This is a genomic window from Shewanella sp. UCD-KL12, from assembly GCF_001957125.1.
Classification (GTDB): domain Bacteria; phylum Pseudomonadota; class Gammaproteobacteria; order Enterobacterales; family Shewanellaceae; genus Shewanella.
This window is the reverse complement of the sequence record NZ_MPHJ01000019.1, coordinates 57,672-105,307: the sequence shown is the minus strand read 5'-3', so window position 1 is coordinate 105,307 and position 47,636 is coordinate 57,672. Positions and strand designations below refer to the sequence as shown.

Sequence of the window (47,636 nt, the reverse complement as noted above, 5' to 3'; positions counted from 1 at the left end):
TGCTTATCGCTTATAATCTGGTTCGCTTAGAAATGGTAGCGATAGCAAAAGAAGCCAAAGTTGCACCCACCCGTATTAGCTTTACCGCAGCGATAAGCTTGATAGACACTCAATTAAGATGGCTTGCTTTATCACCTGATGGGAAGTTGCCAGCTAAGCTGAAGCAAATGCGGGCCGATATAAAACACTTTATCCTTCCAGATAAAAGAAAGCACCGAACATATCCACGTTCAGTGCTCTATATACCCAGCCGCTATCCACTTAAATATAAGCAGTAGTGCTTATCCGAATAGCATTATCCTATAAAAAGAGGGCTTTTTTGTTCTGTTTAAGCACTTAAACTTTGATGTTGATATTATGCCCGGCATTGCCAACGGGGGCAGCCTCTGGGGCTGGCGCTGCAGCATCGATAAGTTGAAGTGCTATATCGCCTTCAACTTGCTGCTGTTCTTTAGCAAGTTGGGCCACTTTAACGCCTACATTACCGTTGCTTAAGTTTGGCTCGAGATTTGCGGTACCTATCGAAATCGCCATTGATATCCCCATCTATGATCTAGTTAATTCAATATAGTGTTATCGACAGATAATTGCCAACCTTTAGCTTTATCTACTGGGGTCGCAGTCAGTCTGCGACCCCATCTAGCTATTTCAGATACTTACGAACTAATGTGATTAAGAAAGTTAACCCTATGGAGCCAGCGATTAGTGTTATTGCAAGCACCGGGTTTTGAAGGGATACCGGATCCATTGCCAACATGATACCCATACCAACCATCATGATACCTGACATTAGCTTTAGGGTTTGTCCCTCTTTCTCAGTCAGTTTGCGCTTACCCATGGTCGCACTAAATACAATAACAATAATAGCCAGTGGGATGACGTAAACAATGTTATAGAAAACCAGGTACATATAGCGCTCTATGTCAGGCAAGTCATGCATAGAGAGTACGCTGGTGTAGATCATGGGGAATCCAGCTGTACAAAGTAACTCATAGGCATTGGCTAGAATGGCTAGCACAACAGTACCTCCAATCATGGCCGCCATTGAGCTGGCATTGGTTAGTTTACCCATGCGCTTAATTAAGCCGGTCCGGTTTTCAGCCGACATAGATAAACTGACCTCCCCTTTAGTAAAGAAGTAGTCCTTAATATTAATGACCCCGGCAATGAGTGCTAAAATCCCGGCAGCTATAATGATTAAGCTTCCATCACTACCAGCTCCTAGTAGAGTGAAGATATTGAGCCATGCAATCATAAACAGGAAGTAGATAAAGCCTGAGAAGAAGACAAATATACCGCCAACAATTAGCATGCGGCTCTTACTCTTAGCATTGACCATTATGGAGAGCAGGAAGAGTAAAACGAAGAAGGCACATGGATTAAATGCATCTACACCAGCTAGCACTACCGTCAGTAGTGGTAGTGACAGTTTCTCCGGAGCGACAACACCGATTAAGGGCAACTCTACAGGCTGAACAGAGCTTGTGTGAGTTTCTGTATCGCTTAGACCTAAGTCACAAGTACCTTCAGCACCGGGTTCGCCGCTTGTATCACTACAGGTACCAAATAATGGTGCACCATTTTCAGTTGAGCCAGATAATTCAGGATCGTTATCAATGACAGTACCGCCTAATGAGCGGTAACATGCTTTTAGATTGTTGAGCAGGTATTTTCCTGTCACAGCCTCACTGCTATAGCCAACAGTGGCTTGATCACAGGCAGCAAGGTAGGGGACTGATCGAGCTGGAACTTGTGTTTCTTCGGCGATATCTTGCCAAATCTCCATGGTGCCAGGATCTGACACTAGGTGTGTTTGTAGATCTATCCATGGGTAGCGCTCAGCAAGTGAGTCAATGAATGGATGAGCTTCAGCACAATGGGGGCAGGTTTTAGACCAGAAAAAATACAGCTTAACTTTTAGCTCTCCCTGCTCATCAACATAGTGCCAGCTTGATGTTTGGTTTATCTCTGCTGTTGCAGGTGCAGTACTTGCCAATGTAGAAAATGAGCTGAGGCAGAAAAAAATAAGTAAAAATATTGCTTTAGCCATGTTCCCTCCAAGGGGTGAGCTAGGTGTTTACTTTCGATAACAGAGGAAGTTACCAAAGAAGGTATATGCAATTATTTTACTTAACTTCATCTTGATAGATAACTTAGCATTGCATAATTGCAACAGGATTCTCGAATAAGTTGGAATTGGGAACTGAGGCGTATTTAAGAAAAAATGATTAAACTTATTGGGATGTCAGTTGTCAGCAAAAACCTAGAGGGAAAGTGAATAAGAGATTTCTAATTTATTGTTTTGTAATGGTATAGTTAATCCCTTATTAACCCAACTTAGTGCTGAAGTGGATTTATCGCGAGCCTGAATTAATCTCATCTAACCTAATGTCACTAGGTTGATTGTGTTGAGTGTCGTCTGCCTTTTCTATCTGTTTCTCTAGCGTGTTTTCACTCAGTTTTTCAGCGTTATTTTCAGTGTCACACCAGTGAATAGATACATCTCTTACCTCCTCACTGCTCGCAGTTAAAATACGACTGATAATTGGGGCTGAGTAATTAGCATTGTGAAGATACTCTTTAATACGGTCTATACGGCGATTGGCTAGCCACATATCATATTTGCGGCCGTCTTCATCCTGCTGCTTTAGTACCTGAAACTCGAGTAGAAGGTAGCCAGGTTTTTCTGTCGACTCTTTGACCAGTTTATCTAACTGCTTAGCGTACTTACTCGGAAAGTAGGAACTGTTCTTGGCATAAGGTATCTCAGTTACATGTATGCTCTTGTCGCACTGAGCCATCGCATTTCCAGTAAACAGGAATAATACAGTGATGATGATTGCTTTCATTTCAACTCCTTTGAAGCAAGCTTAGTTAACCTTTCATGACATTTTAATGAGCTAGATAGGTAATTTTAGGTGCAAATCTAAGCTAATGTTAAGTTAAAATCAAGCTGTTGAATCCTAGGTTTTTATTGTACGAGTTGAGTTTATGATCTATGAGTTGCCGTGTCATTTTACAGGCATCATCTAGGGCTTATAACGGTTGGGCTACACCAGTTTATGACGTATTTTTGACTCAAAGCTTCTTCGCTCATATTGTCGTGAAATTTACATTTCCGTGAACAGTAAAACTGAAAAGGGGACAGTGTTTAAGCCTGTTTGAATTAAAGTATCGATTTTCTAGATACAGATAAGTATATTGTGCACAACTGAATCTTTATGCTGTCGTATATTATGCCAACTCAACCTACTCAAAACCCTTTAGCACTCGAAAACCAAGTTTGCTTCTCACTTTACACTGCCACAAATGCCATGATCAGAGCTTACAGGCCGGTTTTGAATCAGCTTGATCTCACTTATCCCCAGTATCTTGCCATGCTAGTGCTATGGGAGCATGAAGGGATAAGTGTCAAAACCTTAGGGGATAAACTGCATTTAGATTCAGGCACTCTGACCCCATTGTTGAAAAGATTAGAATCGAAACAACTTGTGAGTCGTGGCCGTAGTGAGAAAGATGAGCGTGTGCGAGTTTTGCATGTTACCGAGGAGGGGAAGCAACTCAAGCATCAGGCTGAAAAGGTGCCTATGCAGATGCGGTGTAAATTAGGTGGAGAGCAGCACAACTTTAATGAGCTAAAAAAGCTCTGCGATGAAGCATATCGATTACTGGCTGCATCAAGCTAGGGCAATATTATGTACCCATAACGGCATCTCAGTTCACAAGGTATTGTTCTAAATTTAAAATATTATGCTATGTTGGCTTTATCAATTAGCTGAGAGTAATTCATGGATAGTGTCGACATATTGATTATCGGGGGCGGGATTAATGGTGCTGGTATCGCTCAGTGTGCCTCTGCTGCCGGTTACAGTGTCGTATTACTCGAAAAGGATGAAATAGGGCAGCAGACATCAGCTAATTCGAGTAAGTTAATTCATGGTGGCCTGAGATATCTCGAATCCGGCCAACTCTCCTTGGTTAAGCAATCTCTTATTGAACGCCGAACACTCTTACGTTTAGCGCCAGATCTAGTTAAAGCGACGCCTTTCTATATCCCTATCTATCAAGACAGTAAAAGGAGTCAGTGGGCCATACGTGCAGGCTTGAGCGCATATTCACTATTAAGTGAGTTTGATCGACTAGGCCGTTTCAGAAGTCTACCTCCTGAACAATGGTCACAAATTGCGGGTTTAAAACTTAAAGGACTAGAAGCTGTTTTTCAATATTGGGATGCACAAACAGATGACCGAGCGTTAACGCAAGCTGTGATCCGCAGTGCTGAAAGCTTAGGGGCCAAGATACTGACTCAAGTTGAATGCAATACAATTGTCCATAAGCCAAACGCTTGTGAAGTGAAATATAGCCAGAAAGGAGAGCGGGTTACTCTGACCGCAGCTTGTGTGATCAACGCTGCCGGCCCATGGGTTAATCAAGTCTCTGAGCTAGTACAACCCCCTGTGCCTAATGCATCAATTGAGCTTGTTCAAGGAAGCCACCTGCTCCTCGATATTCCTGGACCTGATGGCATCTTGTATCTAGAGTCATGCTTCGATGAAAGAGTCATTTTTGTAATGCCTTGGAAAGGAAAAACCTTGTTAGGGACGACTGAGGTGACGCTTGAACACCTTGAAGGCAAGCCTAAGATGACGCGTGAAGAGAGGTATTATCTATTAGGGATCTATTGTCACTATTTTCCTCAATATGAAAACATAGAGGTGTTAGACGCTCAGGTTTTGCAAACATTTTGTGGCGTCAGAGTACTGCCAAAGACCAGCGGAAGTGCTTTTGAGCGTTCTAGAGAGGTGTTATTACAAAAAAGCATGACACACCCAAGGTTGATGACAGTGTTAGGTGGCAAGCTCACGACATTCAGAGCAACATCTAAAGAGGCGGTCGACTGGGTAAAACTGCAATTAGGTGAGAGAGAGAGCATTGCAAATATTGATAAGCTGCCCCTTTACTGAATTCACAATAAAAGATATCAATTTTAAAATTGTCATCTGAGTGTCATATAAGCGCAATATTATATAAAAAATTCTTGTGTGTATTTTTCTATGTGGCAAATATTCTTTCGCTTTCTCACTTTGGGCTTGGTGAGTTTTGGCGGACCTGCAGCTCATATCGGTTATTTTAGACAGACCTTTGTAAATGATCTTAATTGGCTTGATGATAAGCATTATGGCAGCTTGGTTGCTCTTAGCCAGGTAATGCCTGGGCCTGGTTCTAGTCAAGTTGGTTTTGGCATTGGTTACCATCGAGGTGGTTTACTTGGTGGGCTTGCAGCATTTATCGGTTTTACACTTCCCTCTTTTCTATTGCTCTTTGTGTTAGCTATTTCGAGTGCTCAGTGGCTCGACAGCGATCTTTTTCAAGGTGTCATCCATGGCTTAAAACTCTTGGCTGTTGTTGTCGTCGCTGATGCTATCTGGATCATGTTCAATCAGTTCTGTGAAGATCACCTCGCAAAAGTATTAATGGTGGTTAGTGCGATCTTATTGCTCCTCTCTCCTACACTTGTCATGCAGACTTCGTTGCTCGTGCTCGCAGCAATCGTTGGCGCTATGTGTTTATCGTTAGATAATAAAAGACCTATATCGCCAAATCAGACAGGAAAGCCATTAGCTTATGGTTGGCTAATAAGTTTTGCTGTGTTGTTCATCATAGCGCTGGTTGCGATGCAAACAGACACTAAACTTGCAGTCTTGTTTGGTCAGTTCTATCAGGCGGGGAGCCTAGTTTTTGGTGGTGGTCATGTGGTGTTGCCATTGTTGGAGTCAGCGGTTGGCGGTGCTGTAGGCAGTGATAGATTTCTAACTGGCTATGCGTTAGCTCAGGCAGTCCCAGGTCCCATGTTTTCATTGGCCGCTTTTTTGGGTGCTGAGCTCCTGCAGGAATCTCCATTAATTGGTGCTATTGTGGCAACCTTGGCGATTTTTTTGCCCGGTTTCTTACTGATGTTAACAGCGCTTCGAAGCTGGGATACATTGAACTCAAAGCCAAAAATAATAGGAGCATTAGCTGGCATTAATGCATGTGTCGTTGGCTTCTTGATTGCGGCATTTTATAACCCTGTTTTTAGCTCTGCAGTCTCCTCTTTGCAAGACTTGATAATAGTTGTACTCGGCTTTACTTGTTTAAAGTTGCTCAAGCCGAACATATTGTTACTGCTTATAGGCTTTATAACTGCAGGGGTTCTGCCATTGGTTGTGCGATACTGATGAAAAACTATAGCCTATAGGCCTTGAATGAAATCGAGAGCATATAGGATTTTCCCACCTAATTTTATTTCAAACCGCTATTTCCATCTTCTTTTGTACTACATTACAGACCTTTGTTTGTTAACTGTTAATGGGTGAGGGGTGTTGTTATAATAGATGCTTATAAGATATATGTATTTTGGGGGGGATGTTGGTATGTCTAAGTTAGCGTTAAAAAATAAGTTGTTGCTATTTGCATTGGTTCCATTACTGATTAGCTTTGTGAGTTTGATGCTGATCTCTTACCAGATTGAATCAGACTATTTAGAGGAGGATATCGCCTCTTTCAGAGAGAAATTAATTGAAGAGCGTGAACATCAGCTAAGAGATGAAGTAGAGATTGCTATCAAGGTGGCGTCTTATCAGCTTGAATTAGGCGAACGAGGTGACCTTAACAGTGCCTTAAGGCCACTTAGCTTTGGTAATGCAGGGTATTTCTTCATCTATGATGAACAGGGAGTTAATATTTTTCATGGTGCTAGCCCTGAAAATGAAGGAATAAATAGCATTGGGATGACTGATCCCAACGGCAAGAAAATTATCGTTGGTCTATTGAATGCAGCTAAAAATGGCAATGGCGTGTTTAGTTACCATTATCAAAAGCCTGGAGTGAATGAGCTCGTTGAGAAGATAAGTTTCGGTGCGATGATCCCTAATACTAATTGGATGATTGGTACAGGGGCATATATGGATGATATCGAGTTGGAGATAGTTGAATTTCGCCAAACGATAACAGAGCATATGCAAGACAAAGCCATCGTGATCTTTCTGATTGCACTTGCTTTAGGAGCTTTCACTGCGGTGGGGGTTCTCTATGCCGCTGGGCGTATTGTGAAGCCTATTAAAAAAATGCTTATAAGCCTTAGTGATATTGCTCAAGGTGAAGGGGATTTAACACAAAGGCTAGATATTCATGGTGATGATGAAGTAGCGCAGCTTGGACTGGCATTTAATCAGTTTGTTGAAAAGCTGCACTTGATTATTCAAGACGTATCTCACGCTACCCATGAAGTTAAAACTGGGGCAAACAACATCTTGAGTCAAACTGAGATGATGGGGGCTCAACTCACTAATCATAATAATGAAACTGATCAGGTTGTAACAGCCATTACGGAAATGTCTGCCACGGCCAATGAAGTTGCCATGAATACATCACAAGTCGCTGATGCAACGCAAGCTGCATCAACTGATGTGTCAAAAGCCCAAGAGTGTGTCGATACTTCGTTAACAGAGGTTTCCTCTTTGATGTCGGAGATTAACTCTGCTGCAGAACATATTCATTCACTTAGCGAGCAATCGCAAAAGATTAATAGTGTATTAACTGTTATAGGTGGCATTGCAGAGCAGACTAATTTACTTGCGCTCAATGCAGCAATTGAAGCGGCAAGGGCTGGTGAGCAAGGTCGAGGTTTTGCTGTTGTTGCTGATGAAGTAAGAAGTTTAGCGAGTCGAACTCAATCGAGTACACTTGAAATTAATGAGATGTTATCTGAGCTACACAGCTTAGTTACTGTCGCTGTGAGTACTATGGAGTCAAGCCAGAAAAGTTGTATCCGTTCCGTAGATTCATCAAGGGCGATATCTGAAAGTTTAGGTGCTGTCACATCAGCAGTTACCTCAATAAACGATATGAGTACTCAAATCGCAACGGCTGCAACGGAGCAAAGCTCTGTATCAGAAGAGATTAACCGAAATGTCCTTGCGATTCAGGATATTGTCAGTGAACTGATGCATTCTAGCGAAAGTACATCGGGTGTTAGTCAGCAGCTAACTGGTGAAGGTGATAAGTTAGGGCTGCTTGTGGGACAGTTTAAAATTTAATGTTTCGGGCATAAAAAATGGGAAGCAGTTGCTTCCCATTTTTGTTTGTATCTAGGCTGCATGACAGTTAAGCCAGCTCAGGCTCCATTTTAGTCACTTTCACTGCGCAGACTTTAAATTCCGGTATCTTGGCAATTGGGTCGAGTGCGTTGATAGTCAGTTTGTTGGCCGCCGCTTCTGCAAAGTGGAATGGCAAAAAGAGCACGCCTGCCTGTGCGCGTTTAGTGACAAATGCGGCAATGGCTATCTCCCCGCGGCGAGTTTCAAGCTTAAGCATATCGCCACTTCTAATATCAAGCGCCTCTGCATCAAAGACAGATATCATGACTCGCGGGGTAGCAAGCTCATCTAGCCCAGATGTCTTACGGGTGAGTGTTCCCGTATGAAACTGTTCAAGCAATCGCCCTGTAGATAGGGTCAAAGGATATTCGTTGCAAGGCATCTCTGCGGGCAGAGTGTACTTAACCGCCTTCATTTTTGCGCGGCCGCGGGTAAATTTTTGGGTGTGCAGCACAGGCGTTCCAGGGTGACTGTTAGACGGGGCTGGCCATTGGATACCCTGACGACCATTTTCGGTATTGATATCAATAGCCTTCCAACTTATGCCCCGATACTGAGGGGTGACCTCGATGAGTTCATGCCAGATAGACTTTTCATCATGATATTGCCAGTTTGCACCCATCTTATTGGCTAAGGTTTGAATGACTCGCCAATCATCTAGTGCCTGACCTGGAGCTGATACTACAGGTTGAAGCTGCTGAACACGGCGCTCTGTATTGGTGAAGTGTCCTGTTTTTTCAGCAAATGAGCGAGCAGGTAGTACTACATCTGCCATTTGAGCGGTTTCAGTCAAAAAGATATCTTGGACGATTAACAGCTCAACCTTATTAAGCGCCTCAATAACATGGGCCTGATCAGGATCGCTTAATACTGGGTTCTCTCCCATAACATAAAGTGCTTTGAGCTCATCTTTAATGACGGCGAGCATCATCTCTGTGGCGGCCAAACCGGTTTGATGTGGCAGATCATCGACCCCCCAGGCTTGACTGAAACGCATCTGAACTAAAGGATCATCAACTTTTTGGTAACCGCTGAAGTAGTTAGGCAGGGCTCCCATATCACATGCACCCTGTACATTACTTTGCCCTCTCAGAGGGTTTATCCCTGCACCGCGCAGACCAATGTTGCCACATAGCAGTTGTAGATTAGCGATAGCGGTGACATTGTCGTGCCCAGATGTATGTTGGGTGATCCCCATGGCATAATAAACAGCGGTTTTACTTGCAGTGCCTATCATACGCGCCATAGAGGCAATATCTGCTTGGCTGACTCCTGTGATTATTTGAGTATTCTCTAAACTATATTGAGAAGACATCACCTCATCATAGAGCTCACTAAAACCATCCACTCTAGCTTGAATATAATCTAGGTCATGCCAGTCATTTTTAATTATTTGCTGCATGATACCGTTAATGAGCATGACATCACTGCCAGGTTTCTGGGTAACATATAGCTGTGCATGATCGGCAATATCGACCTTTTTCGGATCAGCAACAATAAGGCGTGCACCATGTTGCTCAATCGCTTCTTTGATATGCGAGGCAATAATAGGGTGAGCATTGCTGGTGTCGGATCCAAGGATGAAGATAAGGTCTGAATCTTTTATGCCAGGAATATCGTTAGTCATAGCTCCGCTGCCTAGGCTGTCATAAAGTGCCGATACAGTTGAAGCATGACAAAGGCGAGCGCAATGATCGATATTGTTAGTGCCTAAGACTGCTCTAAAGAACTTTTGAAACAGATAATTATCTTCGTTAGTCGCTTTTGCTGAGGCCAATCCAGCAACTGCATTCTTGCCGTGGGTGCTAATTGTTGCTGTAAGCTTGTTGGCGATAAACTCAATAGCCTCCTCCCAAGACACAGAAGTTAGCTGACCATTTTTACGCAGTAAAGGCTCGGTAAGTCGCTCTTTACTAGAGATAAAGTCAAAGCCGAAACGCCCTTTGACGCACAACATCCCCTGATTAACTGGAGATTGGCTATCACCAGTAATACGCTTAATTTGATTACTGTCGGTATCAACATGCATGTTTACCCGGCAGCCAATACCACAATAAGTACAAATTGTTGATAGCTGCTTAAGCGCTGCTTTATCTCCCTGCCTTTTATCTCTGGCATCGACAAGGGCACCCGTTGGGCAAACCTGTACGCAACCGCCACATTGAACACATGCGCTATCATTCATTGAGGCTTTAAATCCAACTCGAGGCGCTCGGCGAACATAATCCTTATCTTCACTGGGTAGTGCTTGATAACTGTTGTACTCAAAACTGATGGCATTATGGCCACTCTGCTTATGACAAATATCAACACAAGCACCGCAACTGATACAGCGATTGGCATCAAAGGTGATAAAAGGGCTAGTGTTATCTACCGCATAGCGTCTTGGTGGGGCTAACTCAGCATCCTTGTTTTTAGTTGCATTGTTTGTCGTTATATCAGCTCGGTATTCAGAGGCGTAGTCTCTGAGTTTACAATCAGTATTTGCCTGGCAGGCACACTCAAGGCAGCGCGCCGCCTCTTTCATTGCGGCGCTCGGCTTAAACCCTAGCTCTATCTCGTTAAAGTTAAAAGCTCTATGCTTTAGGCTAAGCTCCGGCATCTTCTCTTTAGCTTGTTTAGCTGTGTGAGGGTATAAACTCGCCGAGAGGGATGAGGTTTTTATGGCTTTAGTAGCGTTAAACTCTTTGGATATCAGTTCACAGCTTAGCCCTTGGGTGAGCAACTTTTCGATGGCCACCGCGGCTTTTCGTCCATCAGCCACAGCGGCAACGGCGGTTGCAGGCCCGGTACGAGAATCACCTAAAACAAAAAGTTTATCTACACCAGCGCTTATGCCAGCAGACATAGTGTGATCGCAACCTTCAAAAGTATTCCAGCGGGTGAGGGCAAGCTTTCCTGTGGCCAGTTGACTCTGTGGGTGCTTAAGAAATTCCATATCTGGCATTTGAGATACGGCAGGGATAACAGTATCGAAAGCTTCTGTGAAGGTTTCGCCTGTCGAAACAGGTCTACGTCTTCCCGATGCATCAGGCTCGCCCAACGCCATTTTTTCTAATGTGATAGCGTTTACTCTACCTGCATTATCTGGATGATTTATTATCGGATTAGTGAGAAAGTAAAATTCGACGCCTTCCTCTTCAGCTGCAGCGATTTCATAATCCTCTGCTGGCATCTCATCACGAGTTCTTCGGTAAATAAGTGTGACATCAGCGCCTTCTCGCAGTGCGGTCCTAGCGCAATCAATTGCGGTATTGCCACCACCAATAACGGCCACCTTCTTGCCCGTAGAGTAATGCTTTTCAGTGCAGTGATCTTTTAGGTAATCAACACCTAAATAGCAGCCTTCAAGGTCAATGCCTGGGTAATCCATAGGGACAGCTTTTTGGGCGCCAATTGCTAGGCAGATTGCATCAAAATTCTCCACGAGTTGATTGAGGTGAATGTCTCTTCCCAGTCGAGTGTTCGTTTCAATCTGTAAGCCATTTTTACATAGCTGTTCTATCTCTTTATCGAGAATCGATTTTGGTAGTCGATATTCTGGAATACCGTAACGTAACCAGCCGCCAGCCTTTGGCATAGATTCATAAATGGTGACGTCATGACCAGAGTTAGAGAGAAAGTAACCGGCTGTTATTCCGGCAGGCCCACTGCCTATGATCGCAACTTTTTTACCTGTGCTGGCGGCTTTCGGTGGGGTGTAGCTATCGGTATCTTCGATGTCTAAATCGGCAGCATGTCGCTTTAACTGCCTTATGGCTACAGGCTCATCAAGGAGGCCACGGCGACACTCAGTTTCACAAAATGCAGGGCATACCCTGCCAATAGAGAGCGGCAGAGGTAAGGTCTGTTTAATCACCTTAACGGCTTCTGTGTGGTTACCTTGAGCAATATGATAAAGGTATGATTGTACGTCAACACCGGCTGGGCAAGCTTGTTGGCAGGGAGCTTCACAATCTGCAAAGTGATCGCTCAAGATATTATTGAGTGCAGCTTGTCTTTGTTGGCTTAAGTAACTTGATTGAGTGATAATTTCGATAGGCTGTTCAGTCACCGAATCTAAGCTTGAAATAAATGTCTCACAGGCTTGGACTATTTGGCTTTTGTCGTCTGTTGATGCGCAGTTATGGACCTCAACAATACACAGGTTGCAGTGGCTTTTCTGTTCACTGTCATCTTGTTTAGTATTTTGTTGTATATTGCTATTTATCTTAAGCTTACTAAGCGGTGATTGGCATAAGCTTGGGATGACAATTCCGGCATTATTGGCGATTGTTAACAGTGTTTCATTGGAAGCCGCCGATATCCGTTTACCATCAATTATCAGATTTTTCATCGTGTCTGCCTTTCATTGTTTTTAGGCTATCAGGAGGTCCATTTTCGAGTTAGCAATATGTGGCTCTATAGAGTCTCATGAGTGCCGGAGGCGCTATTTGTGACTGTGGATAAGACTATCTATAAAGGAGTAATACAATTGTAAAGAGTATAACCAGAGAGTTTTTGCTAACAGGTCTTAGCAGCGCTTTTTCTGTTTAAACTTGCGGCTTTGTTCACAAAAGGGTTAGTAGTTGAAGGGTTGGGACAGCTTTATTGCACGATAAATGAGTGAGATCACTGTTTAGGCTCATTCGCTTATGGGATCGACTTTTTTGGTGATTATCAGCGAGTCATTTTTTTCACAAATACAACCACGAAAAGCGCAATGGTAAAGCTACCTGTAAAGGCTTCAATGGCTGCAATGGCCCTGGAAAAACCGATAGGGGTAAAGTCACCGTAACCGAGCGTCGTGAAGGTGACAACAGAGTAATAGATGCAATTAAAAAACAGAAAAAGATTGGTTTTAAAGTCATTTTCGACATCAAAAACATGCACGTTGCCGTCATAACTGAGCCCTGTAAATAGATAGAGCATGGCGCAAACAAAAATTAAGCCCATAGAGAAACCTATGACTCGCATTGGTGCTTCGCCATAGCCACAGAAGAGGTCGATAGTTTTGGACACATAGCGCTTAAAGCTATGTTTCGGCATCTGGTGCCGCCGCATGGTGAGCTCTTTGCGAATGTAATCTCCCGACATGGCAAATAGACCTTCTCGTTCTGCCGCTTTTCTTAAATCTCGATAGATCTCCTCGGCCTGCTCAAAATAATCTATCGCTATCTCTCGCTCGCCAACTTTAGCTGCCTCTAAGGCAAGTTTCTCCTGCTTAATTTTTTTACCGATTGAGATATTTTCTATCTTAGCGCCATTCCATTTGATGCCGAGCAAGTTGGTGCCAACTAAGTTGGCACAGTGGACGTTAGACTCTCGAAGATCGGCTTTCATTAAGCTGGCGTTGGTGAGGTTGAGATTAAAAAGGTGTGCCTCTTGGAGATCGGCTCGATATAACTCCGCATGTGTCATATCAAAACCTGTCTTTTGATGATGACGTACTAGGTCTATGCCATGGAGTTTTGCGCGCTTAAGCGAGACCCCCCTAAGCATGCCACCATTACGAGCAAACTGCTCTAAATTATGGATATCTTCAGGTTTATCTTTAATGATTTTAGGGTCATGCCAGTAACACAGGCCTGATGGCTCAGCGGGCTCAGAGCATGAGAACCCTTCATCTTCGTGGTAGCAACATGTCGGGATTTTATCATTCATGAAGAAAGTATAGACAGCAGATTTTGGCTTTGTGATTTTAAATAATTGATACCGCTAAATTAAGCCACTCGTCCCTTAGCTAGAATTCAAAGTTAGTTCTTTTAATTGCTTGTCGCAATTCTATAGAGCAGAGCTAAGGATATCCTGAGTAAAAGTCATGAATAAATAAAGCTTGAAATAACCGCAATTCCTGCTTTCTTGCCCTAGTCGAAATCCCTCGATTAAGTTAAAATAGCGGGTTTGCAGTTGCTGCCTAACCAATTTTAAGTAGAAGAGTTATGTTTGAAGTAAATCCGGTAAAATTTAAGATAAAAGAACTCGCCGATCGAACCCTTCTGCTTCGGGGGTATCTTTGACTACGATGCTAAGAAAGAGCGTCTAGAAGAGGTAAGCCGAGAACTTGAAAGTAGCGAAGTCTGGAATGACCCGGACAATGCACAAGCATTGGGTAAAGAGCGCGCTTCATTAGAAGCAGTTGTTAAGACCATAGATGATATGGACTCAGGCCTTGAAGATATTGAAGGCTTATTAGAGCTTGCCATTGAAGAGGATGATGAAGATACCTTTAATGATGCAAGTAGTGAGCTTGATGGCTTAGAAAAGCGTCTAGAAGAGCTTGAGTTTCGCCGTATGTTCTCAGGCCCCCATGATGCATCAGATTGTTATCTTGATATTCAATCAGGCTCCGGCGGCACAGAAGCTCAAGATTGGGCTAATATGGTACTGCGTATGTTCCTACGTTGGGGCGAAGCCCATGACTATAAGCCTGAGTTGATGGAAGTGACCGATGGTGATGTTGCCGGTATTAAAGGGGCGACAATCAAGTTCACAGGCGAATATGCTTTTGGCTCATTGAGAACAGAAACAGGTGTACACCGCTTAGTGCGTAAGTCGCCTTTTGACTCTTCTGGTAAACGCCATACCTCATTCTGTTCTGTGTTTGTTTATCCAGAGATCGATGACTCTATTGAGATCGATATCAATCCATCTGATCTACGTGTCGATACTTATCGCGCTTCAGGTGCGGGCGGACAGCACGTCAACAAGACAGAATCGGCAATTCGTATCACTCACGTGCCGACAAATACCGTCGTGCAGTGCCAGAATGACCGTTCGCAACATAAGAACCGTGATGCGGCGATGAAACAGCTTAAAGCTAAGCTCTTTGAGCTTGAGATGCTGAAACAAAATGCCGATAAGCAGGCTGCTGAAGATGCTAAATCAGATATCGGTTGGGGCAGTCAGATCCGCTCCTACGTACTCGATGATGCGCGTATTAAAGATCTGCGCACCGGGGTTGAAAGCCGCAACACTCAAAGTGTGCTTGATGGCGATCTAGATAAGTTTATTGAAGCAAGCCTTAAATCAGGCTTGTAAGAGGAGGCCTCTTAGAAGATAGCGTTTTAAGAGTCCAATAGAGCTAATTAATTTTAACGTGTGAACTGTAACATTTACGAGAGAAGAAGATGACTGAACAAGTACAAGACGAAAACAAGTTAATTGCAGAGCGTCGTGCCAAGCTTGAGCACATACGCGCTAACTGCCCTGCAAATGGTCACCCAAACAACTTCGATCGTAAACATAAAGCGGCAGATATTCAGGCTGAATTTGGTAACAATACCAAAGAAGAGCTTGAAGGCATGGATATCCAGCGTTCTATCGCCGGTCGTGTGATGGCGAAACGTGGTCCATTCTTAGTGATTCAAGATGTGAGTGGGCGTATCCAAGCTTATGCTGGTAAAGACGTTCAGAAAGACCTTAAGGCAACATTCCAAGGCCTAGATATCGGTGACATTATCGGTGTGACTGGTAAGCTACATTTGTCAGGTAAAGGCGATCTATACGTCAACATGGAAGAGTACCAGTTGCTGACTAAAGCCCTGCGTCCGCTGCCTGAAAAGTTCCACGGTCTAACTGACCAAGAGACTCGCTACCGTCAGCGTTATGTTGACCTTATCGTTAACGAAGAGTCACGTGAAGCTTTCGTTATGCGCTCTAAAGTGGTTTCAGCTATCCGTAACTTTATGGTTAAAAAAGAGTTCATGGAAGTTGAGACCCCTATGATGCATAGCATTCCAGGTGGTGCTTCTGCACGCCCGTTTGAGACGCACCATAATGCGCTTGATATCGCTATGTATCTTCGTATTGCGCCAGAGCTTTACCTTAAGCGTCTAGTGGTTGGTGGTTTTGAGCGTGTGTTCGAAATCAACCGTAACTTCCGTAACGAAGGTCTATCTCCTCGTCATAACCCAGAATTCACTATGATGGAGTTCTATATGGCGTATGCAGATTTTAATGATCTGATGGATTTGACCGAAGAGATGCTAAGTTCAATTGCGACTGAGCTTTGTGGTTCACCGCAGCTTCCATACGGCGAGCATACAGTAGACTTTGGCGGCCCTTACACACGTCTTAGCATGCTAGATGCTATTAAGAAGTATAACCCTGACAATGAAACGATTCAGTCTATGACCTATGAAGAGGTTAAAGACGTTGAGTTTATGCGTAACTTGGCTAAGAGCATCGGCATGACAATCGAGAAGTTCTGGACCTGTGGTCAGCTTCTTGAGGAGATCTTCGGTGAAACTGCTGAGCCTCAGCTTATGCAGCCTACTTTCATTACAGGTTACCCAGCAGATATCTCACCGCTGGCTCGTCGTAATGATGATAACCACTTTATTACAGACCGTTTCGAGTTCTTTATCGGCGGACGTGAAGTGGCAAACGGTTTCTCTGAGCTAAACGATGCAGAAGATCAAGATAACCGCTTCAAGGCACAAGTTGATGCTAAAGATGCCGGTGATGATGAAGCTATGTTCTATGACGCTGATTACATCACGGCGCTAGAGCACGGCCTACCGCCAACTGCAGGTCAAGGTATTGGTATCGACCGTCTAGTGATGTTGTTTACTAACACTCACACGATTCGCGACGTGATCCTGTTCCCAGCGATGCGCCCGCAAGCTTAAGTTTAATGCAAGAAGGCTGCTTTTAGCTGCCCGAAACAGATTAAAGCCGTTGAGTTAACCACTCAGCGGCTTTTCTGTATATGGATGTACTTATCCCCGGAGACCATGAATGGTCTAAAGGGGATTTGCGCCTGGTCCTTTTCATAAAAGAATGGCTCCATCCGGTAACTGCTTCCTAGGTTACTCTAAATCCTAACTCCCAACACCCAACACCCAACTTCTAAATCCTAAATCCGTGTAGTAAACACTTATTGGCGACCTGACAGTGTATGTCACTAATAAGGGGGAGAGGCGGCTATCTTGCTAGATTGGTGTATTGGACCGTTTAAAAGGTAGGAATAAAATAGACCTTTAGGTTATATAAAACATTTGATTGAGAGCTTAATATGCTGCTTACGCATTTTGCGTTTAACTATCTATTTAGCCTAGTATTTTGTAGTTACGGCATAATTAAGGAAGATTATGAAAACTAAAATAATTGCGATGCTCACAACCTTAGGTTTTGGACTTGGTCTAATGGCTGCGGTTAATGCTAACCCTATGCAAGATGAGCAGCGCTATTGTGCTGAGAATCCTAGAGACTGCTACTGCGAGTACCGCCCTGGTGGCGCGAAAGTCTGCTTTATACTCTAAGCACTAAGCACTAAGCACTAAGCACTAAGCCTAGCTATCGCTAGGCTTACTCCATGTATCTGTTAGCTTACGAGCAGAGTCATCGCTTTTCACTTCTAATTTCTTTCTTCTATCTTCTTTTCTTTCCTTGCTGCTTCTCGCTTGCTCGTCGCTAACTATGGTATTTTGTTTCATTAAATTTTCTACGTTAATTAAGCTGACCTAATGAAAAATATTCTCTGCTTTGGTGATTCAAATACTTGGGGTTATCAGCCCGTTGCGTGTACTCGTTATCCTTTTGAGACTCGCTGGACTGGCGCACTACAAACATTGTTAGGCAGCGAGTACCGTATTATTGAAGAGGGACTTAACGGGCGTACATCTGCGTCAGATGAGCCTGGCCGCAAATATAGAAGTGGTGCAGAATATTTTCCTATGTTACTCGAGTGTCATAGACCCATAGATCTTGTCGTGATTATGCTGGGGACTAACGATCTTAAAAGCATATTCGATTTAAGTGTTGAGCAGATAGCTCAAAATACTAAGAAGCTGTGCCAAATGGTGCTAGATAATGATTATCCAGAGAATGATTCAGCTCAGGTTTTACTCATTGCACCTGTTCATGTCGCTGAACTTCCCTATGAAGATGAGCTCTTATTTGCCAATGCTAAGGAGAAGTCACGTGATTTTGCCTGTGAGTTTAACAAGGTAGCCGATGAGCTCGGTATTCACTTTATGGATGCCAGTCAAATTGTTAAAACGACTAATGCTGACGGATTACATTGGACTGCTGAGCAGCATTAAGACTTTGCTTCTGCTATGAGTGATAAGTTGCAGTGTATCTTCTATCGCTAGAGACCAATTCTTTTAAAGATTAAATGCCCTATTTAAGCCGTTAAAAGAAGGCTTATCTGTCACCAAACACAAGGCTGTTTAGCTATAAGTTTTGCTAAACAGTCGAGCTCACTTAGGTTTGACTTTGATTATTTTTGATTAAGCTATAATTACAACGACCTCCCATGAGCATTGGGCGCTGAAAGTTAAGGCGATAACTTGGACGTTGAACTTGCTAAAGTAATTGAACTGCAAAATATCATGTGGCTCTTAATTGCCACTGGCAGTGTGTTGTTTATGCAGGCGGGTTTCTGTTTCTTAGAGGCAGGCTCGGTAAGATCTAAAAATAGTATTAATGTCGCGGTTAAAAACTTTTGTGATTTCTGCTTAACCTCAGGCATTTTCTGGATTGTAGGTTTTGGCATTATGTATAGTAATGCCGAACAAGCTTTTAACTATGATTATTTCTTCATCGCAGCGACTGACTCACCCAAGTTATTAGCTTTTTTCGTATTTCAACTGGTCTTTTGTGGTACCGCTTCGACGATTATGTCTGGGGCTGTCGCTGAGCGAACAACTTTTGCTGGCTATTTGACTATTGCCTTTTTTGTTTCAGGAATACTCTATCCTGTTTTTGGACGTTGGGCGTGGAATGGAAATTTTGAGGGGCTTAACTTAGGTTGGCTTAATCAACAAGGTTTTGTAGATTTCGCCGGCTCCAGCGTGGTCCACTCTATTGGTGGCTGGACATCACTGGCTGCGGTGATGGTTATAGGTCCTAGAATTGGTCGGTTTTGCCAGGAAAGCCCGCCTATTCAGGGGCATAACATTCCTATGGCTACAGTGGGAACGATTATTTTGTGGTTTGGTTGGTTTGGCTTTAATGGCGGCAGTAGCCTTAAGTTTGATCACACCATACCTTCGATAATCTTAAACACTAACTTATCAGCCAGTTTTGGCGCCATCTCTGTACTCCTACTCACTTGGTATAAAAAGAAAAAACCAGATGTTCCCCATGTGTTAAATGGCGCGCTAGCTGGATTAGTGAGTATTACTGCCAGCTGTAACTCAGTTGAGCCTTTTCATGCGGTATTAATCGGTCTTTTAGGTGGTGGGATATACCTGTTTAGTGCAAAAGCCTTAGAGCACTTTAAGATTGATGATGTCGTGAAAGCGGCGCCGGTTCATGGAGCCTGCGGAGTCTGGGGCACCCTATGTGTTGCATTTTTTGGTGATCCTGAAATTCTCAATACAGGGTTAAGCTTTACTGAGCAGTTATGGGTACAGGCATTAGGCGTAGTCGTCTGCTTTGCTTGGGCATTTATCCCTACTTACCTGTTTTTAAAATTTATCCAAAGATGGATCCCCTTAAGAGTGAAGCCTGAAGATGAAATTAGGGGGCTAAATACTTCAGAGCACAATGCGCATACAGAGGTCTTAGATTTGCTTCACGCCATGGAGCGGCAAAAAAGTGAGAGTGACTTTAGCATGAGTGTCCATGTTGAGCCCCATACTGAAGTGGGGCAAATTGCCAGAGAATACAACCGAGTACTGGCTGTGGCACATAATGAGATGGCCAACGCTAATCAAGCCAATATTGAACTCATGGCTTCATTTAAAGAGTTACAAGAAGCCCAGAAACAGTTAGTCGAATCTGAAAAAATGGCTTCACTGGGAGGCCTTGTGGCTGGGATCGCCCATGAGATCAACACACCTTTAGGGGTAAGTGTCACTGCGACGTCCTACTTGGAGAGGGAGATAAGAATTCTAGAGTCCCAATATAAACAGGGCGAGTTGACGGCTGAAGATGTGGAGAAGTTTATTTTGGGTGCGAATGAAGGGGCCAGTATTATATTAATGAATCTAACGCGTGCTACAGAGTTAGTAAAAAGCTTTAAAAAAGTCTCGGTTGATCAGTCTTCTGATAAGTGCCGGGAATTTGATTTAAAAGAGTACATTGATGAAATAATTTTTAGCCTAAAGCCTCAACTTCGCACCAGTCAACATAGCGTGAATTTACTCTGCCCTGATGGGATAAAGATGCACAGTCATCCTGGTGCATTAGCCCAAATTCTCACCTGCTTTATTATGAACAGCATCCATCACGGGTTTGAGGATGGAAAGGTAGGGGAGATTACGATTAATGTTGAGCTTTTAGTTGGCAGTGTTGAGTTAATTTATCGCGACAATGGTCAAGGCATAGAGCCTGAGAATCTGCAGCAAATTTTTGAACCTTTCTATACTACCAAGCGGGGAAAAGGTGGCAGCGGTTTAGGTTTACATATTGTTTTTAACCTAGTGACACAGACGTTAAATGGTACGATCGACTGTCAAAGTGAGCTAGGTAAGGGCACTGAATTTACTATTCAGTTTCCGGCAATGTTAGAGGAAGCCAAAGCTAAGCCTTAATCGCGGCTGATGTTAATTTTTTTATAAGATGCTCGATATATCGGAAAGCTCGATGACTTCACCGGGTTGCATCTTACCTAGCGTAATATTGCCAATGCGCACTCGAACCAGCCTCATGGTTGGAAAGCCAGCGGCAGCAGTCATTTTACGTATTTGACGGTTTTTCCCTTCGCTGATAGTGATAGATATCCAGCTCATGGGGCCGTGTCTTGCATCTCTTACTCTTCGTCCGTTAGCGGGTAATTGGGGAGCACTATCAAGTTTAAAAACCTGACAGGGCAGAGTGAGGTATTTCTCCCCTTTTATGCCTATCTCTACGCCTTGTTGGAGCTTGCTTATCGCTTCATCATCGATATCACCATCGACTTGAACATAGTACTCTTTGTCGACTTTTTTACTGCGCACCTGATGGCTAACCATGCCGTCAGTGGTCAGCAAGAGTAAGCCTTCAGAATCATGATCTAAACGGCCAATAGCCATAACCCCTAAAGGGAAGTCTGTGAGTTCGCCAAGCAGTTTTTTACTTTTGCGTGTTTCAGGCACAAACTGGCTGAGATACCCGTGAGGTTTAAAAATTTTATAATGATGATGGCTCCTTTCTGCTGAAGAGGAGGCTGGTGAATTTACAGGGGCGACTTCTACAGACATAGCATCATCATTTCGTCAAAAAGGGGCTGTATTATAGCGCTTAATTGACGGCAAAGATCTACTCTTGAGAGAGTTGCAAGCTTTGCTGTTTAGTTTTGTGTCACAATAATAAATGACAGCGTTGTCATTTGGCGTTATAGTAATGTTAAATATACCAAGATATGTTTGTGCCTAGCCTTTTCAAAGGGAAGGTTCAACTGCGCAAGGCTACAGCTATACTCAATATTATCTTGAGTGAGCCGTTAATTATTCAATCTTATTGAGCCAAGCTCTAAGTTAAAGTGAGTCAATATAATGCAAATCGTCATCTTAAAAAATAGTGCTGAAGTTGCCGAATATGGCGCGAATATCTTTATTAAGCAGCTGCAAAACAAGGCTAGCTCAGTATTAGGTTTGGCAACGGGTTCAACCCCAGTCTCTCTATATCAGGGCCTGATCAGTGCGACGAAAGAGCAGCAGATCTCTTTTAAAGATGTGATGACATTTAACTTAGATGAATACCTAGGGCTTGAGGGGACACATCCTCAGAGCTATCGATATTTCATGAATGAGCAGCTGTTCGATCATGTCGATATCGACAAGGCTAATACCCATGTACCTCCAGGTGACGCTGAAAACCCAATTGAAGCCTGCGTTGGCTACGAAGAGCAGATTAAAGCGGCTGGTGGTATCGATATTCAACTCTTAGGTATCGGCCGTAATGGCCATATCGGCTTTAATGAGCCTTCATCTGGCTTGATGTCTCGCACGCGAGTTAAGACACTAACAAAAGCAACTATTGATGATAATGCCCGCTTTTTTGCTGAAGATGAGTATCAGCCACACCTCTCTATCACCATGGGAATTGGGACAATCTTAGATGCTAAGAAGGTGGTGTTACTGGCTACTGGCGAAAACAAAGCCGATGCAATTTTAGCGACCGTAGAAGGTGCATTGACTGCATCGTGCCCAGCATCTGCACTGCAGCTTCACACCAATGCAGTATTAGTGATTGATGAAGCCGCGGCATCAAAGCTTGCAGATCGTGATTTTTATAAGCACATCGAAGCTGAAAATCAGAAGCTACTTGAGCGATTAGCTAAGTAAACTCCTTCACTATGCTCACCGACTATTTACATCAGTTTTGAAGCCTCTTTAAGGGGCTTCAGGGCTTTTGGCTATGTGAGTTTATATGTAAGCGATCCCCGCAACTCAAATATTTCTGCCAATATCAAAGACTTTTTTTTGCGCATATTTTAACCGCTAATAGGGGCATCACATCGATGCTCAATGAATTGATTGATGGCTAGTCTGCTCTCTACAAAATCCCTCTACTAATCTCTCTAATGATGCCTAGTTAATGACTGTCGCATACCCTCAATCGCTTAGTTACTTTTTTACGTTTGAGGTCATACATGTCTAAGCAACAAACTTTATTTATTGGCTTTATGACCTTTGCGTTATTTCTTGGTGCGGGAAATATTATCTTTCCGCCTATGTTAGGTCACGGGGCTGGAGAGGCATTTCTTCCGGCTTTAAGCGGTTTCTTACTGACTTCTGTAGGCATGCCTGCATTAACCTTAATTGCGATTGCGTGGATAGGTGGCAGCGATGCCCTCACTCATAAATTGCCAAGGTGGGTGCACCTACTGTTCTGGAGTGTATTGTTTCTTACCATTGGTCCTTTCTTTAATATGCCAAGAACGTTCACTGTCGCCTATGAGTTTACCGGACGGCCCTTTTTCGGTGACGAAGGCTTACTGGTTGCAACATTAATATTCGCGGCTTTAACCTTGTACTTTGCATTAAGTCCACAAAAGCTAATGGGAAGAATTGGTAAGCTGCTAACACCGACTATCTTGCTATTAATCGTATTTATCTTGATTAGTGTGATGAACAATCGACATGGTATCCCTGAAGGGATGGCCGATAAGTATCAAGGTTTCGCATTTGCTGCAGGACTCAGTGATGGCTATATGACCATGGATGTACTGGGCGCTATCGGCTTTGGTTGGCTCATTATTAATGTACTTAATCAACATAGATGCTCGGACGCTTCACTGAGCCGTGAAATGGCTAAGGTGGTTATTGTCTACGGCGCTGTGATGTGTAGCGTTTATATTGCCATGGCATGGATAGGCGCACACTTTGCCCATGAAGTCTCCAATGGTGGTGAGCTGCTTTCTCGTTACATGAGCTTCATCTATGGTGATATCGGCATGATGTGTCTGGGTGTCATCATGGCCTTAGCCTGTTTGACCACTGCGGTAGGCTTGACATGTGCCAGTGCAAGTTTCTTCAATGATAACTTCTTAGCTAAAGCTCAAAGCCCGACAACAAATTATAAGCTGTTGGCAATTGCTATTGTCTCTCTCTCAACACTTATCGCCAATGTTGGGCTAGAGACGCTTATTACGGTTACCCTACCACTCGTTGTGATGTTGCACCCGGTAACCATAACCGTGGTTGCTCTCGCTGTGTACTTTCAAAAACGCTCAATGAATTTTCAAGTCTGGGGAGTGACCTTGAGTGTTGCTATCTTAGGTGGTGCAATCGATGCACTTAAGATATTGGATAAGATGCCGCAGGCGTTATCTCAATACTTCACTGATTACTTACCTCTGTACAACTATAACGCGAGCTGGATTGTCCCTTGTGTCTTGAGTTTTATGCTTGTGACGCTACTGACTCGTCAAGGTGGTTCAGCAATATCCTCACCGAGCTCATTGGCTGAACGTTAAGCCTCTTCAAAGCTTCCCAATAAACAGAGCCCATAAGATGGGCTTTATTGATTAGCCTGTATTCTCTTTGTAAAGTTTGTTGAGAATAGTTATCAGTTTCATTAAGATCTCGTCGATTTTTTAGTTGTTTATAATCATTTACGGGGTTGAAAATGGGCCAGAGTTTCAAATTAAAATATCCAGTTCTCTTTATGGCGATGAGCTTTGCGTTCTCGGCGAGCACTTCAGTCTCTGCAGCAGAGGCCGACACTTTGCAAGCTAAAGCCGAAGAGCCTGAGATGGAAGTGATCACCATTAGCTCTAAAGGTTTAATATCTTATGTGAGTGCATCTGCATCGAAAACGGATATGCCAATCATTGAAACGCCCACTTCGATCTCAGTGTTAACCGAAAAGCGTATTACTGATCTGGGTGCTGAAAGTTTACAGGATGCTATCGGCTATGTAGCCGGTGTCTATAATGGCCCATATGGTGTCGATACCCGAGGTGATTGGGCACAAATTCGTGGTGTATCACCGCTGCAATATCAAGATGGTTTGCAGATGATGTTCGGTAACTATAATAACGTACGAACTAACCCCTATATGCTACAGCAGGTTGAGATCTTAAAAGGTCCATCGTCAGTGCTGTATGGACAAGGCTCAACGGGCGGTATCATTAATATGGTCACTAAACGCCCAGAAGCTGAGCAGAAAGGTGAGATTTGGGCGCAGGTTGGTAACTATGACCGTAAGCAACTAGCAGCAGATGTGACTGGCTCGCTTAATGACGATGAGTCAGTACTTTATCGCGTGACAGGTCTTTATCGTGACAGCGAAACTCAAACAGACTATGTCGATGATAATAGCTACTTCATTGCACCTGCTATTACCTGGTATGCAACCGATACCACTAAGCTGACCTTACTGGCAAATCTGCAGAAAAATGAATCAGGTTCGAGTACGCAATTCTTCCCCCATGAAGGTACATTACTTCCTGCACCAAATGGCCAAATCCCCAGCGAGCGCTTTATCAGTGAGCCAGGTTGGGATCAATATGATACCGAACAAAAGTCGGTCACTTTCCTACTTGAGCAAGAGTTAAATGACTATTTGTCATTGTATTGGAACAGTCGTTATGTAGACAGCAAGTCGACCTATCGCACTATGTATGCTTGGCCACCAAAGTTTCAGGAAGATGGGCGCTCAATTTTACGTAATATCAGTATGAGTGACGCAACGGCTGAGGCACTGACTTCAGATCTTCGTTTGCAAGCACAGTTTGATACTGGAGAAGTGGAGCATAATCTAACATTCGGTATCGATTATCAGGATGTCGATACCGATACAGACCGACTCTATCTTAGAGGTGCTGGTGGCATGCTAGACCTCTATACTCCGCAATATGGCCAAAATACAGAATCACTGCCGACTGGGGCAGATATTCCCGATACGCCGGGTGAGAATAACAACCAGCTAGGTATATACCTGCAAGACTCGATTAAAGTTGGCAATTTCATTGTCAGCGGTGCACTGCGCCATGATTGGGTTGAGTCTGAAACTGTCAGTGCAGGCAAACAAGATCAAAGTGCGACCACTGGCCGTTTAGGTGTGATGTATAGCTTCGATTCAGGTATTGCGCCCTATGCGAGTTACGCTCAGTCGTTCCAGCCTATTTATGGCTCAAATCAAGTTGGTACACCCTTTAAGCCTCAAGAAGGCGAGCAATATGAGCTAGGCATTAAATATCAGCCTGTTGGCAGTGAGCACCTGTTCACCGCAGCTATTTTCGATATCACTGATAAAAACCGTAAGCAATCGGCAGGGCCAGATTTGACCCTACAGCTTGGTGAGGTGAAGATCCAGGGGCTCGAACTGGAAGCGCAGCTTGAGTGGGATGAGATTGATGTCTACGCCAGCTATGCCTATACGGATTCAGAAAAGCACACTAATACAGTCGGCGAAGTTGATGCTAAGCTAGCCGCTATGCCGGATCATATGTTGTCGACTTGGGTAACTTACCGTCCTGAGTCTTTCTGGCAGGGCTTCAAGGCGGGCGTTGGTTTCCGTTATGTGGGTGAAACCTCTGATGGCAGTGTCGATGTATTCATGCCTGATGGCACTCAAGTCCATACAGCTTTAAATACAGAGGCATATCATCTATTTGATATGATGATAGGTTATGAGTTTAGCCAGTTTGATTTAAGCTTAAACGTCGATAACCTCGCCGATGAAACTGTGATCACTAGCTGCTTGGCTCGTGGAGATTGCTTCTATGGCCAGCGTAGAACCATCACGGCGAACTTGAGATATAAGTTCTAAGCTTTTATTTTGTTCGCGACAAACGGAGCCTTTTTAGGCTCCGTTTTTGTTTCCATCCTTAAATTGTCTTGTTCAGAATCTGAGCGGTAAATTAAAGTCTCTGGCAGTTATCTATCTTGTCAGCAAATACACTTTCCTCTTATCCCTCCATTGAAAACTTGCTTAAGTTTTCACCTCCTGTGTATGCTAACTATTTGATTTCGCCTCTAGATGCTTTCTAGATACATAGCCAAGGAATGTCCATGTTGAAAAAACTATCAATTATCGTTGCCGTAATTATTGCGATACCTTTTATTGCAGCCCTGTTTATTAAACAGGAGTACTCCGTAGTCACCTCAGTAGAGATAAATAGGCCAGTGGCTGAGGTGTTTGATTATGTGAAGCACCTTAAGAATCAGAATAATTTCAGTGTCTGGGCGCAGATTGATCCAAGCATGGAGAAAACGTATCAAGGCGTCGATGGGACTGTTGGCTTTGTTTCGGCGTGGCGCAGTGACAATGAAGAGGTTGGCGTTGGTGAGCAGGAGATCATCAAGATAGATGAAGGTAAGCGCATCGATTTCGAGTTGAGGTTTATCTCACCTTTTGAAGCGACAGAGCCTGCTTATATGACCACTGAAGCAGTGGATAATGAGACGACTAAAGTGAGCTGGGGTTTTCATGGCAGCATGAATTACCCCATGAACCTGATGTTCCTGTTTATCGACTTTGAAACCATGATTGAAAAAGACCTCAGTCAAGGGCTAATGAATTTGAAGTCTTTGCTAGAATCGAGTGCTCCCTAGCGGTATCTACTGTCAACCATACAACTGTACCTTAAATAAAGTGGTTAGCTGTTACTGGTCTTTTTTGATTGGTTTGCTAGGTTAAGAAAAGTGCTAGTTTATAAAAAGGAATGTAACCAAGGATATGAAACAGACTGAAGCCCATTTTCCCTTAACGGATTTTATTGAATATAACCAAGATGAGATGCTGTCTCGTGCACAGAGCCATTATCAAGAGGTTAAAAGGCGACACAGTATTCGCCAGTTTTCAGACCGAGCCGTTCCTCAAGCCATTATTGAGCAATGTATCCAAACTGCTGCCACTGCACCGAGTGGGGCTAACCATCAGCCTTGGCATTTTGTAGCGATTAGCGATCCTGAAGTTAAAGCTCAGATCCGCCATGAAGCTGAAGCCTTAGAGCGTTCATTCTATGAAGGGCGAGCGGGTGAGGAGTGGTTAGAAGCGCTAAAACCTTTAGGAACCGATGCCAACAAGTCCTATCTTGAGCGTGCTCCCTGGTTAATTGCTGTGTTTTCTCAAAAGCGTGGTGGCTTAGATAACGATGAAAGTAAGACCAATTACTATGTGCATGAATCTGTCGGTATCGCGACAGGGTTTTTATTGCAAGCTCTGCATCATGCTGGTCTTGGCACGCTAACTCACACGCCCAAGCCTATGTCATTTCTTAGTAAAGTCTGTGACCGTGAAACCGATGTCGATCGACCTTATATGCTGATCGTTGTGGGTTATCCGGATGAAGGCGCGACGATCCCTGAGCATGCGACTAAGAAAAAACCATTAGAAGAGATAGCGACATTTAAATAGCAGTTGCTTATTGGGGTACTTTAAAAGGGCATCGATTGATGCCCTTTATTTTTAGCCCATTAAAAACTTATAACTCTGAGTGAGGCCCAAACACTTCATAATGAATGCGCTCATCATTGACGCCGAGCTCAATCAGTTGCTGCTTAGCAAACTGCATGAACCCGACTGGGCCACAGAGATAAAAATCCCCATCTGTTAACGGCAGCTCAGAAGTTAATGTGGCAAGGTTCATAAAGCCCATATGGTTGTAGACGCTGGCACTTTGTTCTTGCCTAGTGTGTGTTTGCGCATTGAGTTGCTCCTGCTCATTAGCATCTAACTCACGGTACCAAGTATGCTGACTTAAAGTCAGTTGAGTACCAAGGGCTTGTACACGCTGATTAAACGAATGCTGAGCTAAATTTTCGCAGGCATGCAGATAAAAAACAGGCTGACTAAAGGCTTTAGAGGCAAGCATCTCTAGCATTGACTGCATAGGTGTGATCCCCACGCCAGCAGAGATTAATACTACTGGTGCATGACGCTCTACATAATGAAAATCTCCAGCGGGTGGAAATACCTCTACGACATCACCGAGGTGCAAGTTGTCATGCAGGTGATTTGAAACAACACCTGGCACGCCATCAAGCTCGGGAGCCAACTCTCGTTTTACTGAGATGCGATAGGTTTTGCCGTTGGGTTTATCTGATAGCGAGTACTGACGCATCTCACGGTACTCATGATTAGCCGGCTCTACTTTGATACCAAGGTATTGCCCTGACTCGAAGTCAATGACGGCTTGAGCATCGACAGGTTCGAACACAAAGCTGGTAACGAGCTCAGACTCCTGACGCTTCTCGATGACTTTAAACTGCCTCGCGCCTAACCAACCACCTTCTTGGTTTGCGTTATGCTGGTATAACTCCTCTTCTCGATTGATGAAAATGCCGGCGAGTACACCATAAGCTGCGCCCCAAGCTTCTTCTACATCAGGTGTAAATGCATCGGGGGCCAACTCACGTAGCGTCTCTAAAAGGTGGTGGCCAACAATAGGGTAATGCTCAGGCTGAATGTTAAAACTAGTATGCTTATGTGCAATACGTTCTACTGCACCCGATAACGCCGCTAAATTATCGATATTTTTTGCATAGGCTGCGACAGCATTAAATAGCGCAGCAGGCTGGCCGCCAGAGTGCTGGTGACTGAGGTTAAAGATATGCTTGAGCTCTGGGTTATGCTTAAACATGCGAACGTAAAAATGCTCTGTGATAGCAGTCCCTGCAGACTCTAATAGAGGAATAGTGCTCTTAACCAGTTCGATATGTTTTGCTGATAACATCTAAATATCCTTCAATAAAATGGGCTGACTTGAGTGTCACCCCCTAAGTTAATGTCCAATGGTGCTTGTTGAACGCTAATGACTAAACGTGTTTAAAATGGTCCGGTTGCCCTAAATGTAATGGGCCTGTGTTTAAGGGCTTTTTAACCCAAGGGTATTACTGTCTTGCACGGCACAAGATGGGTGTGTAGTGCCACAAAAATAGAATGAAGGCGATAATCCAAGTCGCCGCACTGATATTCCAACCCCATAGTGGCTGTTGAAATAATGGCAAAATAACTCGGGCAAGCGCACCTATAAAGATGAGTGCGAAAGCCAGGTTCATAGCAGGGTGAGGTTTAAGCGCTCTGCCAGTATGCCCTAAAGAAACTCGGGCAATCATGGCGAGGATCATACCGCCTATCGTGCCAATGGTTATCAGGTGTAAGGCATCGGCAAAACGTAGGTTTTCACTTAAATAGCTGGCTCCAAGCAAGATTAAACCTAACCCTAAAGCTAAGTAGCTGGCATGCAGTGACCACAGCAGTGGTACCTTGCATGTTGACAAAGAGTTCCAAAAATAAAGGCGAGCCAGATGTAGGCTGCCGGCTAAGATTAGTAGCGTGGCAGGCGTGAAAGGTAAGCTGATAAAGTAGCCGCTGAAGAAAACAGCGATGCCGCTTAAAGTTACCAAAGGCAGTAGTTTATCGAGCATTGGCGTTGCCTGTACTTGTGCACTCTCGGCGCCACGGCTGGTAAAGAAGGGGATCACCCTACCACCGACAATACCCACCAATAATCCAAACATCAGTATGGCACTGCGAGATAGGTGCAGCGCGAGCTGAGTATCGCCAAAGAAATCGGCCAGCAAAAAGGCTAAGTTCAGTAGCATCATGGCTGATAACAGTGGAATAAATTGATAGTTACGCCTGCTTTGAGCGCGCAGCACCATGTAAGCGAGATACCCTATCGACACTAACCACCACAATGCTTGCAGTGAGATAGCCAGTAGTTGCAAGTTAGCAGAGCTGCTCAAAAGCAGAATACGAACAGATAACCAGATACCAGTCAGTAAGGCTAAACTAAGCCCATTGATACTTCTTACCTTGGTCCAAGTCTGCGCCGCAGTCAGCAAGAATCCCACTGCGATACTCGCGCCAAAGCCAAATAGCATCTCATGGATATGCCAAACTAAAGGGCTTATCCCCTCTGAGTTAAATCCGCTAAATTGACCATTAAGATACAGTATCCAGATAGCCAGACTGAGCGCCGACAAAGTCGTCGCTGCAAGAAACCAAGGCCTAAAGCAGAGATCCCAAATAGGCTGGTTTGTAAACTTAGTCAGTGGACTTTCTATGGCTAATCTTGTTGTAGATACCTGCTCAATCTCACCTGTGGCGGTGAGCTTGAACCTGAGTGTTTGTTTACTGCTCTTTGGTTGAGAAGTGCGCTCATGGGCTTTGGAGTGATTAATTATTTGTTGTTGGCTCATAACTGAGTCGCCCCTAGGCCATGTAGGCCATGTAGGCCGATGCAGCGCATGACATAACCAATCTTTATGGCTGTGGCGAACAAGATAAGCATAATATGGCTAGTAACCTGGGCCCACAGAGAGTAATTGTTGGTATCGATATAGCCGACAAAGATGGAGTAGAGCATGCCAAGCATTGCGATAAACATGCCTGCATTACCTGAGTGTAGGACGAGCTTGAAACGCTTGGCTTCTTGGTTCGCTAACTTCAAGTTTGTATCGGGTTCATTGGCAAAGCTGAAATCATTAGCATAAATGGCAGCCATGATTAACTCCTTAAAATCTGAGTCTGTGTTAGACCCAAAATCGACTTCGATAAAATATAGCTATTACATAGCGAATTGTGTGCCAAGTTTAAAAAGCTAGTATTTACAGTGGGTTGATTGTTTTATTTATATTGTTGTGAGTCGAAATGACTCTTTGCTGTGTGAGTCCAAATGACTCTTATGATGCGATTTTTATCTTTGCGTGCTATTGTCAGTTGAATATAGCTTTTAAATATCAACAATCTGATGTGGCAAGTAGTTGATTAGATTGATTAATGAAAATGTGGATAGCATTGAATGACCATGGTAGAAATTTCATCAACAGCCTTGATTGAACTGGCGTTAGATTTAACCAATAGTTTAACGACAAAAGATCGCTTCGATCGCCTGCTCAGTACAGTGCGCAGGGCGGTAAGTTGTGACGCGGTTGTGTTGTTGCATGTGGAGGGGAGTCGTCTGAAACCTTTGGCACAGCAAGGGTTGAGCAAAGACAGTTTAGGTAGACGTTTCGATATTGAGGCGCACCCTAGGTTTGAAGCTATCTGTGGTTCATCTTCTCCGGTGCGTTTTGCTGCCGATTGCAAACTTCCCGATCCTTACGATGGCATGTTACTCGCGCATGCAGGTGACCTTCCCGTACATGCTTGTATGGGGCTGCCTTTAATGGCTGATGAGCAACTGATAGGTGTGCTGACCTTAGACAGCATGACCCCTAATGTGTTTGATGAATTGCCAGAGAGAGGCTTAGATATTATCTCAGCCATGGCGGCGGCCACTTTGAAAACGGCTATCTTACTGCAAGAGTTAGAAACCCACTCCCAACATAGCCAACAAGTGGTGGCTGAGCTGACCCATGAAGCGCTAGTCAAAGATGGTGGTGAGTTAATTGGTGATAGCGAGGCCATGGTAAAACTCAAGCGAGAGATTGATATGGTGGCAGTTTCTGGCTTTTCTATCTTGATCGAAGGAGAGACCGGGGTCGGTAAGGAGCTAGTGGCCAGAACGCTACACAGGCAATCGGCACGAGGAGCTGCGCCTTTGGTTTATGTAAACTGCGCCGCGCTGCCGGAAAACCTGATAGAGAGTGAGCTTTTTGGCCATGTAAAAGGGGCATTCACTGGCGCCGATAGAAACCGCATCGGTAAGTTTAGTCTAGCTGACGGCGGTACGATATTTCTTGATGAGATTGGTGAGCTACCGCTGGCGGTGCAAAGTAAGTTATTAAGAGCACTACAAAGTCAGGAAATCCAGCCTGTGGGCAAAGATGCCACCGAGCAAGTTAATGTACGTATTGTCGCTGCGACCAATCGGGAGCTGAAAGAGGAGGTTAATCAAGGCCGATTCAGGGCCGATCTTTACCATAGGTTGAGCGTTTACCCAATCTCGGTGCCGCCACTTCGAAATAGAGAGGGGGATGTGACGCTATTGACTGGTTACTTTATTGAGCAGGTTCGGCGTAAGCTAGGCATACAACAACTGACAATCGATCCTTCAGCCATAGAGGTGTTAAACCAGTATGACTGGCCAGGCAATGTGCGTGAGCTGGAGCATGTTATAGGGCGAGGTGCCTTAAGAGCCAAGGGGCGAGGCAATAGCGCTATTGTCAGAATAGGTACCAGTCATATCGAACAGCTAGTAGACTCAGTTGGACGTTTATTAGATAGCAATAAGTCGGCGACAACCCAGCAGGGAAACCTTAAGCCAGAATTGAATGTCGGTGAGGGCATAGGGTTAAAACAGGAGACTGAGTCGTTCCAGCGTAAGCTGATTACTCAAGCATTAAATCAAGAGTCCGGTAACTGGTCGGCAGCAGCCAAGCGTTTACAGACAGACAGAGCTAACTTAAACCGTTTAGCAAAGCGGCTGGGCATTCAAGTGACTAAATCAATTAGTATTAACCTTTAATAATCAACTGCAGCGAAAGAGGAGGAGTCATGGAAAAGGGAGCGTTTTTTGGCAAGATCCCAACAGATTTGAGTGAAGAGGTATTTGAGCAAATCGGCGGTAACGACAAAATACTGATCGAAAGAATCGTCTCTAAGGCTCATGTTACTCCTGCAGGCCAATGGTACGATCAAGACAGAAGCGAATGGGTGATGGTACTTAAAGGTGCAGCCAAATTACAGTTTGAGCAAGGGGAGCTGGTTCATCTAACTGCAGGGGATTATGTCGATATTCCTGCTCACTGTAAGCATAGGGTTGCGTGGACAGATGAAGAGCAAGAAACTCTTTGGCTAGCTGTACATTATTAGAACAGCGCTTTTGAGTGTGGGGGGGGGGGGGGTACTATTTGATTAATAGGCTAATTTTGAACTTTTACTTACTGCTTTAGTGATTTTATATTAGACAACTCCAATTGAGCACACTTTTTTGCTATAATCCCCCGCCAATTTTGTGTGTAACCTTTTTGAGTATCTGCTATGAGTCAAGCTTCCATCTTTACCCCTGACGATGTGTCGCATATATCGAACCGTTTAGAACTACTGGCCCCGGCAAAAAATGCCGAGTTTGGTATGGAAGCAATTCTTCATGGTGCTGACGCCGTTTATATTGGCGGACCAGACTTTGGTGCGCGTTTGACTGCGGGTAATAGTGTTGAAGATATTGCCAGGTTATGTACTTTTGCCCACCAATATCATGCTCAAGTCTTTGTTACGCTCAATACAATCTTGATGGATAACGAACTTGCCAAGGCTGAAAAGCTTATCTGGCAGATTTATGAAGCAGGGGCTGATGCGTTAATCGTGCAGGACATGGGAGTATTACAACTGGACCTGCCTCCAATAGCGCTGCATGCCAGCACGCAGATGGATAACCGTACCGCTGAAAAAGCCGTGTTTTTAGAGCAGGTTGGTTTCTCGCAGGTGGTATTGGCTCGAGAGCTTGGTCTAAGCCAAATTCGTGAAGTTGCTAATCACACTAAGATGCAACTCGAGTTCTTTATTCATGGTGCCCTCTGTGTTGCCTATTCGGGCCTGTGTAACTTAAGTCATGCGTTCAGTAACCGAAGTGCTAACCGAGGTGAGTGCTCGCAGATGTGTCGTTTGCCAGGTGAGCTTAAAACTCGTCAAGGTGAGGTGCTGGCTGAAAATGAGCACCTATTGTCCCTTAAAGATAATAACCAAACAGATAACCTTGAAGCGTTGATTGATGCTGGGGTTCGCTCATTTAAAATTGAGGGACGCCTTAAAGACGTTAACTATGTAAAAAACGTCACCGCACATTATCGTCAAGAGTTAGATAAGATTATCGCCCGTCGTCCTGAGCTTACCGCCTCCTCACACGGGCGTTGTGAGCATGCCTTTACGCCAAACCCTGAAAAAACATTTAACCGTGGTCGCACCGATTATTTCGTTAATGATCGTAGCCAAGGCGTCAGTGACTTTCGTTCACCTAAGTTTATCGGTGAGGAAGTTGCTAAGGTTAAAAGTTTAGGCAAAGACTATATAGAAGTGGAGTCGACAGCTAAATTTAACAATGGTGATGGTCTCTGTTATTTCGCTAAGAACTACAAACAAGCCAAACAGTCCGATGATAAACTTCGTGGGTTAAGGTTAAACCGTGCTGACGGTAATCGTTTGTATGTTCTTGCTATTCCTGGCGATCTTGAAATCGGATCAACCCTGTATCGTAACCGTGATCATGCTTTTGAAACTGTACTCGCAAAAGAGTCTGCAAAGCGGATTATCGATGTGGATATTAAACTGATGGACACAGATTCAGGCATATCGATGACGATGACCGATACCTATGGTCATCAAGGTGTGGCTCACCTAGAACTTGAAAAAGCGCCGGCTAACGATCAAGAGTCTGCCGCTAAAAAGCTGCGTAAACAGCTTGGAAAGCTAGGTAGTACAGATTTTACTGCCAGAGAGATAAGTATCGAAACTGAGCAGGTGTGGTTTGCCCCCGCTTCATTGCTTAATGGCTTACGCCGAGATGCTGTGGCTGCCTTAGAATTTGCACGAGTCGATGAGTATCAAAGGCCAAAGCCTTGGAAACATAATCAAGATGCTGTTTACCCAAGCAAGCACTTGAGCTACTTATCCAATGTCGCGAATCAGAAAGCTAAAGACTTTTATCAACAGCATGGTGTCATTGAGATTGAGGATACCTACGAGAAGAACGGTATCACCGAAGAGGTGCCGCTGATGGTGACTAAGCACTGTTTACGATTCAACTTTAATCTCTGCCCTAAAGAGGTGCCTGGTATCAAGGCTGAGCCTATGGTATTGGAGATAGGCAGTGATGTATTGAAGTTAGTTTTTGATTGTCCTAAGTGTGAAATGATGGTGGTCGGTGCAAACCGTCAAGTGCCTAATGAAGGGCGTGGATAGCTTTATAGCACGGATCTGCAGTAATGACTGAACCGATGTGCGAGACGCTTCTTGCACATCGGCTCCTGCCTTATTTATTCTGAATTAAATATTAACCCATTAATATTACAGCTCTTATTGTTTTCATCCCCGGGTTGTTATGACTGCCCCACTATTAATGCTATAAGTTATTCTAAAACAGGATATGTACTTTTATTAGCCAATTTAATCTGGCTGCACAGTTAAAGTTACACCTTTTCAAAGCTAGTGTTTAAGCACTAATACTCCCTCTACCTTCGATACTGCTGGGTGTTTTTTATACTCTGGCAAGTTGTAATCTTGACTGTATTTTCTGCGTTACGATTTTGTCATCCATTGTTTACTAACCGCACCGCTTAATGCGTAAAAATTTACTCTTGCTGAATATTTAATCGAGCCATATAGTCAGAAAGGTCATCAAAATGATGATTTAGTAAATAATAAGTTCTCTCAAAAGAAGAGAACATTACAAGGTGTAGCTTTTTTTGTCGGCACAATGTTTTTGTTATTCATTGTTGTAGATAGTGTGTTTGTTAGTTTAACAGGCTGAGTTGTAACTATATTTTTATGAGTCACATGTTGTAAACCGTGTCGTGGATTTAATTGCTAGATCAATTACCCAAGAGATACATGGAGAGTTTCAAATGTTTACAACTAATAAAAAACTCGCAATATGCGCTGTAGTAGTAAGTGCTGTTTTGAGTGGAAATTCATTTGCAGCACAACGAGTCGATCTGCAACACCCTGCGGGTTTCAATACTGAAAGTTCAAATATTCAAAGCCAGAGCGCTCAAAGTCTGCTTTCTGCCACTCAAGGCAATACTTATCAAGCATCAATTACATCAGTAGCTGCCAGCGGTGATGAGCGTGCTCGTTATCAGCAACTTTATCAAGGTGTACCTGTTTATGGTGCAACAGTGGTCGCAAGCCGCTCAGCGATGAATATTTTCTATGATGTTGCGGGTTCTCATGTCGCTGAAATTGACAGCGATGTCATTTCCACTAGCCCAAGCTTCTCACTCGATGAAGCTATGCAGGTTGCTTTAGGTCAGGGCTTAACTCAAGAGCAGGTTTATAACGTTGAGAGTCAGCTTTATATCTGGTTGGATAAAAAAGATCAGGCACATTTGGCTTGGTTAATCTCCTATGTCGATACCAATGGCGAAAAGCCGAGCCGCCCATACCAGTTTATCGATGCGCACAGCGGTGCAGTACTTCACAGCTGGGAGGGCATGACCTTCGCCCAAGCTACGGGCCCAGGTGGTAACCAGAGAACAGGTCGCTATGAGTACGGTGCTAAGTATCCCGCCTTTGAAGTGACGGGCAGCGGTAGCTCATGCCGCCTCGATAGTACCAATGTTGCAACCTACGATATGAACCATCAAAAGTCTGGTGGCAGTATTCATACTTTCCCTTGTTATGAAAACACCTCTCGTGAAGTGAATGGCAGCTACTCGGCCCTTAATGATGCTCATGCATTTGGTCAGGTCACCTTTAACATGTACCGTGATTGGTACAATAAGGCGCCAATTACTCAGAAGTTAAAGCTACGAGTGCATTACGATCGTAACTATGAAAATGCTTTCTGGGACGGCCAGCAGATGACCTTCGGTGATGGTCAAACGACCTTCCATCCACTTGTCGGTTTAGGGGTTGTTGCTCACGAAGTGAGTCATGGTTTCACGCAGCAAAATTCAAACCTCGCCTATGAAAACCAATCTGGTGGTCTTAATGAATCCTTCTCTGATATCGCAGCAGCTGCAGCAAGTTACTATCTTGAAGGTAGCTTTACTTGGCAGATTGGTGACAAGATCAAGAAGGGCAGTGGCGCTATGCGTTACATGGATAACCCGCCACAGGATGGCCGCTCAATTGGTCACACTCGGGATTACACGTCAGGCATGAATGTCCACTTTAGTTCAGGTGTATATAACAAGGCTTTCTATCTGTTATCGACGACACCTGGTTGGAATATTCGTCAGGCCTTCGATATCTACGTTAAGGCAAATCAACTCTATTGGAATGCCAACTCTACTTTCGATGCAGCGGGGCGTGGCGTCTATAGCGCGACGAAAGATCTTGGTTACTGTGTTGATGATGTATTGGCCTCACTTGAAGCTGTTGGGGTGAATAACAGTGGCGCTAAAGATGGTTCGGGCTGTGGTCCGGTAGAAAACCAAGGTCCTGATGCAAATTTTAGCTACTCGGCGAACCAGCTAAATGTCACCTTTAATGATTCATCAACCGATGATAAAGGCGTAGTGAGCCATGAGTGGAGTTTCGGTGATGGTGGATCATCTACTAGCGCTAATCCTTCACATAGCTATGCCGTTGAAGGTTCATACACGGTATCACTGACCGTAAAAGATGCTGAAGGTTTAAGTGATAGTAAGTCTATGGTCGTTGCGGTGACTGATACGGGCGAAATACCTGGTAGCTGTGATGGTGTCGCGGCTTGGGATGCGAGTACCAGCTATGCCTTAGGCGATATGGTGTCATTTGAAGGTTATCAATATGAAGCCATCTGGTGGTCAACTGGCGCATCTCCAGCAGTTTATACCAATGTTTGGAGCAAAGGTGCTCAGTGCTCTGGCGGAGAAGTGCCAGGCAATCAGGCGCCTACTGCCGGATTTAGTCATAGTGCAAACAAGTTAGTGGTGAGCTTCACTGACAGTTCAAGCGATGATAATGGCGTAACGGCTTATGCCTGGAACTTTGGTGACGGTGTGAGCTCTGCAGCGGCTAACCCAACTCACACCTACGCAGCAGCGGGAAGCTATAGCGTGCAGCTAACAGTGAGTGATGCTGACAGTGCCAGTGATACGGTGACAAAAGTGGTCACAGTTACTGCGGGTGGTGAAGTGCCCGGTGAGTGTAGCGCTTCTCCATGGGATGCAAGTGCTATTTATCTAGGTGGAGACACAGTGTCTCAATCTGGTAAAGAGTACCGCGCGAAGTGGTGGACTCAAGGTGATTCACCTGCTGACACTGGCCAGTGGGGTGTCTGGGAATATATTTCAGACTGCCAGTAACACTCGATAGCTAGCCCTTCTCTTGGCTTGTTACGCCAATAGATAGGGTTAGTTTCACCTGCGGAACTTATCAAACCAATGATCTTAGTCGCTCAGGACTAAGATCATTGCCGCCAAATCTTATATCACTATCGATTATATAGTCTTGGACCAGCTTATCGACATTCCTTTAAGGATGTTTGCTATGAACTTTTATTCAAAAAAAACAGCGTTAGGGATCTTACTCCCTCTCCTATCTTGCGGTGTATATGCACAAGATAACGAGCAAAAAGTATGGATAACTATAGGCAATGATGCAGTCACTCAAGTTGAGAAGGTTGGTGCTCAGCTTGCACCAGCGCTGATGAATACTCAACTATCACAATCACCTGTTCTTATCTATCAAGCCGATGAAACTCAGTTACAACACCTGACTCATTTAATGCATGAAGAGAAGCAACGCTGTGGTGGTTATATTGTCCACAACAGTTATCAGGAGGCGGTTGATGCGCTGCAAGGGCCGCAGCAGATGCTTGGGTTTAGTGCGCCGCCTATTCAACAAGGCGCCAAAGTGAATGCGCTATTGCCTCACATCCAAGCGGGGTCGATTAAGGCAACCATTGAGGCCTTAAGTAACTTTACTAACCGCTTTTACACCACAAGCACAGGTAAGCAAGCCGCCGATTGGCTAGCCGACTACTGGGGGCAACTTGCCAGTCAATATAGTTGGGCCAGTGTTGAGCCATATAATCACAGTGGCTGGGGACAAGACTCGGTTATTTTAAAAATAATCGGCAGTCATTACCCCGATGAAATTTTGGTCATGGGAGGCCATCTGGATTCAACGGCTGGCAGTGGCACAAGAGAGGGGACGGTAGCACCAGGTGCTGATGATGATGCATCGGGCATCGCTTCGCTTACCAATGTTGCCAGTGCCATATTGAGCAGTGGTGAGCGTCCTCAACGTAGTATCCACATTATGGGTTACGCGGCAGAAGAGGTGGGCTTAAGAGGCTCTAAAGAGATCGCCGCAGACTACAAAGCCAGAGGCGAGCAGGTTTTAGCTGTACTTCAACTTGATATGACTAACTACCATGGCTCAACTGAAGATATTGTGTTTATGACTGACTATATCGATAGCAGCTTTACTCGCTATATGAAGCAGTTATTAGATAGCTATCAACCCGCTGTGACCTATGGTGATGATCGCTGCGGATATGCATGTTCTGATCATGCCTCTTGGTATAACCAGGGCTATCCAGCCACTATGCCCTTTGAATCAAGTTTCAATGGCGCAAACCCCAATATCCATACTCGTAATGATACCTTGGCAAACAGTGATGCCGAAGCGGTTAATTCGGTCCCTTTTGCGCGCTTAGCATTAAGCTTTGCTATCGAGATGGGTAACCCAGATGCAGGTGGCGATCCTCAAGAGCCTATTGCAGGTTTTACAGCTCAATGTCATGCACTTGTTTGTCAATTTGATGCATCGCTTTCTAGTGGTGAGCTGGCAAATTATCAATGGAACTTTGGCGACGGTAACTCAAGCAGTGGCATTTCACCCAGTCATACCTATGGGGGAGAGGGGCAATATCAAGTGACTCTTACAGTGACTGATAGCAATGCAGCATCAGATAGCGATAGCAAGATGGTATCAGTTTCGAGCGGTGATCCGGACCCAGGCAGATGTACAGGCCTAAATGCGTGGGATAGAGCAGTAAATTACGCATTAGGGGATAAGGTGGCATTTGAGGGCAAGGAGTATGAGGCTATCTGGTGGTCAACAGGGGCTGCGCCAAATATCTATACCCAAGTATGGTCACTCGTTGGCCCATGCTCAGATGATGGTGGCACGCCCACAGCACCTATTGCCAAGTTTAGTTACTCAGTCAATGGGCTCAGTGTCAGCTTTAGCGATGAGTCAGTTGATGATGTGGCAATCAATAGCCGTAGCTGGTCATTTGGTGACGGCACCATGAGTAGTGCACAGAACCCGAGTCACCGGTATGCCGATGCTGGTAGTTATTCTGTGGTGCTGACAGTAACAGACAGTGATGGGCTATCCCACAGTCAAACACAGGTGGTAAGCCTTGCGGATGACTCTGAGCCTGGGGAACCTGGGGAGTGTCAGAGCCAAGCGTGGGATGAAGCATCAATTTACCTAGGTGGGGAGAAGGTCTCTCAGTCAGGCAAGGAGTACAGCGCAAATTGGTGGACTCAAGGTGAATCACCAGCAGATTCTGGTCAATGGGGTGTGTGGAAGTTACTTGGAAACTGCCAGTAATAATAGTGTTAACTGGTGTGTTCCTGAGTGAGAAAATTCGCTTTTTTTATTAAAAGCGTCTCAGGGGAGTAGGCCTACTGGGCTTACTCATTTTAGTGACATAGCATGTTGAGTCACTGATATTTTGTTGTTATTTGCATTGATAACAGTTTATGCAGCCTATCTGAATTGATTGCAGCGCTTGCACTGAAAGGTTGGGCGACTTTAGCGGTCAAGTCTTCCAAAGATAGGCTGTTTTTTTGGACTCATCTCTGGAAGGGAGAGGAGTTAAGTAAAGACAAGAGATGAATTTAAAGCCTAGAGACTAGAGTGTGTTATCTTATGTTTAGCTGCAATTAATACCACTTTTAAGGACGAAATTATGGGACTGTTAGATTCATTGATGGGCAACGCTTCAGAAGTTGACCTTGAGGACCTCGCCGAAGAGTTAAACCCAATAATGGGCGACAATGAAGAGCTTCACCTTGCCTATAAGGTCATTCGCGATATGTTTGTCTTCACAAACAAGCGCCTTATTCTTATCGATAAGCAAGGTGTGACAGGTAAAAAGGTGAGTTATCACTCAATTCCTTACAAGGCTATTACCCACTTTGAAGTTGAAACGGCTGGACGTTTTGATATGGACTCAGAGCTTAAATTGTGGATATCAGGTCAAGATAAGCCATTAGTTAAAGAACTCAAAAAGGGGACTGATGTGGTTGGTATTCAAAAGACGATAGCGAACTTCTCTTTATAATTTGCTACCAGCTTAGCTGTTTTGATGAGAGTCGTATCGACGCTCATCAAATTGGCCTGAATAGTTATGTTCAGAGGCTGTCATTATCAAATCGCTAACCGCTTAGCCTTTCTGTTGCCAATTCCAGCTTGGCGTACTTAAGATATCTTGACCTAAAACCTCTGTTTGCCCCAGCTGCTTATCAAGTTCGATAAGATTGCAATGCTCAAACTCATTGAGGGCATTGATTAGCCGATTAGCGTGGGATACGACCCATAGCTGGCAGACCGAGGATGCTTTTGCTATTAGTCGAGACAGTGCGGGGAGCAGATCTGGGTGTAAGCTGGTTTCTGGCTCATTGAGCACCATTAATTCCGGTGGCCTAGGCGTGAGTAATGCAGCGACTAAAAGCAGATATCTTAGGGTGCCATCGGACAGCTCTGCAGCCTTGAGCGGTCTTAGTAGGCCTTGCTGATAAAAATTCAGGCTGAGCATACCGTTAGACTCATATTCGATATGGACATGTGCGCCTGGAAAGGCGTCACTGACGGCGTGATCGAACCCAGCTTTATCACCAATTTCAAAGATAGTTTGGATCGCCGAGGCGAGATCGCAGCCATCGTGGTGAAGCACAGGAGTGCGTGTGCCTAATTGCGGTTTTCGCGCAGGGGCATCGCAATCGCTGCGAAAATGATCGTAAAAGCGCCAGGCCCGTATACTGTCTCTTAATGTTAACACTTCAGGGGAGCGCTCGGGATCGGCAAGCTCGCTGAAGATGCTATCGCCATAATGCATATGCAAGTTCAACGTGGTAAAGCCCGCCTGTTTGTCTTTTTCAGCACGGCTTTTAACCAGTGCGCCACGGCGCTCAACCAATACTGACGCAGGGCGGTACTTATTCCCTACCCAGATGGCTTCTCGTTTTATCTGTGGATCTAAGCCAAACAGGGTGGTGGAGTCAGGTTTAGGTAACCCTAGTTCAATCAGGTAGCTAAATTCATCACTGGCAAACCCTAGCTTCAAGCGTTTAGCCTGTTGTCGAACTGTGGGTTCGATAGCTGTTTCACCATTGAGCATGCCCTTAGTGATATTTTCCGGTCCGGCCCAAAAGCTAGAATCTAAACCACCCTCTAAGGCGAGTGCATTGACCACGCCTCCTTGGGCTGTTTGTGCTAATAAACGCAGCGCCTTATAGAGGTTAGACTTGCCACTGCCGTTAGCGCCTGTGACTAAATTGAGCTGCTCAAGGGGGACACGGATCTCACGTAGAGAACGGTAATTTTGAATCGCTAAGGTCGTCAGCATGCTTGTGTTGTTTAATAGGGAAGTGGCTAGGGAATATTGACATTAAATTCTGTCATTCGCCAGAATTTGTATGGTGAATAAAGCACTCTTTACCTATGTTTAAGCCTATTTATCTACTGAATTTCAACTGGCGTTAAATCAATCACCGATTCGTTGAACTGGTATCTCGGTGATAATCGAACGCTGCCATTTACAATGAATTCTCGCTCAATATCATAGGCCATAATGCCGATATTGGGGCTTTTCTCATAATCAGGTTTATCATGATTAAAGCCATAAGAGGTCGCTGGCGAGACAAATAGCGGGACAGTTGTATCATTGGATGTATGTTTTAAAGCTGGAAGAGGCACCTTAAAAAATGCATGGGCATGGCCACTCACCACAGCGAGTGTTTGTGAGTTAATGGCATCGGCAACAGCGAAATGATTCTCTATGCCTATCTCGGTGAACCACTTTGCGCCTAGATTGAGCACAGGGTGGTGGATCACCACGATAGATTGATGTTTTCGAGTGAACTTTCTCAGCTGGCTCAGCGATCTATTAGATACGCGGCCAGCTCCCAGAGTCATCGCTTGCCTAGGCTTTTGACTGGAATCGACAAAGCAAAGACTTAAGTCATCATTTAAGTGAACATGCTCTTTGATTTGGATGCGACTGCCACGAAATACCTGTTTCATCATCACTAAGTCATCATGATTACCGGCAATGGCATAGATATTTGCAATAGAGGTATGCGTCTCAATGAGCCGTTTGAAGCTTTCATAGAGTGCGATACTTGGCCCGCATACTAGATCGCCTGTTAGCAAAAGCAGTTGGCCATCCCCCTTGGCTTCAATCAGGGCCAACGCTTGAATCAAGTTAGCCCCAGGGGCGTTATTATCTAATTGTAAGTGGCAATCACTTAGCTGATATATTCTCATTACCGGTTACAACTTCTGATTATTGCGAATGTAGCTCTCATGTGATTGTTGCTACATTACAATTTTTTGCGCCTATGTTGAGCTACAGTTTAACTGCCGTTGTTGTTGGCAGAAAGCTTTAGAGTGCTCATCTGACTCAGTACTTAAGCAAAAGTCCAATCGAACAGTGTGCTTTTCAGCAGATGCAGGGCTACTGTCTGATGTTTTTGTCCAGTCCCATCGTTTGACTATTTTTTTTGAGAACTTACCAAGATGCCTGTTTGGCACTGAAGAGATGACTTCAATATTCTCAGTATCACCAGACTTTGAAACATTAAATGCTAACACAGCGCATCCCTTAATTTGTGAGCGTGCTAGCTCGATAGGGTATATGGGCATAGATTGATCGGCGTTATGCCATAGAGGGTCTGTATGAGCAGTCATATCGGTGACTAAGATATTAGCAAATACCTTGTTCTTGGCTTGCACAATGCCGCTCGTAGATAAGAAGATTAAAAATAAAAGTGCGAGTGTAATGATAGGTTTCATGGACATTCCTTTGTCTTATTTTGATTTATCAATTACCCACTATAGATGAGTGAAGTTATTATTTAAACAGTTTCACTCATTCTCTTATAGCAATAGTAAGCTGTTGATTTTAGATACTGGCTGTTACCGTTGGCATTAGCCTAAAACATCTTTCAATACTCTCTGCCAGTTAGCGCCCATAACCTTGTCTCTATCATTGGCGCTAAAGCCTGCCTTGGCTAAGGCCAAATCGATGCGCTCCATACGGTGAATATGGTTAAGCTCAGGGATCACTACATGCTCAGGCTCTATATCATAGCCAAGCACGTTTTTAGCCCGCAGACTGTGCCACCAATCTAGATATTGCTTCACGCCTTCTGCGTTATTGTTATCAAGTTTAAGCAGGTTTTTCTGGCCACGCAGGGGGTAGTCATTGGCGATGGCAACACTCTCTATACCGCCAACATTGGCCACATGTTTAAGGTGAGCAATATAGTGCTCGGTGGTGGGGAGTTTGTCGTTTGTGAGCCAAAAACTCATCATAAATACGCCAAATAAACCGCCAGTATCAGCTATCGCTTTGATCACATTATCTGGTGAGCAGCGAGCATGGTTAACGATGGCGCGCACTGCACCGTGGCTTTGCACTATGGGAGCCTCTGATATTTTGGCTGTATCGAGCGCAGATTGCGGGCTGGAGTGACTCACATCAATAAGTATGCTTTTGTCATTGAGCTTAGTAATTAACTGCTGACCCGCTTTCGTTAGCGGTTTATTAAGCCCCTGACTCTGCCCCTTAACAACTGCATTATCTAAGGCGCCGCCGCTAAACTTATTGCCGTAGTGATGGGTGAGCTGCAGTGCTCTTAGGCCTTTATCATAAAACTCATCGACCTGATTGAGTGATGAGTGAATGCTCTCCTCAACGCAATCTGCTCCTTGAATTTGAAAAAATACCGCCGTTTTTCCGGTTTTGTGTGCCCGGGAAATATCGGCGCTGCTTTGCCCTAAGAGCAGTTTGTCAGGGTTTTCATTCACACGAGTCAACGCGGCGGTAATGCTCTTCATACAAGCTTGGTAAGTGCGCTTATAGTTGGTGGTACCATCGGGCTGCTTTATGGCTTCGATATCTGAGATATCACATAGGTAAGCGTCAATTTTAGATGCACTAAGGTCGCTTAAGTCGTCGGGAAGAAAGCATAAACCATCTAGGTATAAAGGCTTGCTCTCGCTAGCAAGCGCTGAAAAACAGCCCAGTTGGCTTAATACACTGCCAGCAGCCATCGCCTTGAGTAGTTTGCGACGGTTAAATGCTTGTTTCATATAGTTCCTCTCGCCTGCTTAGCATTATGGGTAATTATTATTCTTTATACTGATTGGTATTACAGGTCATATTACCCCATAGCCTTAGACTATTCGATACCTTGACTTTAATGACCCCTTAAGTGACTATCGTTGCCGAATTGAAGTGAAAACGTACTAATAAATAAAAGATTTTTGGTTAATTTTAATAACTTAACCAGCAACAAATGTATCAAATAAATCAAGGGGAAGGCTATGTTTCATCGGGCACTTACACTCGCATTACTGCTTATTTTACCAGCGGCGGTTCATGCCGAAAATTACTCAATCGGTACTGGCGGTCAAAGCGGTATCTACTATCCCTTCGGCGGTGCACTCGCTAAAGTCTGGTCAGATAAGGTACCTGACGTGAATGTGAAGGCTGAGGTAACTGCGGCCTCTGTTGAGAATACGATTAAAGTAGTTCGCGGTGACATGATTGCCGGTATTGCGATGGGGAACGTGGTATTAGATGCCTATAAAGGTGAAGGCAAATTCCGCAGTGAGATGCCTGTAAAGACATTGTTCGCACTTTACCCGAATCTTGTACATGCCATTTCGCTTGAAAAGTCTGGCATAACGTCATTGAGCCAACTAAAAGGTAAGCGTATATCTTTAGGTGCGCCTGCAAGTGGCACAGCCGTAACGGCAGCCGCTCTGCTTGAGTCTATCGGTATCGATGTGAAAAAAGATATCAATGCGGTATACCTTAATTATGCAGAAACGACCAATGCATTAGCTAATGGCCAAATTGATGCTGGCTTTATTGTCGGTGGGCAAGGAGTTGGCGCTGTCACTCAGGTCGCTTTGACTCATAAGATCAATGTTATCCCAGTGTCAGAAACTGAGAGCAAGGCGTTTATCGAGAAAAATCCAGCTTACAGCAACTACACCATACCTGCTGATGTTTACAATAACGTTGGCGAGGTGTCGACTTTGAGCGTGTGGAACGTGGTGGTTGTGAGTGCCAAGATGAGTGATGAAATGGCGTTTAACCTGACGAAATCGGCATTTGAGAACATGGGTGAGGTACGTAAAGTGGTTAAGGTCGCTGAAGCGACGACCCCTGAGAATGCTAACCGCTTAGCGGGTGTGCCATTGCATGCTGGTGCGCAAAAGTATTTAGACTCACTGGCTAAGTAAGCCTGCCTAACTATCTGTAAAACAATAAAACTTAAGTGCAAGGGCAGCCAATAGGCTGTCTTTGTGTTTTAGTCTATACCGCAAGGTACTCCTTTTATTTTCTGTTTAGGTAGGCGGCTGAGACTCTCGACTCAACGTCAGTTTACACCGTATAACCTGAACCTATTGAGGACATGATATGACCCAAGCTAATAATTCAAAATTAGGTCATGATGAACCTGTACTCGATCCAAACCAGAGCGCATCTTTAGCAACTATAGCGGTTGATGACACCATGCCCTATGAGGCTGTGTTTAAGTGGTTTGGTTATATTATTCTTGTTATTGCTGTGGCTCTGTCAGGCTTTCAGATCTGGCAAGGGATCACCTCGACCATTTCGGCGACCTATTTCAGACCCGTACACCTCTGCTGGGTATTGGTGCTTATTTTTCTACACTATCCACTGATTAAAAACCGTTACAGCAAGCTTTATCTCCCTGGTAGAGTGTTCGACCTGGTGCTCTGTGGGCTGACCCTGTTCGCTGCCTATCGTATGAGCATTTTTGATTACAATGATATCGACCATCTACTCTATGGCTTAGGCATGCAAGATTTGGTTGCTGGCTGCGCACTGTTAGGGTTATTGATGGAGGGCTGTCGTCGCACAGTGGGTTGGGTCATGGTACTCATTGCCGCGCTGTTTTTGGGCTATAGCGCCTTTGGCGATCTCCTGCCTAGCGCGATTGCCACTAAATCTTATTCACTGCAGGAGTTGATTCAGTTCCAGATCTACTCGGCCAATGGTGTGTTTGGCTCAGCATTGGGCATTGCGGCAACCACGGTATTTATCTTTGTGCTGTTTGGTGCCTTCTTAGAGGTGACGGGCGCGGGTAAGTTCTTTATCGATTTGGCCTTTTCTATTGCAGGTCGATACCGTGGTGGGCCAGCCAAAGCGGCGGTTTTAGCCTCTGCTGGGCTTGGCTCAATCTCAGGATCGGCGATTGCCAATACTGTGACAACCGGCTCTGTGACTATTCCTATGATGAAGAAGCTGGGCTATAAGCCAGAGCAAGCCGCAGGTATTGAAGCGGCGGCATCGACAGGTGGGCAGATCATGCC

36 protein-coding genes and 1 pseudogene (1 of these 37 only partly in view) are annotated in these 47,636 nt (G+C 44.5%); 23 read left to right on the top strand and 14 right to left on the bottom strand.

The window, feature by feature from the left end; translation table 11 throughout:
* Positions 1–278 (top strand): annotated as a pseudogene (locus BM736_RS22070) (IS4 family transposase); the annotation flags it as partial.
* A gap of 58 nt (positions 279–336) precedes the next feature.
* Here the strand turns inward: BM736_RS22070 and BM736_RS22065 are convergent.
* The 3 genes from BM736_RS22065 to BM736_RS22055 form a co-directional block, all read right to left on the bottom strand.
* Positions 337–534 carry a cytoplasmic protein gene (locus BM736_RS22065; protein WP_076416304.1) on the bottom strand — a complete coding sequence of 66 codons (198 nt, stop codon included), beginning with the start codon at positions 532–534 and terminating at the stop codon, positions 337–339.
* Positions 535–643: 109 nt separating this feature from the next.
* Positions 644–2,050 (bottom strand): cytochrome C biosynthesis protein, encoded by a 1,407-nt coding sequence (locus BM736_RS22060; RefSeq protein ID WP_076416302.1) that lies wholly within the window; start codon positions 2,048–2,050, stop codon positions 644–646.
* A 304-nt stretch (positions 2,051–2,354) separates the two neighbouring features.
* On the bottom strand, positions 2,355–2,849 hold the full coding sequence (locus BM736_RS22055; RefSeq protein ID WP_076416300.1) for a hypothetical protein: 495 nt from the start codon (positions 2,847–2,849) through the stop codon (positions 2,355–2,357).
* Between the two features lie 372 nt (positions 2,850–3,221).
* Between BM736_RS22055 and BM736_RS22050 the strand changes: the two genes are divergently transcribed.
* The 4 genes from BM736_RS22050 (at position 3,222) to BM736_RS22035 (ending at position 8,078) form a co-directional block, all read left to right on the top strand.
* Positions 3,222–3,686, top strand: a complete 465-nt coding sequence (locus BM736_RS22050; protein ID WP_076416297.1) for a MarR family winged helix-turn-helix transcriptional regulator — start codon at positions 3,222–3,224, stop codon at positions 3,684–3,686.
* Positions 3,687–3,788: 102 nt separating this feature from the next.
* Positions 3,789–4,964, top strand: a complete 1,176-nt coding sequence (locus BM736_RS22045) for a glycerol-3-phosphate dehydrogenase/oxidase (RefSeq protein ID WP_076416295.1) — start codon at positions 3,789–3,791, stop codon at positions 4,962–4,964.
* A gap of 90 nt (positions 4,965–5,054) precedes the next feature.
* Positions 5,055–6,218, top strand: a complete 1,164-nt coding sequence (chrA, locus tag BM736_RS22040) for a chromate efflux transporter (RefSeq protein WP_076416292.1) — start codon at positions 5,055–5,057, stop codon at positions 6,216–6,218.
* A gap of 195 nt (positions 6,219–6,413) precedes the next feature.
* Positions 6,414–8,078, top strand: coding sequence for a methyl-accepting chemotaxis protein (locus tag BM736_RS22035; RefSeq protein WP_076416321.1), 1,665 nt, complete (start codon positions 6,414–6,416; stop codon positions 8,076–8,078).
* 67 nt (positions 8,079–8,145) lie between these two features.
* Here the strand turns inward: BM736_RS22035 and fdhF are convergent, their stop codons facing one another.
* Both fdhF and BM736_RS22025 read right to left on the bottom strand, forming a co-directional pair.
* Complete coding sequence (gene fdhF / locus BM736_RS22030; RefSeq protein WP_076416289.1) at positions 8,146–12,474, bottom strand: formate dehydrogenase subunit alpha; 4,329 nt, start codon at positions 12,472–12,474, stop codon at positions 8,146–8,148.
* Positions 12,475–12,797: 323 nt separating this feature from the next.
* Positions 12,798–13,781, bottom strand: coding sequence for a pentapeptide repeat-containing protein (locus tag BM736_RS22025; protein WP_076416286.1), 984 nt, complete (start codon positions 13,779–13,781; stop codon positions 12,798–12,800).
* Positions 13,782–14,059: 278 nt separating this feature from the next.
* Here BM736_RS22025 and prfB point away from each other — a divergent pair.
* The 3 genes from prfB (at position 14,060) to BM736_RS25260 (ending at position 17,383) form a co-directional block, all read left to right on the top strand.
* Positions 14,060–15,158 (top strand): peptide chain release factor 2 gene (gene prfB, locus BM736_RS22020; protein ID WP_179079099.1). Its coding sequence is split into 2 segments (ribosomal slippage): positions 14,060–14,134 and positions 14,136–15,158, totalling 1,098 coding nucleotides; the frame shifts between segments, so codons are not numbered across the junction.
* Between the two features lie 89 nt (positions 15,159–15,247).
* Positions 15,248–16,750, top strand: a complete 1,503-nt coding sequence (gene lysS, locus BM736_RS22015; protein WP_076416283.1) for a lysine--tRNA ligase — start codon at positions 15,248–15,250, stop codon at positions 16,748–16,750.
* 462 nt (positions 16,751–17,212) lie between these two features.
* A complete protein-coding gene (locus BM736_RS25260) occupies positions 17,213–17,383 on the top strand; it encodes a hypothetical protein (protein WP_179079098.1) in 171 nt (56 codons plus the stop codon).
* 30 nt (positions 17,384–17,413) lie between these two features.
* Here the strand turns inward: BM736_RS25260 and BM736_RS25255 are convergent, their stop codons facing one another.
* Entirely contained in the window at positions 17,414–17,557 is a 144-nt protein-coding gene (locus BM736_RS25255) for a hypothetical protein (protein WP_179079097.1), read from the bottom strand.
* Positions 17,558–17,587: 30 nt separating this feature from the next.
* On the opposite strand from BM736_RS25255, the gene BM736_RS22010 reads away from it, so the two are divergent.
* On the top strand, positions 17,588–18,166 hold the full coding sequence (locus BM736_RS22010; protein WP_076416280.1) for an SGNH/GDSL hydrolase family protein: 579 nt from the start codon (positions 17,588–17,590) through the stop codon (positions 18,164–18,166).
* A gap of 249 nt (positions 18,167–18,415) precedes the next feature.
* Positions 18,416–20,605 carry an ammonium transporter gene (gene amt, locus BM736_RS22005; protein ID WP_076416278.1) on the top strand — a complete coding sequence of 730 codons (2,190 nt, stop codon included), beginning with the start codon at positions 18,416–18,418 and terminating at the stop codon, positions 20,603–20,605.
* A gap of 21 nt (positions 20,606–20,626) precedes the next feature.
* Here the strand turns inward: amt and BM736_RS22000 are convergent, their stop codons facing one another.
* Positions 20,627–21,253, bottom strand: coding sequence for a pseudouridine synthase (locus BM736_RS22000; protein WP_076416275.1), 627 nt, complete (start codon positions 21,251–21,253; stop codon positions 20,627–20,629).
* Positions 21,254–21,547: 294 nt separating this feature from the next.
* Between BM736_RS22000 and nagB the strand changes: the two genes are divergently transcribed.
* The 5 genes from nagB to BM736_RS21975 all read left to right on the top strand — a co-directional run bounded on the left by nagB (position 21,548) and on the right by BM736_RS21975 (position 27,863).
* On the top strand, positions 21,548–22,339 hold the full coding sequence (gene nagB, locus BM736_RS21995) for a glucosamine-6-phosphate deaminase (RefSeq protein WP_076416272.1): 792 nt from the start codon (positions 21,548–21,550) through the stop codon (positions 22,337–22,339).
* Positions 22,340–22,647: 308 nt separating this feature from the next.
* Positions 22,648–23,973 carry a branched-chain amino acid transport system II carrier protein gene (gene brnQ, locus BM736_RS21990; protein WP_076416270.1) on the top strand — a complete coding sequence of 442 codons (1,326 nt, stop codon included), beginning with the start codon at positions 22,648–22,650 and terminating at the stop codon, positions 23,971–23,973.
* A gap of 152 nt (positions 23,974–24,125) precedes the next feature.
* Entirely contained in the window at positions 24,126–26,273 is a 2,148-nt protein-coding gene (locus BM736_RS21985) for a TonB-dependent siderophore receptor (protein ID WP_076416267.1), read from the top strand.
* A 242-nt stretch (positions 26,274–26,515) separates the two neighbouring features.
* Positions 26,516–27,058, top strand: coding sequence for an SRPBCC family protein (locus BM736_RS21980; RefSeq protein WP_083700455.1), 543 nt, complete (start codon positions 26,516–26,518; stop codon positions 27,056–27,058).
* A 124-nt stretch (positions 27,059–27,182) separates the two neighbouring features.
* Entirely contained in the window at positions 27,183–27,863 is a 681-nt protein-coding gene (locus tag BM736_RS21975; protein ID WP_076416262.1) for a nitroreductase family protein, read from the top strand.
* 67 nt (positions 27,864–27,930) lie between these two features.
* Here the strand turns inward: BM736_RS21975 and hmpA are convergent, their stop codons facing one another.
* The 3 genes from hmpA to BM736_RS21960 form a co-directional block, all read right to left on the bottom strand.
* On the bottom strand, positions 27,931–29,181 hold the full coding sequence (hmpA, locus tag BM736_RS21970; RefSeq protein ID WP_076416260.1) for an NO-inducible flavohemoprotein: 1,251 nt from the start codon (positions 29,179–29,181) through the stop codon (positions 27,931–27,933).
* Between the two features lie 157 nt (positions 29,182–29,338).
* On the bottom strand, positions 29,339–30,652 hold the full coding sequence (locus BM736_RS21965) for an NnrS family protein (RefSeq protein ID WP_256717986.1): 1,314 nt from the start codon (positions 30,650–30,652) through the stop codon (positions 29,339–29,341).
* On the bottom strand, positions 30,649–30,957 hold the full coding sequence (locus BM736_RS21960) for a hypothetical protein (RefSeq protein ID WP_076416257.1): 309 nt from the start codon (positions 30,955–30,957) through the stop codon (positions 30,649–30,651). Before BM736_RS21960 ends, BM736_RS21965 begins: the two co-directional genes overlap by 4 nt.
* 297 nt (positions 30,958–31,254) lie before the next feature.
* On the opposite strand from BM736_RS21960, the gene norR reads away from it, so the two are divergent.
* The 6 genes from norR to BM736_RS21930 all read left to right on the top strand — a co-directional run bounded on the left by norR (position 31,255) and on the right by BM736_RS21930 (position 41,343).
* A complete protein-coding gene (gene norR / locus BM736_RS21955; protein WP_256717985.1) occupies positions 31,255–32,862 on the top strand; it encodes a nitric oxide reductase transcriptional regulator NorR in 1,608 nt (535 codons plus the stop codon).
* A gap of 29 nt (positions 32,863–32,891) precedes the next feature.
* Positions 32,892–33,209, top strand: coding sequence for a cupin domain-containing protein (locus tag BM736_RS21950; RefSeq protein WP_076416254.1), 318 nt, complete (start codon positions 32,892–32,894; stop codon positions 33,207–33,209).
* A gap of 168 nt (positions 33,210–33,377) precedes the next feature.
* Entirely contained in the window at positions 33,378–35,294 is a 1,917-nt protein-coding gene (locus tag BM736_RS21945) for a U32 family peptidase (RefSeq protein ID WP_076416252.1), read from the top strand.
* A gap of 662 nt (positions 35,295–35,956) precedes the next feature.
* Positions 35,957–38,344 (top strand): M4 family metallopeptidase, encoded by a 2,388-nt coding sequence (locus BM736_RS21940; protein ID WP_076416250.1) that lies wholly within the window; start codon positions 35,957–35,959, stop codon positions 38,342–38,344.
* A 184-nt stretch (positions 38,345–38,528) separates the two neighbouring features.
* Positions 38,529–40,607, top strand: coding sequence for a M20/M25/M40 family metallo-hydrolase (locus BM736_RS21935; RefSeq protein ID WP_076416247.1), 2,079 nt, complete (start codon positions 38,529–38,531; stop codon positions 40,605–40,607).
* Between the two features lie 361 nt (positions 40,608–40,968).
* Positions 40,969–41,343: a PH domain-containing protein gene (locus BM736_RS21930; RefSeq protein WP_076416245.1), complete on the top strand. Its 375-nt coding sequence runs from the start codon at positions 40,969–40,971 to the stop codon at positions 41,341–41,343.
* Between the two features lie 102 nt (positions 41,344–41,445).
* Here the strand turns inward: BM736_RS21930 and BM736_RS21925 are convergent, their stop codons facing one another.
* From BM736_RS21925 to BM736_RS21910, 4 genes are all read right to left on the bottom strand, one after another.
* Positions 41,446–42,627, bottom strand: a complete 1,182-nt coding sequence (locus tag BM736_RS21925; protein ID WP_076416242.1) for an AAA family ATPase — start codon at positions 42,625–42,627, stop codon at positions 41,446–41,448.
* Positions 42,628–42,740: 113 nt separating this feature from the next.
* Positions 42,741–43,547 (bottom strand): metallophosphoesterase, encoded by an 807-nt coding sequence (locus BM736_RS21920; RefSeq protein WP_076416240.1) that lies wholly within the window; start codon positions 43,545–43,547, stop codon positions 42,741–42,743.
* Positions 43,548–43,619: 72 nt separating this feature from the next.
* Positions 43,620–44,075, bottom strand: a complete 456-nt coding sequence (locus BM736_RS21915) for an energy transducer TonB (RefSeq protein ID WP_076416238.1) — start codon at positions 44,073–44,075, stop codon at positions 43,620–43,622.
* 135 nt (positions 44,076–44,210) lie between these two features.
* Entirely contained in the window at positions 44,211–45,377 is a 1,167-nt protein-coding gene (locus BM736_RS21910) for a membrane dipeptidase (protein WP_076416236.1), read from the bottom strand.
* Between the two features lie 234 nt (positions 45,378–45,611).
* On the opposite strand from BM736_RS21910, the gene BM736_RS21905 reads away from it, so the two are divergent.
* Together BM736_RS21905 and BM736_RS21900 are read left to right on the top strand one after the other, a co-directional pair.
* Positions 45,612–46,538 carry a TAXI family TRAP transporter solute-binding subunit gene (locus BM736_RS21905; protein ID WP_076416234.1) on the top strand — a complete coding sequence of 309 codons (927 nt, stop codon included), beginning with the start codon at positions 45,612–45,614 and terminating at the stop codon, positions 46,536–46,538.
* A gap of 178 nt (positions 46,539–46,716) precedes the next feature.
* Positions 46,717–47,636 carry the 5' portion of a TRAP transporter fused permease subunit gene (locus BM736_RS21900; protein ID WP_218638778.1) on the top strand. Its footprint extends 1,048 nt past the window's final position, so only the first 920 of its 1,968 coding nucleotides appear in the window; its start codon is at positions 46,717–46,719; its stop codon lies off the right edge, out of view.

What these genes read in the sequence shown, in the direction of transcription:
- BM736_RS22035 (WP_076416321.1), top strand. Translation starts at nt 6,414, where the DNA reads ATGTCTAAGTTAGCGTTAAAAAATAAGTTGTTGCTATTTGCATTGGTT.
- BM736_RS22010 (WP_076416280.1), top strand. Translation starts at nt 17,588, where the DNA reads ATGAAAAATATTCTCTGCTTTGGTGATTCAAATACTTGGGGTTATCAG.
- nagB (WP_076416272.1), top strand. Translation starts at nt 21,548, where the DNA reads ATGCAAATCGTCATCTTAAAAAATAGTGCTGAAGTTGCCGAATATGGC.
- BM736_RS22065 (WP_076416304.1), bottom strand. Translation starts at nt 534, where the DNA reads ATGGCGATTTCGATAGGTACCGCAAATCTCGAGCCAAACTTAAGCAAC.
- lysS (WP_076416283.1), top strand. Translation starts at nt 15,248, where the DNA reads ATGACTGAACAAGTACAAGACGAAAACAAGTTAATTGCAGAGCGTCGT.
- BM736_RS22045 (WP_076416295.1), top strand. Translation starts at nt 3,789, where the DNA reads ATGGATAGTGTCGACATATTGATTATCGGGGGCGGGATTAATGGTGCT.
- BM736_RS22060 (WP_076416302.1), bottom strand. Translation starts at nt 2,050, where the DNA reads ATGGCTAAAGCAATATTTTTACTTATTTTTTTCTGCCTCAGCTCATTT.
- BM736_RS21965 (WP_256717986.1), bottom strand. Translation starts at nt 30,652, where the DNA reads ATGAGCCAACAACAAATAATTAATCACTCCAAAGCCCATGAGCGCACT.
- BM736_RS22025 (WP_076416286.1), bottom strand. Translation starts at nt 13,781, where the DNA reads ATGAATGATAAAATCCCGACATGTTGCTACCACGAAGATGAAGGGTTC.
- BM736_RS21915 (WP_076416238.1), bottom strand. Translation starts at nt 44,075, where the DNA reads ATGAAACCTATCATTACACTCGCACTTTTATTTTTAATCTTCTTATCT.
- norR (WP_256717985.1), top strand. Translation starts at nt 31,255, where the DNA reads ATGACCATGGTAGAAATTTCATCAACAGCCTTGATTGAACTGGCGTTA.
- BM736_RS21985 (WP_076416267.1), top strand. Translation starts at nt 24,126, where the DNA reads ATGGGCCAGAGTTTCAAATTAAAATATCCAGTTCTCTTTATGGCGATG.
- BM736_RS22055 (WP_076416300.1), bottom strand. Translation starts at nt 2,849, where the DNA reads ATGAAAGCAATCATCATCACTGTATTATTCCTGTTTACTGGAAATGCG.
- BM736_RS21960 (WP_076416257.1), bottom strand. Translation starts at nt 30,957, where the DNA reads ATGGCTGCCATTTATGCTAATGATTTCAGCTTTGCCAATGAACCCGAT.
- BM736_RS22050 (WP_076416297.1), top strand. Translation starts at nt 3,222, where the DNA reads ATGCTGTCGTATATTATGCCAACTCAACCTACTCAAAACCCTTTAGCA.
- BM736_RS21950 (WP_076416254.1), top strand. Translation starts at nt 32,892, where the DNA reads ATGGAAAAGGGAGCGTTTTTTGGCAAGATCCCAACAGATTTGAGTGAA.
- chrA (WP_076416292.1), top strand. Translation starts at nt 5,055, where the DNA reads ATGTGGCAAATATTCTTTCGCTTTCTCACTTTGGGCTTGGTGAGTTTT.
- BM736_RS21905 (WP_076416234.1), top strand. Translation starts at nt 45,612, where the DNA reads ATGTTTCATCGGGCACTTACACTCGCATTACTGCTTATTTTACCAGCG.
- BM736_RS21925 (WP_076416242.1), bottom strand. Translation starts at nt 42,627, where the DNA reads ATGCTGACGACCTTAGCGATTCAAAATTACCGTTCTCTACGTGAGATC.
- fdhF (WP_076416289.1), bottom strand. Translation starts at nt 12,474, where the DNA reads ATGAAAAATCTGATAATTGATGGTAAACGGATATCGGCGGCTTCCAAT.
- BM736_RS25260 (WP_179079098.1), top strand. Translation starts at nt 17,213, where the DNA reads ATGAAAACTAAAATAATTGCGATGCTCACAACCTTAGGTTTTGGACTT.
- hmpA (WP_076416260.1), bottom strand. Translation starts at nt 29,181, where the DNA reads ATGTTATCAGCAAAACATATCGAACTGGTTAAGAGCACTATTCCTCTA.
- BM736_RS21935 (WP_076416247.1), top strand. Translation starts at nt 38,529, where the DNA reads ATGAACTTTTATTCAAAAAAAACAGCGTTAGGGATCTTACTCCCTCTC.
- BM736_RS21940 (WP_076416250.1), top strand. Translation starts at nt 35,957, where the DNA reads ATGTTTACAACTAATAAAAAACTCGCAATATGCGCTGTAGTAGTAAGT.
- BM736_RS21930 (WP_076416245.1), top strand. Translation starts at nt 40,969, where the DNA reads ATGGGACTGTTAGATTCATTGATGGGCAACGCTTCAGAAGTTGACCTT.
- BM736_RS21980 (WP_083700455.1), top strand. Translation starts at nt 26,516, where the DNA reads ATGTTGAAAAAACTATCAATTATCGTTGCCGTAATTATTGCGATACCT.
- brnQ (WP_076416270.1), top strand. Translation starts at nt 22,648, where the DNA reads ATGTCTAAGCAACAAACTTTATTTATTGGCTTTATGACCTTTGCGTTA.
- BM736_RS21975 (WP_076416262.1), top strand. Translation starts at nt 27,183, where the DNA reads ATGAAACAGACTGAAGCCCATTTTCCCTTAACGGATTTTATTGAATAT.
- BM736_RS21910 (WP_076416236.1), bottom strand. Translation starts at nt 45,377, where the DNA reads ATGAAACAAGCATTTAACCGTCGCAAACTACTCAAGGCGATGGCTGCT.
- BM736_RS21920 (WP_076416240.1), bottom strand. Translation starts at nt 43,547, where the DNA reads ATGAGAATATATCAGCTAAGTGATTGCCACTTACAATTAGATAATAAC.
- BM736_RS25255 (WP_179079097.1), bottom strand. Translation starts at nt 17,557, where the DNA reads ATGAAACAAAATACCATAGTTAGCGACGAGCAAGCGAGAAGCAGCAAG.
- BM736_RS21945 (WP_076416252.1), top strand. Translation starts at nt 33,378, where the DNA reads ATGAGTCAAGCTTCCATCTTTACCCCTGACGATGTGTCGCATATATCG.
- BM736_RS22000 (WP_076416275.1), bottom strand. Translation starts at nt 21,253, where the DNA reads ATGTCTGTAGAAGTCGCCCCTGTAAATTCACCAGCCTCCTCTTCAGCA.